The sequence below is a fragment of the Micromonospora sp. SD12 genome, assembly GCF_052068495.1.
GTDB lineage: Bacteria > Actinomycetota > Actinomycetes > Mycobacteriales > Micromonosporaceae > Micromonospora > Micromonospora echinofusca.
The window spans coordinates 57672-111500 of sequence record NZ_JBQHDF010000017.1 but is presented as its reverse complement, the minus strand read 5'-3'; the positions used below and the strand labels follow the sequence as shown (position 1 = coordinate 111500).

Sequence of the window (53829 nt, the reverse complement as noted above, 5' to 3'; positions counted from 1 at the left end):
CGTGAGCGCGACCGTGTTCGACCTGACCGACGTGCTCGGCGGGCCGGCCTTCCTCGGTGAGGTGGGCTACTGGACGTCCGTGGCGGCCCTGTTCGCCGCCGCGCTGGCCGCCGTGGCCGGCATGATCGACCTGTGGGACGTGCCGGTCGACCGCACCCGGCGTACGGCGATCACCTTCAACCTCGTGAACGTGGCGATGGCCGCGCTGTTCCTGGTCGCCTGCCTCGTCCGCGCGGACGCGCCGCAGCGGGGCGCCTCCGTCGTGCTGCTGCTCACCGAACTGGTGGCCCTGGGCGTTGGCGCGGTCGGCGTCTGGCTGGGCGCCCGCCTGGTGCGCCGCTTCGACGCCGGCCGCCGCTCCGAGGCCACCACCTTCGACGCGCTGAGCGGCGCCGCCGACGCCACCGTGGACCTGGCCCACCACCGCCCCTGAGGGGTCACGGGCCGGGGTGGGCCTCGGCGTGGTGGGTGGCGAGGACGTCGGTGCCGAAGTCGCTGGCCGGGCGGCGCAGGACCGTGTGGGCGTGGTTGCCGTCGTCGGTGGTGTTGTCGTACTCGATGAGCAGGTCGTCGCCCTGCACCCGGTAGTAGTGGCGCCGGCCGGGCACGGTGGGGCCGGCCCAGGCGAAGTGCAGCCGCCCCGAGTCCAGCCGGCGGGCCTCCCGGATCGCCAGCTCCGGCGGGAGCCGGTCCAGGTAGAGCGCCACGAGCTGCTCCAGCAGGGCCCGGCCGGTGGGCCCGAGCCGGTCGGCGGGCACCCCGAGCGGCTCCAGCGGGCCGTCGACGCGGGGGCGCGTGGCGCTGATGATGTCCCCGGGCGCCTCGTCGGCGACGATCGCCGCCGCCCGGCCGGCCGGGCCCATCGCGTCGAGCAGGGCGCGGGCCAGGTCCTCCTCCACGCCCAGCGGGCGGGAGACGGGGTGGCCGGCGTGCCGGACGGTGGCCGGGTTGGCGCCGAGGAAGATCGGCGCGGGGGAGACCTGGTCGGCCACCACGGTCATGTTCACCGAGAGGTGGTGCCCCTCCAGGCGCCACGCCCAGGCGTCGTCGCGGGCCGGGTCGCCGAAGACGGCCACCCAGTAGTCGCCGCTGTGCCGGCCCCGGCGCCACCCCTCCGCCCGGTCGAGCACCTCCTCCAGCGCGACGATCGCCATCGCCTGGGCGTACGCCGGTGGGCTCAGCGCGGTGGCCAGCAGCCGGTGCGCGGCCTTGCGCCCGGCGCGGTCCAGGTCGGCCAGGCAGACCCCGGGCCGGGGTCGTGGCCGGTACTCGATCCAACGGCGGGCCGCCTCGTCGTCGAACCGGTGAGTGGCCCGGTCGCGGGCGGGTTCGTCCAGCGCGGCCAACAGTGCCGTGGCGGCGGTGCGCATCTGTTCGGGCAGCGGATCATCCACCGACCCTGTATACCGGTCGCGCGCCGGACCCGCCGGGCGTCGCGGCCGTTTCCGCCCCGACGCCGGACGACGCGGGCGGCCCGTGCCGTCAGCCGGTCGGCGCCGTCAGCAGCGTGAGCATCTCGGGCAGGTCGAAGAAGCGGGCCGTCTCCACCGCCGACGGGCCGCCGTGGTGCGGGTCGGCCCCGGCGGCGAGCAGCGCCCGGACGGCCTCGGTGCTGCTGCGGAAGGTGGCGGCGGCCAGCGCCGTCTGACCCCGGTCGTTGGTCCGCGAGTGGTCGGCGCCGCGGGCGAGCAGCGCGGCGACGGTCTCGGGGTGGGCGTGGTACGCCGCCAGGATCAGCAGGGTGTCGCCCTTGTCGTTGGTCATGTCGACCGGCAGCCCGGCGTCGACGTAGTCGGCCAGTTCGGCGGTGGCGCCGTCGCGCGCCAGGTCGAACATCCGGTGCGCGAACGCCAGCGTCTCGGCGTCGAGTTCCTCACTCACCGGTCCAGGTTAGTCGGACACCGGCCTGGTACGTTGCTCGGCCGGTGTGCGGGGGAGGGGCGTGGTGGACGACAGGGTGTACGTGGGCAACGCGGGCGTCGACGGGGCGACGAACGCGGGCTGGCTGCTCGGCCACTTCATGCCTGCGGGCGAGGTACGGCACAGTGTCGACGTCGAGGTGAAGTGGGGGGTCCATCCCGCGGGCGAGACGCGTTCCCGATGGGCCACGGGCGAGCGGCGGACGGCCCTGCTGGTGCTGGTCAGCGGCCGGTTCCGGGTCGAGTTGCCGGACCGGACGGTGGTGTTGGGCGAGCCCGGCGACTACGTGGTGTGGGGGCGGGGCGTGGACCACTCCTGGTTCGCCGAGCGCGAGTCGGTGGTGCTGACCGTGCGCTGGCCGTCCGTCCCCGGCTACCGGGTGGCGCCGCCGCTGCGGCGCTGACCGCCGCCCGGAGATCCCGGTGTCCCGAGGTCTGGGATTACCTACTAAACCAATAGGGTTTGCAGCCTATGCTGGGTCGACGCTCCGTCGAACCGCGAGGACCGCCATGCCCGACCGCCGCCCGACCGATCTGCTCGCCGTCGCCCGACGCTGGGCCGCCGACCGCGCCCGCTGGCCCGTGCCGCTGCGTTTCGACCCGGCCGCCCGGTGGTACGCCCGACTGGCCCACGAGGCCGACCACGAGGTGTGGGCGTTGAGTTGGCTGCCCGGGCAGGGCACCGACCTGCACGACCACGGCGGCTGCGGCGGCGCGTTCCTGGTCGTGTCCGGAGCCCTGACCGAGGAGACGGTCGACGGGGGCGTGCTCCGCCCGCACCGGCTGCCGGCCGGCTCCGGCCGTCGGTTCGGCCCGCGACACGTGCACCTGGTGTCCAACCGGGACGACGAGCCGGCGGTGAGCGTCCACGTCTACCGGCCCGCGCTGCGCCGGATGACCAGCTACCGGCTCACCGACGGCCGGCTGCGCGTCGCCGAGGTGGCCGAGGCCGGGGCCGCCTGGTGAGCGTCACGCCGCCCCGACCGCGCCCCGGCCACCCCCGGCCCGTCCCGGCCCGTCACCGCGCCGGCCCGGCCGCCCGTACGCGTACCACCGACAACCAGTGGAGGCAACGACCATGCCGCAGACCGACGACCCAAGCGCGTGTCCGCCCCCGGTGGCGCCCCCGGGCTCCCGGGGCATCGACGAGATCCTGGCCGCCGCCCGGGCGCGCCTGCACCGGCTGGATCCGGAGAGCGCGCACCTGGCGCACCGGCGCGGCGCCCTGCTGGTCGACATCCGCCCGGCCGCCCAGCGGGCCGCCCACGGCACCGTGCCCGGCTCGCTGGTGATCGAACGCAACGTGCTGGAGTGGCGCTTCGACCCGCGCTGTCCCGCCCGGCTGCCCCAGGCGGTCGACTACGACCTGCGGGTGCTGGTCGTCTGTCAGGAGGGCTACACCTCCTCGCTGGCCGCCGCCGCCCTGAAGGACCTCGGGCTGCGCCACGCCACGGACGTCGTCGGCGGCTTCGTCGCCTGGCGGCTCGCCGGCCTGCCCGTGCTCGGCCCCACCCCGCCGCCGCCCACGCCCACCCCCGCGCCCCCGGTGACCGCCGGCCGGGCGCCGTCCTGACCCGCCACGCTCCACCGGGCGTGGCGGCACCACCGCCGCAGGAGGCTCCATGTCCGTCGTCGCCATCCCCACCCGGATCCATCCCACCGCGCGTCCCGAGCGGGTCGGGCCGGTCCGCCCGCGTACCGCACCGAGTGTCACCATCACCCTCGACCTCGCCCCGGGGCCGATGAGCCCCCGGGTGGCCCGGCTGCTGGAGCTGATCGGGGAACTCGCCGAGTCGGGGGAGGGGCGGCTCGGCCCCGGCCCCGCCGAGGACCGGCCAACGCCCCGTGCGGTGCCGGCCGCCGTCGACCCGCACGCCATCCGGATCGCCGCCGGCTCGCGGGTGGTCCACCAGGGCGCCCGCGTCATCCCGCTGACCCGCATCGAGTACGACCTGCTGCTGTTCCTGGCCGAGCAGCCCCGCCGCGTGTTCACCCGCCTGCAGCTGCTGAGCCGGGTGTGGGGCTACGAGCACGCGGTGGCGCGCACCGTCGACGTGCACGTCCGCCGGCTGCGCGCCAAGCTCGACCCGGACATGCCGGTGGTGACCACCGTCTACGGCGTCGGCTACCGCCTCGCCGACGAGGCCCGGATCGAGATCGACCCCGCCCGCTGACAGCGCCACCCGCGCGGCGTGCCCGAGACGGGGCGCGCCGCGCCGGCGCGTACGGGGACCGGTCCCGTCCCCGGTGCGCCGTGCCCCTCCCGGCCCCGCCCGGGTGGCCCGTCGCCGCGCCGACGTGACGCGGACTCGCCCACCCCGGCGCCACCCGTGTCGAGCACCGTGAACCGGGCGGGCACCCCCCTATCGGGTCAACCCGGCGGCTCTGCTGTAATCATCAGGCCTCGTACGCAGAGCGAGCATCCGGCTCCGATGCGTTCGTCAATTGTCACATTCATGCAACGCAGCCGCCCCTTGACCCTCGCCCGGGCGCCGGGAAGCATCGATGGAGCGGCGTCCCGGGCCGTGGGGAGATACCCGGACCAGCCAAGGAGGACCATGTCGGTCAGCCCCGCCTCGTCGCGCGCCGGATGGCATACGTCCCAGCCTGCTGTTCCCGGTCGCCCCCCGGGCGGCCAGCGTCGCCCCGCCAACACCGCCGCCCCGATGCTCACGGTGACCCTGAACATCCCGCTGGCGTCCGAGGAGTCGCTGACCCCGCCGGCCCGGCGGCTGCTCGAGGCCGCCCGGGAGATGCTGGAACGCGGCGAGGGCACCATCATCACGGCCACCGTCGAACGCCGCCCGGACCCGGTGCCCGCCGGCCGCGCGCCGTCGCGCGCCGTCGCCGCCACGATCCCCACCCTGCACATTCTCGCCTCGTCGCGGTCGGTGCTGCGCGACGGCGAGCCGTTGCCGCTGACCCGGCTGGAGTTCGACCTGCTGCTGCACCTCGTCGCCCACCCCCGCCGGGTGTTCACCCGGTTGCAGCTGCTCAACGCGGTCTGGGGCTACGAGCACGCCGGCGTGCGCACCGTCGACGTGCACGTCCGCCGGCTGCGCGGCAAGGTCGGTGTCGACGTCCCGCTGGTCACGACCGTCTACGGCGTCGGCTACCGTCTCGCCGACGACGCCCGCGTGACCATCGACCGCAACGGCTGACCGCCGCCCGCCGCGCGACCGTCTCCCACCGTGCCGGCCCGCCCGGCGGGGCACCATGGTCGGATGCGCATCCGCCCCATCACCCCGCAGCGGCTCGTCACCGAGCTGACCGAGCGCCTCGCCGGCACCGACGTCCCCGGCCGGCTGCGGGTGGCCGTGGACGGGGCCCTGGCGGCCCGCCCGGACGACCTCGCCGCCGCGCTGGTCGACCCGCTGCGCGCGCTCGGCCGGCCGGCGCTGCACGTACGGGCCGCCGACTTCCTCCGCCCCGCCTCGGTGCGGCTGGAGTACGGCCGGACCAACCCCGACGCGTTCTACGAGGGGTGGGTCGACGAGCAGGGGCTGCGCCGGGAGGTGCTCGACCCGGCCGGGCCCGAGGGCTCCGGGCGGGTGCTGCCCTCGCTGTGGGACGCCGCCGCCGACCGGTCGAGCCGCGCCGCGTACGTCGATCTGCCGCCCGGGGGCGTCGTGCTGGTCAGCGGGGCGCTGCTGCTCGGCGGCGGCCTGCCCTTCGACGTCACGGTCCACCTGGTGCTCTCCCCGGCGGCCCTGGCCCGACGCACCGACCCGGCGCTGCGGTGGACGCTGCCCGCCTTCGCCCGGTACGCCGACGAGGTCGCCCCGGCCACGTTCGCCGACGTGGTGGTCCGCGCCGACGATCCACGGCACCCGGCGCTGGTGGAGTTCCCCCGGTCGCCCTGACGCCGCGCCCCGACGAAAAATCGTCGGTTTGACCGTCGGTGCGGTGGGGTATTCGCCCGGCTCACAGAGCGCGGGTGATCCGCCCGCGCGCAGACCACCACGGCGCTGGGCGCACGAACCGGTGCCCCGGCGGATTTCAGGCCAGAAAGGCAGGCAGCGATGCTCGTCCACGACACGATCGGTACGGGCCGGTCCCAGGCGGAGATCGACCAGATCCGGCGCTCCCTGCAGGCCCGCTACGACGAGCTGTCCGCGGAGTACGAGCAGGCGGTGCTCCAGAGCCAGGTGCTGCGGCTGGTGGAGGTCGGCGACACCGCCGGCGACGACCAGGCCGACAGCGGCACCAAGACGGCCGAGCGGGACACCGCGCAGTCCCTGCTGCGCACCATCCTCGACCGCCGCGCCCAGTACGAGCACGCCCTCACCCGGCTGGAGGAGGGCACCTACGGCTTCTGCGAGGGCTGCACCTCGGCCATCCCGGTGGAGCGGCTGGAGATCTTCCCCTCCGCCACCACCTGCGTGCAGTGCAAGCAGAACCGGGAGCGCCGGGCGGCCTGACACCGCCCACGGCCGACGGTCGGTCCGGAAACGCGGTGAGGTCGAGCCATGGGTGCGATCAAGGTGGGCACCGCCTCCTGGACCGACCGGACGCTGCTGGACTCCGGCTGGTACCCGCAGACGGCCGACGATCCCGAGAAGCGGCTGGCGTACTACGCCCGGCAGTTCCCGCTGGTCGAGGTGGACGCCACCTACTACTCGCCGCCCGCCGAACGCACGGCGAGACTGTGGGCCGAGCGCACCCCGGCCGGCTTCACCTTCAACGTCAAGGCGTTCAGCCTGCTCACCGGGCACCCCACGCGACCCGGCGCGCTCTACAAGGACCTGCGACCGGAGACGGACAAGAAGAACCTCTACCCGGACGACCTGCCGTCGCAGGCGTACGAGGAGGTCTGGACGCGCTTCCTGGCCGCCCTGGACCCGCTCGTGGCGGCGGGCAAGCTCGGCGCGCTGCTGTTCCAGTTCCCGCCCTGGTTCACCATCAGGCGGGACAACAAGCAGTACCTGCTGGAGGTGGCGAAGCGGTGCGCCCCGCTGCGCCCCGTCTACGAGTTCCGGCACGCCTCCTGGTTCGACGGCGACAACGCCGACGAGACCCTGGCCTTCCTGCGCGAGCACCGGCTCGCGTACGTCTGCGTGGACATGCCGCAGGGGCACCGCTCGTCGGTGCCCCCGGTGCTGGCCGCCACCGCGGACCTGGCGGTGGTCCGCTTCCACGGGCACAGCGACAAGTGGACCAGCCGGGACATCCACGAGAAGTTCGGCTACCGCTACTCCGACCGGGAGTTGCGCGACTGGGCGCCGAAGCTGCGCGAGCTGGCCGACTCCACCGGTGAGACCCACGTGCTCATGAACAACTGCTACCGCGACTTCGCGCAGACCAACGCCGCGACCCTCGCCGGGCTCCTCGACGCGGACTGAGGGCGGCGCCGTGTACCGGCCGGCGTTTCACCCCGCCCGGGTGAGGGCCGCTCACCCCGTCGCCGCGCAGCATGGACGGTGCGTGCGGTCCACCGTGGCCGCGAGAAGGCGACACCAGGGAGGTGGCTGGAGATGACGGTTCGGGTGGTACCGGGTCGACGGCCCGGCGCCGTGCTGCACGTCGTCGGCTCGTCCGCCGACACCCGGTGGGCGCCGCGTCCCGTCCGGGGCGGCCCGACCCGGCAGCCGCGTGGCCCGGCGGGGCCGCCGCGACGGGACGACGACCGACGCTGGGAGACCGACGTACGGGGGTGGACAGATGGCTGAGCAGCTTCATTCCGCGTTCGAGTCCTCGATGGACAAGACCAACCTGATCCTCAAGGACATCGAGCAGGCCTACGGCTGGCCCAAGGAGCAACGCAACCAGTCCTACTGCGCGCTGCGCACCGTGCTGCACCTGCTGCGCGACCGGATGCCGGTGCAGGAGAGCGTGGAGTTCGCCGCGCAACTGCCGGTGCTGGTGCGCGGGATCTACTTCGACGGCTGGAAGCCGTCGGACGTGCCGATCAAGCTCAACCGGGACGACTTCCTGCTGGAGGTCCGGCAGGGCTTCCCGTACGACGTGGAGGGCGGCCCGGAGCGCGTGGTGCAGGTGGTGCTGGACACCCTGCGCCGGCACGTCACCCAGGGCGAGTGGGACGACGTGAAGGCCACGATGCCCCGGGACCTGGCGAAGATCATTCCCTGACCCGCCGCTCGTCCGCGACGGCCCGCGCCACCCCGCGGTGGGGCGGGCCGCGTGCCGTTCAGGCCGGCGTCGTCAAAGGAGACGCTGGTCGCGGTGTAGCCACCGGCGAGTTGCCGAGCAGGATCATCCGCCGCCCCTACGCGTCGACGTGGAAGACCTCGAAGGCCGCGCCGTGGCGCACACCCAGCCGGGTGCCGACCGGGCGGCTCAGCCCTTCGAGGAACTCCTCGGCGTCGAAGCTGCCGTCGCCCAGCCCCGTCAGGTACGCGTCGTGCGCCCGCAGCGAGGCCACGCCCCGCTCGAAGGTGTCGGTGACGTCCACCCCGTGCGCGGCCAGGGGCGAGGAGGCGGCCCAGACCTGGCGCACCCCGTTCCACGGCTCGACGCCGTCGACGAGCTGTTCCGGGAAGACCCACCGGTTGCCGGCGTCGCGGACGGCGTCCAGCGCCGCCCGGCCGGTGGCGATGTGGTCGGCCTGGTTCAGCGCGTACGCGCCGTCCCAGGTGTCGCGGAAGTTGTTGGTGATGACGATCTCGGGGCGGTGCCGGCGGACCACCCCGGCCAGGGCGCGACGCAGCGGCACACCGTACTCGAGGACACCGTCGGGCAGGCCGAGGAACTCCACGGTCCGTACGCCGACCAGGGCGGCCGACTCGCGCTGCTCGCGCTCCCGCACCTGCCTGGCCCGCGGCGGGGGCATCGCGTCGATGCCGGCCTCGCCGCTGGTGACGAGGCAGTAGACGACCTGCTTGCCCTGCCCCGTCCAGCGGGCCACCGCCGCGGCGGCGCCGAACTCCAGGTCGTCGGGGTGCGCCACGACAGCCAGCGCACGCTGCCACTGCTCCGTCACCGGTTCCAGCGGACGCGGCCCGGTCTCGTCGGTCATCGTCACCTCCCGGTCGAGGACCATCCTGTCACCGTCCGCGCCGGCGTGCGGCGCGGCGGCGTCGACCCCGGCCGGGATGCCCGGCGCCGACGGCTCCGCAACGCGCCGACGCGCCGCCGCCGCCGTGCCTTCCGGCGGCCCGGGCCGGGCGCGGCGAACCGCCGGTGTGAACCGGAACGGGCGTCTACGGTGGGGTTAGAGAAGATCGCGTGTGGGGTACCACCCGCTGCACGACGGACCCCGGCCCAACGGCGGGGCGGCACATCCCTAGGGAGCACCGATGGCACTCAACGACGACGACATGCAGACCACCAGCGGCGGCGGCCTCGAGGGCCCGGCGGACGGTGGCGCGACCCCGGGCCACCAGGACGGTGGCGCCGACGGTGGCGCGGAGGGCCCCGCCGACGGCGGTGCGACCCCGGGCCAGCAGGACGGTGGCGCCGACGGTGGCGCGGAGGGCCCCGCCGACGGTGGCGCGACCCCGGGCCAGCAGGACGGTGGCGCCGATGGTGGCGCGGAGGGCCCCGCCGACGGTGGCGCGACCCCGGGCCAGCACGACGGTGGCGCCGACGGCAGCGCCTGACGGATCGCCATGACCGACATCGACCCGCCGGGCGGCGACCGCCGCCCGGCGGTTCCGTCCGCGGCCGCCGCCGCGCTCGCCCGCTGCGTGTCGGTCGAGCCGGCGAAGTTCGCCGCCGCCCACTGGGGACGCACGCCGCTGCTCTCGCGCGCCGACGAGCTGCCCAACCGGGCCGGCTTCACCGACCTGCTCAGCCCCGCCGACGCCGACGAGCTGCTCAGCCGCCGCGGCCTGCGTACCCCGTTCCTGCGGATCGCCAAGGACGGCCAGCTCGTGCCGGCGGCCCGCTTCACCGGCGGCGGCGGCGCCGGTGCCGAGATCGGCGACCAGGTGCTCGACGAGCGGGTGCTGGAGCTGTACGCCGGCGGCGCCACCCTCGTCCTGCAGGGCCTGCACCGCACCTGGCCGGCCCTGGTCGACTTCGCCCGCGAACTCGGCACCGCCGTCGGGCAGCCGTTGCAGGTCAACGCCTACCTGACCCCCGCCGGCAGCCAGGGCTTCGCCACCCACTACGACACCCACGACGTCTTCGTCCTCCAGGTCGACGGCCGCAAGCACTGGCGGATCCACCCGCCGGTGCTGCCCGACCCGCTGGAGAGGCAGCCGTGGGGCGGCCGGGCCGACGAGGTCGCCGCCACCGCCGACGGGCCCGCCGCGCTGGACGTGGTGCTCGCCCCCGGCGACGCGCTCTACCTGCCGCGCGGCTGGCTGCACAGCGCGCAGGCACAGGAGTCCAGCTCACTGCACCTGACCGTCGGCGTCCGGGCGCTGACCCGCTACGCCATGGTGGAGGAACTGCTCGCTCTCGCCGCCGAGGACCAGCGGCTGCGCGCCACCCTGCCGTTCGGCACCGACGTCGCCGACCCCGACGCGATCGAACCGGAGCTGACCGAGACGGTGGAGGCACTGCGGGACTGGCTGCTGCGGGCCGATCCGGCGGCGGTCGCCGCCCGGCTGCGGCAGCGGGCCTGGCCGGCCGCCCGGCCCGCGCCCATCCGGCCCCTGGCCCAGGCCGCCGCGCTCGCGGCGCTGGACGTCGACGCCCGGCTCGCCCCGCGACCCGGCCTGCGGTGGCAGCTCACGCCGCGCGGCGACCGGGTCGCGCTGGTGCTGCCCGACCGCACGATCACCCTGCCCGCGTCGTGCGCGCCGGCCGTGCGCGCCCTGCTCGACGGCACCGTGCGCGTCGGCGACCTGCCGGGTCTCGACGACGACGCCGACCGGCTCACCCTGGCCCGCCGCCTCCTGCGCGAGGCGGTGCTGGTCCCCGCCTGAGCACACGAACCGGGCCGGGCCGTCCGCGGCCCGGCCCGGCGGTGTGCCGTGGGAGGGCCGCTTCAGGTGGGGTTGACCTCCGTGACCGGGCGGACCTCGATCGGCAGGGTGGTCGCCCGGGACAGCTTCTCCGCCCAGCCCAGCGCCGCGTCCAGGTCCGGCGCGGCGATCACGGTGAAGCCGCCGGGGTGCTCCTTGCCCTCGGCGTACGGGCCGTCCGTCAGCGACGTGCCGTCGTCGTCGACCCGGACCACCCGGGCGGTGTGCGCCAGGTCCAGTTCGGCGCGGAAGACCCAGGCACCCGCGCTGCGCATCTCCTCGTTGACGGCCTTGACGTCGCGCAGGATCGGTTCGAGGAACTCCGGCGGCGGCGGGCTGTCCCTGTCGGGCTGGATCACGTTGAGCACGAAGTTGGGCATCGTACGCTCCCTGTCGTCGGATGGGGCCGGCGTCGTCCGGCCTCCACATCTACACGACCGGCGGGCGGGCGCACCGGCAACGCGCTGCGGCAACCGCGCCCGGAACGCCCGGACGCCGCCGCGACGGCGGATCAGCGGCCGGCGACCAGCAACGCGACGGTGGTCACCAGCCCGGCGACGAGCACGACGGTCATCGGCCGTGGGCCGAGCACGGCGTGCCGGCGGTCGGCCAGGACCTTCGCCGGCACCAGACCGACCAGCGGGCCCAGCAGCGTCACCACCAGGGCCAGGACCGGCAGCCCGACCCCCAGCTCCCCGCCGTACCGGTCGCCCGCCGCCCGGGCCGCCCCGCCGAGGGCGTACGCGAGCACCGCGCCGGCCACCCCGCACAACGCCAGCAGGGGGTTGACCGAACCGGGCAGGTCACCCGGCTGGCGGGTGCGGACGAGCAGGTCGCGCACCCCGGCCAGCAGCGGAGCCGGATCGCCCGTCGCGCCGGGCACCGGTGCCGGTGGCCCACCCGCCCGGCGGCCCGAACCGCCGAGCCGAGCGCGCAGCGACTGCCACAGGTCGGCGACCTCGGCGTCGACCCGTTCCTGCTCCTCCCGGGCGTCCACCAGCTCCTGCTCCGCGCGCCGGAGCGCCGCCTCCGCCTCGGCGACGGCCCGCTCGGCGGCGGCACACTGCTGGGCGTGCCAGGTGTGCGCCTCGTCCCGCTGGGCGCGCACCCGGGCGCTCAGCTCCGCCAGCCGACGGATCTGGGCCGCGTACGACCCGCTGGTCACCGGTTCGTTCATCGCGCCGGCCCGTAGGGAATGATCACCTGACCGGTACGGTGCACCGCCCGGTCGAAGAACAGCCCCCGCCAGGGGCGGGGATACCAGTCCGGGCCGCCGGTGCCCGGGTACAGCGAGGAGCCCAGCTCGCCGCCGTGGGCGTCCAGCGCCACCCAGGCGCCGATCTGGTCCGTCCGGGCCGCCGGCCCACCGAGGTCGACCCGCATCCGGGCGACGCCCCGCCACCAGGCCAGCACGTGGGTACGCCGCTCCGGCCCGTCGTGCAGGATCCGGCGCAGCTCCTCCAGCCCCGTACGCCGGCCGATCCGCGTCGCCAACGCCCCGGCCGCCGCGTCGACGGCGAACAGCAGCAGGTAGTGCGGGGTGCCCGGCGCGCCCAGCCCCTCGGCGGTCTCGGCCATCAGCTCACCGACCGTCTCCTCGTCGTACCAGGCGGCGTCGTCGGCGAGGTCCTCGTAGAGGGACCGGGCGGCCGGGTCGGCGTCCGGGTCGAGGCAGGCGATGGAGAAGCGGGCCGTGCCCGGGCGGTGCTGGCGGGCCAGGGAGCGGGCCGCCGCGTCGAGCACCGCGCACGCCTCGTCCACCCGGGTGCCGAGCACCGCCAGGTTGCGGCCGGGCGCCCGGGGCAGCCGCAGCGCCGCCGAGCGCGCCTGCACGTCGATGATCTCGCCGAGCAGCGCGACCGGCGTACGCGCGTGCCCCGTCTCCGGCGCGGTCAACGCCCGGAAGTCCGGCGCGTCGGCGAGCCGGGGGATCGCGTCGCCGTCGAAGAGCCGGGCCGGCGCGGCGTCCTGCGGGCGCATCCGCCACAGCCGGTGCTGCAACTCGCTCCACGTCTCCCAGTCGCTGGCCGACGGGATGCGGGCCACCTGGTTGCCCTCCGCCATGCCCGACTCCGCGTTGACCACCGCGTGGTGGCGCGGCAGGGACTGGGCGGCGTCGTTGCGCTCGGCGAGGATCCGCAGGGCCTTCGGCAGGGCGATGCGCAGCGTGAACTGCGCGACCAGCGCGGGACGACCCCACAGCGCCTCGATGCCGCGCACGTCCTGCGAGGCGAGCACCAGGTGGATGCCCTGCGACCGGCCGCGCCGGGCCAGGTCCTCCAGCAGGTCGGCGGCCTCCCGGGCGACCACGTCCCGACCGGCCAGCAGCATCTGGAACTCGTCGACCACCGCGACGATGCGCGGCCAGTGCCCCGTCGGGTCGACGGCGCGCAGCTCCGCGAGCTTGGTGACCTCGTGCTTCTTGGCGGCGTCGGCGCGTCGGCGCAGCTCCTCGGCGAGGAAGCGCAGCAACGCCAGCCCGAACTCCCGGTCGGTGTTGACGTTGATCCCGACGAGGCGCATGTGCGGCAGCCAGCTCGGGTCCCGCCGGCCCTTGGCGAACCGGGCGAAGGACACCCCCTCCTTGAAGTCCAGCAGGTAGAACTCCAGCTCGGCGGGGGAGTAGCGGGCGGCCAGCGCGCCGATCCAGGCGAAGATCAGGTTCGTCTTGCCGGTGCCGGACGGGCCGCCGATCAGCGCGTGCGGCGGATAGTCGCCCAGGGTGAGCAGCACCGGCCGACCGTGCGGCCCCTCACCGATCGGGGCGGTCAGCCCGGTCGCGGAGTCCTCCCGCCACATCTGCTCGGGCGGCGGCAGCAGGTCGGTGAACGGGGTGGGCGCCGGCCCGGCGTTGACCCGTGCCGCCACCTCGCGGCAGGTCTCGGTGACCAGCACCGGCGGGGGCGGGGGGTCGAGGCGTACGGGCAGGCCGCCCGGCCCGCCGATGCGGGCGCCGTCGGTGTGCGCGCCCACCCGGGTCACGGTGGGGTCCTCGGGCAGCGAAACGCCCCGCACCACCAGGTGCACGCCGCAGGCCGCCCCGGTGCGGACCACCCGGTCGAGCTGGCCGCGTTCGTGACGGGACAGCTCTTCGCCGCCCAGCAGCACCGCCACCCGCCACGGTTCGGGCCGGCGTCCGGTGGCGGCGGCGAGCTCGCGCAGCGAACCGTACTCGCCCGCCAGCACCGTCTCGTTGATCCGGCGGATCTGCTCGACCAGGTCGTCGAGCAGCCGGGCCAGCCCGCCCGGGCCGACGAAGGTGAGCAGCCCGGCGGTGCCGAGGGGGGCGAACCCGGCCAGGCCGCCGCCCAGGTGCTCGGGGTCGTAGCCGACCAGCCGGACGGCGCCCGGGTCGGCCCGCCCGACGCCGCGCAGCAGCAGCGCCGACACCACCGCGTCGCAGCCCACCCGGTCGTCCCCGGTCAGCTCGACGTGGCCGGCGTCGAGCAGCGGCACCAGCGCCGGCACCGGCTCGGCGCCGGGGATGCGTACCGTGCCGACGCGCAGCGCGCCCGGCGGTTCGGCCCGCCGGGTCGGGGTGGGGCGCCACCGGGCCCAGTCCGCGGAGGCCGCCCCGGGGGCCTCCCGCTGCGCCGCGTCCGCCGCACGCCGGGCCAGCTCCGCGATGCGTTCGGCGTGCCGCTCGTCGATCTCGGCCAGCCGTCGGTCGCGCTGCGCGCCGACCCGCTCCGGCACGCCCGCCGCGGCGCGGCGGACCTTCGCCAGCCGCTCCCGGGCCGTGGTCAGCTCGGTCTGCGCGGTGGACAGCCGCGTCCGGGTCGCGCCGAGGGCCTCGCCCAACATGCCCCGGACCCGGGTGACCAGCTGGCTGCGTCGGTCAGCCATCGACACCCCGCCCGCGCGGGTCCGTCCCGGCGCCCCGGGCCGGCCGGCCCGGCGGCGGGCTCGACCAGACGCCGCCGGGCCGTCCCGCGCCCGTCGCGCCGTCGACCGCTGCGCCCTGTCGCGGCGCCGCGCCGCCCGGAGATCCACCGGGCCGGGCACTCGCCGCCCGGTCGTTCGTCGAGATGGGACGGTCGTGCGTCGCCGCCCGGTCCCGCGCCGCGCCGGGCCGCTCGGGGGTCCCCGTCCGCTCGGCCGCGTCGGCCCGGCCGGTTCGCGCCGCCCGCTCGGCCGCGTCGGGTCGCGCCGCCCGCTCCCGGGCCGCGCTGGCCTGGTCGTGGGCGGCCGCCGCCCGCTGCTGGGCCGCCGCGACCCGCTCCCGCGCGGCGGCCACCCGGCCCTTCGCGGCGGCGGCGCGGCGCTGCCACTCGGCGTCGTCGGCCCGGTCCCGGGCGGCCTCGCCCTGCCGGCCCCGCTCGTCGGCGGCGCGCCGCTCCCGGGCGGTCTCGGCCTGCCGGGCCCGCTCGTCGTCGGTGGGCAGGTCCCGGCCGAGCCGGGCCAGCAGCACCCCGGTGAGCACCCCCGCGGTGACCGCCGGGTCGGCGGCGTGCGGCTGCTCGGCCTCGCCGCGCCGCGGCGGTGGCATCCGGCAGATCCGGGTCAGCAGGGTGTCCAGCACCGCCGGGGGCAGGCCGGGCAGCAGGTCCCGGACGCGGCCGTCCAGCTCGCGGTGCAGCCGGCCCAGGTCGTCGGCACGCGGTGGGTGCCCGAGCAGCTCCCCGGCCAGCTCGCGTAGCAGCGGCGGGGCCACGGCGGCCATGCCGAGGCCGACGTCGGCGTGCGCGCGACGCAGCTCGGCGTGCAGCCGGTCGCGGTCGCCGGCCCGGACCCCGCCGACGACTCGGCGCAGCAGCTCCCGGGCGTCGTCGACCTTCTCGTCGGGCTGCTCCGGTGGACCCTCCCGGCCGCCGGTCAGCTCCGCCACCCGTACCGACCACCAGCGGCGGGGCGTCACGTCGGCGGCCGGCTCGGGCGCCGCCGCGCCCGGGGTGGCCTCGCGCGGCGCGTCGTGCACCGGCCGGCGCTGCTGCTCCTGCGGCCTCGGGGCCGGGGAGCCGTCGGCGGCCAGCCCGATCGCGGCGAGGTACGCCGACAGCTGCTCCTGCGCGACGCGCAGCGCGTAGCCGGCGGTCTCGGCGTGCTCGGTGGCGGCGGAGAGCTCCGGCACCCCCATCGGGTCGGCCGACTCCTGGCGCACCCAGCGCAGCCGCTCGGCGGCCAGCCCGAACTTCTCCAGCGCCAGAGCCAGCTGGGCCAGCGGCAGGTCATCGGCGGCGGCGCGGACCTGTGCGCCGACGTCCTCGACGATGGACACGGCCGGACCTCAGAGCGTCGCGACGTAGAGTTGCGCCTGCTCGACGGCGACGAGTGTCGCGGCGAGGCACTCCTCCAGCTCCTGGCTGGCCTGGGTCAGCGAGGACTGGGCCGCCTCGACCGTCTCGTGCCCGCTGCCCTCCAGCGCGCCGGCCAGGGTCTGCTGCGCCTCGGCCAGCTTCTCGCCGGCCGCCTGCACGGCGCTCTGGCCGTCGCCGATCTGTTGCAGCGCGACATCGATGGCTGCCTTGAGCTCGGCGACGCTCGCCACGGCGAAACCTCCTGGGGGCGGGGAGGCCTCCATTAGAGCCTATCCCTCACGGTGAGAGAACATCCGCCCTGTCAGTGTTCCTGCCCCGCTGACCGGTTGTCGACCGGAAGCGCCGACAGTCCGATCAGCGGGACCCGCCGGGCGGGGTGGTGCCGTCGCGCAGCCAGCGCGGGCCGTACACCTCGGCTCCCTGCGCGGTGACGCGTTCCCGCAGCTCACGGTCGGCGGTGACGACCAGCCGCCGGCGTTGCGGCGCGGCGGCGACCAGGTCGACGACGGCGTCGTCGCCGGACCCCGGCGCGGCGACCACCCGGACCTCGGCGGTGCCCGGCACGTCCCGCGCCCGGCCCTCCACCACCAGCACCACCTCCACCGGGGGCGGCAACTGCGGGGGCAGGCCGGCGGCGGCGACCGGGGCCAGCGAGTCGCGCAGCCGGGCGGTCGCACCCGCGCGGTCGCGCCACCAGCCGTCCGGGCGGGATCCCACCACGTTGGCGGCGTCCACGATCAGCAGCGGCGTCGTCGCGTCCATGCCGTCAGCCTGCCACCCGCCCACCCCGCGACCGCGCAAGGTGCCCGTGGCCTGCCGCGAGCGTCGGCGGGGAGCCCCGGTCCGCCCGCCCGGCGGCGGCGTTTGTCGCGACGGTCGCCGGGTAGCCCCTGGCGACCGTCGCGCCCGACTGCGGAGGACAGACATGATGGGACCCGGTGACTTCGGCTCCGACCCCTGGGACGAGTTCCTGGCCCGGTACTTCGGCCGGGGCGAGGGGGGACGCCGACCCGCGCACCGGGTCGACATCACCCGGCTGATGACCGCCGACGCCCGGGAGATGCTGGCCGACGCGGCCCGGCGGGCCGCCCAGCGGCAGAGCACCGACCTGGACACCGACCACCTGCTCTGGGCCGCGCTGCAACGCGAGCCGCTGCGCGACCTCGTCCGCCGTGCCGGCGCCGACCCGGACACGCTGCTCAACGCCCTCGGCGGGCGCGGTGACGGCGCGCCCCGGGGCGAGGTGCCGCCGAACCTGTCGCTCACCCCGGCGGCCAAGCGGGCGTTGCTCGACGCCCACCAGCTGTCCCGGGCGATGGGCGCCAACTACATCGGCCCCGAGCACATCCTGATGGCGTTGCCGCTCAACCCCGAGTCCCCGGCGGGCCGGATGCTCGCCGCCGGGCGGATCCAGCCCGAGTCGTTGCAGGCCGCCAGCGCCGAGCGCGGGCCGGCGAACGGACCCCGGCCCGACCGTGGCACCCCCACCCTGGACCAGTACGGCCAGGACCTCACCGACCTGGCCCGCAACGACCAGATCGACCCGGTGATCGGCCGGGCCGAGGAGATCGAGCAGGCCGTCGAGATCCTGTCGAGGCGGACCAAGAACAACCCGGTGCTGATCGGCGAGGCCGGCGTCGGCAAGACGGCGATCGTGGAGGGCCTGGCGGAGCGGATCTGCGACGGCGACGTGCCGCAGACGCTGCTCGGCAAGCGGGTGATCCAACTCGACCTGGCCGGCCTGGTCGCGGGCACCCGGTACCGGGGTGACTTCGAGGAGCGGCTGAAGAAGGTCATCGACGAGATCCGGGCGCACCGCGAGGAGCTGATCGTCTTCCTGGACGAGATCCACACCTTGGTCGGCGCGGGCGGGGCGGGCAGCGAGGGCGGCATGGACGCCTCGAACATGCTCAAGCCGGCGCTGGCCCGGGGCGAGCTGCGGGTGATCGGCGCGACCACGCTGGACGAGTACCGCAAGAGCATCGAGAAGGACGCGGCGCTGGCCCGCCGGTTCCAGCCGGTGTTCGTGCCGGAGCCCACCGTCGACGACACCGTGGCCATCCTGCGCGGGCTGCGCGACCGCTACGAGGCCCACCACCAGGTGCGCTTCACCGACGAGGCGCTGGTCGCCGCAACCGAGCTGTCCGACCGGTACGTCACCGACCGGTTCCTGCCGGACAAGGCGATCGACCTGATCGACCAGGCCGGCGCGCGGGTGCGGCTGCGTACCCGCACCCCCGCCTCCGACGTGCGGGAGCTGGAGACGCAGCTCGACGAGGTACGCCGCGACAAGGAGCAGGCGGTCGCCGACGAGCAGTACGAGAAGGCGTCCGCGCTGCGTGACCGGCTCGCCGAGCTGGAGGAGCAGATCCGCCTGGCCCGCGGCGACGAGGGCGGCTCGTCGCAGGTGCCGGCCGTCGGGCCGCAGGAGATCGCCGAGGTGGTCTCCCGGGCCACCGGCATCCCGATCAGCCAGCTCACCGAGGAGGAACGCGACCGGCTGCTGCGCCTGGAGGGCCACCTGCACGAGAAGGTCGTCGGCCAGGAGGACGCGGTCACCGCGGTCGCCGAGGCGGTGCGCCGCTCGCGTACCGGGCTGGCCGACCCGAACCGCCCGATGGGCAGCTTCCTCTTCCTCGGGCCCACCGGCGTCGGCAAGACCGAGCTGGCGCGGGCCCTGGCGGAGGCGCTGTTCGGCGAGGCCGACCGGATGGTCCGGGTGGACATGAGCGAGTTCCAGGAGCGGCACACCGTCAGCCGGCTCGTCGGCGCCCCGCCCGGGTACGTCGGCTACGAGGAGGCCGGCCAGCTCACCGAGGCCGTCCGCCGCCGCCCGTACGCGGTGGTGCTGCTCGACGAGATCGAGAAGGCCCACGCCGACGTGTTCAACATCCTGCTCCAGGTGCTCGACGAGGGGCGGCTCACCGACAGCCAGGGCCGTACGGTCAACTTCAAGAACACCGTGCTGATCATGACGAGCAACCTGGGTTCGGAGCTGATCACCGGCGCCCAGCGCGCCGTCGGGTTCGGCACCGGCGCCGAGGGCGGCGATCAGGAGCGCGACGAGCTGCGCGAGCGGCTGATGCGCCGGCTCCAGGAGAACTTCCGGCCGGAGTTCCTCAACCGCATCGACGAGGTGATCATCTTCCGTCGGCTGGAGGCCGAGCAGCTGCGCCAGATCACCGGCCTGCTGCTGGAGGAGACCCGCCGCCGGCTGCACGCGCAGGACATCCAGGTCCACTTCACCACCCCCGCCATCGACTGGATCGCCGAGCACGGCTACCAGCCGGAGTTCGGTGCCCGCCCGCTGCGCCGGGTCATCCAGCGGGAGGTGGACAACCAGCTCTCCCGGATGCTGCTGGAGTCGGCCGTCTCACCGAGCCAGAAGGTCACCGTGGACGCCCGCGACGGGCGGCTCGCCTTCGACGTGGCGGCCGGCGAGCGCGGCTACACCCCGGCCACGACGTCCCATCCCCGCTGACCGGAGGACGGACATGACCGAACCCGAGGAGACCCGGGACGAGAGCGAGCGCACCGATCCGATCCTGGCCCCGCCGACCGCGAACCCCGCCCGGGTGCGGGTGCCGCCGGAGGGCGTGGGCCAACAGGGCGACGACCCGGAGCCGGCGGAGTCCGACCGCCGCCGTCGAGAGGAGGGCTGATGGTACGCGAGCAGCGGCTCGAACCCGAGGTGGAGGTGCTCTGGGACGACTTCCACGCCCAGGTGAACGTCCCGTCGGAACAGTTGCGGCAGTGGCTGCTGACCCGCGGCTCCGGGGAGGAGTCGTTCGGGCCCGACCCGGACCTCGACCTGCCCGGGCTGGGCCGGCGGATCCTGCGGGTGCTGAGCAAACGCAAGGTCGACCTCACCCCGGAGGACATCCGGGTGATGCGGGACGCGATCGACGAGATCCAGTCCCTGCTGGACGAGAAGCCACCGCGCGGCAACGCCGACGACGAGTGGCGCCACGCCCTGCTCGACCTGGGCCACGACGTCCTCGTCGAACGCTGACCGGGGGGCACGACGCTCCTCGTGAAACGGTGACCGGGGCGTACGGCGCCTCGACGAACGCCGGGCCGGCGACACCGGGGTGTCGCCGGCCCGGCGTGGTCAACCCTGGTCGCTCTCCAGGCTGCCGATCGTCAGGCCCGCGGCGTCCGCCGCCGCCTCGCGGTCGGCGCGCGTCTGCTGCTCGCGGGTCAGCAGGTTGGCGTACTCCGTGACGTCCGCCGGGTCGGGCACCTCCGGCAGGCGACGCAGGAACGCCTCCACGTCGCGGGTGGCGGCGGTGTGCGCGGCGGCGGCCTGCCGGAGGATCTCCCGGTCGTCGGCGGCGGGGTAGAGATCGGTCATGCCCGCCTGATACCCGGCGTCACGCCGTTCGCACCCCGTCGGCCCCGGCAGCCGTCAGCCCCCGCGCCCCGTAGGTCGGGTTGCGCAGCAGCCAGGCCAGGTACTCCGGGTGGGCCGCCAGGGAGTCGGTGTACGCGGCCAGCGCGTGCTCCAGCACCAGCTCGGCGTCGCGGGCGGCGGGGGAGTCCGGATGCCAGCCCAGCATCAGCCGCCAGCGCAGCGGCGTCCCGGCCAGCATCCGGGTCACCAGCCCGGCGACCGGGCGGAAGGTGGCCTGGCAGAGCGCGATGGCCTCGCCCGAGTCCACCATGTCGATGCAGCAGCGCACGTCGGTCTCGTACACCTTGCGCGGGGTGAAGCCGGCGCGGGCGCAGGCGGCGGCGAAGCAGTCGCCGAAGCAGCCGTCGCCGGGCGCGGCGACCCACTGCTCGCGGCTCAGGTCGACCAGGCTCACCTCCGCCCGCCCGGCCAGCGGGTGCTGCTCGGGCAGCAGCACCAGCACCGGGTCGACCGCCACCTCGCGCCAGCTCAACCCGAACTCGGCCGGCGGGGCGGCGTCGCCGCACACCCCGATCAGCGCGAAGTCCAGCCGACCGCCGGCGACCAGCTGGGCCAGCTCCTCGGCCGACCAGGAGGCGTGGGTGGTGATCTGCGCGGGCGGGGGCTCGGCGGCGAGCCGGTGCACCAGGCGGCCGAGGATGGGGCTGTTCACCCCGCCGAAGCGGTACCGGCGTGGGGCGTCCCCCGCGCCGGCCAGCCGCGCCGCCTCGTCCTGCAGGCCCTTCATCGCCGGCAGCAGCACCCGGGCCCGGGCGAGCACCAGCTCGCCGAGGGCGGTCGGTCGGGCGCCGCGGCGGTCCCGCTCGAACAGCGGCCCGCCCAGGGTCCGCTCGATGCGCTGGAGCTGGGCGGTGAGTGCCGGCTGGGCCAGGCCGAGCGTCGATGCCGCCTTGGTCACGCTCCCCGTCTCCGCGATCGCGCAGATCACCCTCAGGTGTCGCAGCTCCAGATTCATACCGTGACGGTATGACCCCGTAGCGGCCGACGGAAGGGCCTGGACGGATCAACGGTCTCCGATCTGTCCGACGCGGCCCCGCCGGCTCAGGCCGGCGGCGGCTCGGTCAGGTCGGCCAGGTAGGTGGGCCGGCCGGTGACGGCGTCGCGGACCTTGTCGACCACCCCCACCGCGGGCTCGACGACCCGGTTCCACGGCGGGGTCGCCGGCGTGCCCGGGTGCGGGCGGGTGGGGGCCGCCTCCTCGGCGATCTCCAGCCGGTTGCCCAGGCGGATGAGCTCCTCGGCGCTGGCCACCTCGCGCAGCGCCGCGACCAGCGCGCCCGCCTCCTCGACGTGGCGGTGCACCCGCGCGGCGACGTCGGCGAGCCCGTCGTCGGTGAGCCCCCGCAGGGCGGTCAGCAGGGCGCGGTCGTCGGCGATGGCCCGGTCGATGCGGCCGGCCGCGTCGGGCAGGGCGGCGCGCACGGCGGGCAGCAGATACTGCTCCTCGGCCGAGAGGTGCCGCGACAGCGCCGCGGTGAGCACCTCCAGGCCCCGCCCCGGGGCGGGCTCCGGGCCCTCGGCGGTGAGCCGCCGCAGCAACTCCCGCAGCTGGCGGTGTTCGGCGTCGAGGATGTCGGCGATGCTGCGCCCGCCCGGACGGAAGTCCTCGTCCTCTCCGGTCGGCGGCAGCGGTGGCAGGGGAACGGTCATGGTGCCCTCCTCTGGTGGCGGGCGAAGCACGTGGTGGGGAGCGGTCGCGAGCGGCGGTACCCGGCCCCGTCGGCGGCGAAACCGCGCCCGGTCGCCGGCGGCTCCGGCCCCCGGGTGGGCACGCGGCCGGCTCCGCCCCACCCGCAGCCGGGGCGGGCGGGGTGGGGCCGGCAGGGCGGGACGACCGCACCGGGCCGGCGGGCTGGTATGAAGAACCGATGACGAGCGACGCCGCCTCCGCCCGACCCGACCCCACCGACGAGGTCGTCGACCTCTGCCGCGACCTCCTGCGGATCGACACCACCAACACCGGGGACAACGACACCAGCGCCGGGGAACGCCTCGCCGCCGAGTACGTGGCGGAGAAGCTCGCCGAGGTGGGCGTCGAGCCCGTCATCCACGAGTCGGCGCCCGGCCGGGCCAATCTCATCGCCCGCATCCCGGGCACCGACCCGAGCCGCGGGGCGCTGCTCGTGCACGGCCACCTCGACGTCGTACCCGCCGACGCCGACGAGTGGTCGGTGCACCCGTTCTCGGGCGAGCTGCGCGACGGCTACCTGTGGGGCAGGGGCGCCATCGACATGAAGGACTTCGACGCGATGGTGCTGGCCGTGGTGCGGCACTGGCAGCGCACCGGGGTCCGCCCGCCCCGCGACATCGTCCTCGCGTACACCGCCGACGAGGAGGCGGGCAGCGACTACGGCGCGCACTTCCTCGTCGAGCGCCACCGGGGTCTGCTCGACGGCTGCACCGAGGCCATCGGCGAGGTCGGCGGCTTCTCGTACTCGGTGAACGACAGCCAGCGGCTCTACCTGATCGAGACCGCCGAGAAGGGCATCGACTGGCTGCGCCTGCACGCGAAGGGCCGGCCCGGGCACGGCTCGATGGTCCACGACGACAACGCGGTCACCGCGCTCGCCGAGGCGGTGGCCCGCGTCGGCCGGCACCGCTTCCCGGTGGTGGTCACCGACACCGTGCGGGCGTTCCTGGAGGAGGTCTCCGACCTGCTCGGCATCGAGCTGGACCCGGAGGACCCGGAGACCGCGATCGCCAAGCTCGGGCCGATCGCCAACATCATCGGCGCGACGATCCGCAACACCGCCAACCCGACGCGGCTCGCCGCCGGGTACAAGGACAACGTCATCCCCGGCCGGGCCACCGCCACCATCGACTGCCGCAGCCTGCCGGGGCAGTCGGAGCTGCTGGAGCGGCAGCTGCGCGAGCTGGTCGGTCCGGACATCGTCATCGAGTACGTGCAGCGCCAGCCGGCACTCGAGACGACGTTCGACGGCGACCTGGTCGACGCGATGTCGGCCGCGCTGCGCGCGGAGGACCCGGGGGCGCGGCCGGTGCCGTACATGCTCTCCGGCGGCACCGACGCCAAGGCGTTCTCGCAGCTCGGCATCCGCTGCTTCGGCTTCGCGCCGTTGCGGCTGCCCGCCGACCTGAACTTCTCCGCGTTGTTCCACGGCATCGACGAGCGGGTTCCGGTGGACGGACTACAGTTCGGCGTGCGGGTTCTCGACCGGTTCCTCCGCACCTGCTAGCCCCCGCCAGGAACCCGGTGTTCCGGCGGGAACCTCTGATCGTGAAGGGACTGACCCACATGACCGACCAGCACGGTGAGCTGGACGCCGCCCTCGAGCGCGTGATCGATGCGGCCCGCCACCACCTGGCCGCCGTCCGCGCCGCGCAGGGCCGCATCGACGACGACGACGTCTGGCAGGCGTACGTCGCGCTGAACAACGCGTCCTTCGCGTACGACGAGCAACTCCTGGACGCCTTCGGCGAGGTCACCCCGTGGGACGTCGAGTCGATCGACCCGGAGGAGGCCGACCAGCGCTTCGGCGACGCGGAGGGCGTGGAGCCCACCGACCCGCACCCGCGGGTCATCTCGGTGCGCCAGCGGCGCGACTACCGGGTGCCGAGCGTCTCGGCGCTGATCCGCGTCGCCGAGGCGGCCCGGCGGGAGGGCACCCCGGCCGAGGACGAGCCGGAGCCCGTGGAGGGCGTCGGCGAGGCGGTGCTGGAGCTGCTGCAGAGCGGCGACGGCTCGCTCGGCGCGCTGGACGTGCCGGAGCTGGAGCCGCTCGACGGCGTGGTGATGGTCAGCGAGGTCGGCACCCCGGTCGACCTGGAGTCCTTCGACGACGACGACCCGGCGGGCCCGTTCCAGCCGGCCGCCGACGACCGGCTGGTCGGCCGGCTCGACGAGCACCCGTTCATGGAGCTCGACGAGGAGCACGACCACGCCCACTAGGCGCTGACGGCCCGCCGACGCGGCGGTGAAGGCCCGGGGCCGACCGATCGGTCGGCCCCGGGCCTTGCGTGTGTCGGGCTCAGTACGACAGCCCCGGCTGCGGCTGGTTGACCCGGCGGCGGCGCAGCACCACCTGTCGCGTGCCGTCGCGGTACAGCCGCACCCGCGCCAGCTCCCACCCGGAGAACTCCGCCTGGATCGCCAACTGCGCCGCGGCGGTCAACCGGTCGACGTTCGGCGGTAGCCGCAGCGGCGCGTACTCGTAGTCCATGAGCCCTATGCTGCCCAGCCCGGCGGCCGTTTGCCACCCCTCGCCGGTGACCCGCGCCGCCGTCGCCGGGCGCGGTGCGCGCCGACGGCCCGACCGGTCGCGTCCCGGCGCGGCGGGCGTACGGCGAACCGATTGACTTTCGATAGCTTGCAAGCGATAGTCGATGCATGTTGAACGAGCATCGAGCGGTAGCGCCGCTCCGAGTCTTCCTCGTGGTGCTGTTCGGGATCCTGGTCATGCTCCAGACTTTCTCGCTGCCCGGTCAGTTCGCACACATGGCGCAGGAGTCCCCGGATCTCGCCTACCTCAGGTGGCCGATGACCGCCGTCGCGGTGTTCTGGGTGCTGTGCGTGCAGGTGGTGGTCGTCTGCACCTGGAAGCTGCTCACCCTGGTCAAGCACGACCGCATCTTCAGCGACGCCGCGCTGGCGTGGGTGGACGCGATCGTGTGGGCGATCGTCGCCGCCTGGGTCGTGCTGCTGGGCGTCTTCCTCTACGTCGGCTTCAACGCCACGGACCCGGGGCTGCCGCTGCTGCTGTTCCTGCTGCTGGTGGGCGTCGCCGTGCTGGGTCTGCTGATGGTGGTGATGCGCGCGCTGCTGCGGCAGGCCACGACGCTGCGGACCGACATGGAGGCGGTGATCTGATGCCCATCGTCGTACGCATCGACGTCGAGCTGGCCAAACGCAAGATGAGCGTCGGCGAGTTCGCCGAGCGCGTCGGGCTCACGCCCGCGAACGTGGCGGTGCTCAAGAACGGCCGGGCCAAGGCCGTCCGGTTCAGCACCCTGGAGGCCATGTGCCGGGTGCTCGACTGCCAGCCCGGCGACCTCCTCGAATGGGTCGAGGAGTGAACCCGCACGGCGCGCCGCGCCCCACGCCCCGGACCAGCGACCACGAACCGCCCGCCGGCAGCTCCGCGAGCGGCCCGGCCGCCACCAGGGAGACGCCATGAAGTACCTGAAGTACCTGCTCGTCCTCGTCGCCGTCGCGCTCGGCGTCGCCGGCGTCGTGCTCGGGGAGGCCGACGACTCGCCGGGCCTCCAACTCCTGGGCGTCGTGCTCGTCGTAGGCGCGATCGCGTTCGGCGTACGGGCCGTGCGGCGCGGCAGGTAGCGTGCGGCGGCGGTCAGCCGGTGGGCGGGTTCGCCGCCAGCAGGGCGGCCAGCGACGCCGCGCCGAGGGCGAGGGCACGCGGGGTACCCGCGTCCACCACCAGCCCCCACGCCGGGTCGGGCCAGTCCGCGAGCAGGTCCGCGCAGGGCACGGCGACGAACGGCACGCCCTCCCCGGCGAACGCGGTCAGCGCGTCGGGGGAGGTGAAGACGGGCAGCAGCGGCGCGCCGGTCGGGTCGGTGACGATCGTCCACGGCACGTCGCGGTCCGGCCCCGGCTCCGGCTCCGCCGCCAGCGGTACGCAGACCGCCGAGGCGGCGAGGATGCCGAGGTAGCCGGGCAGGTCACGCCGCGCGCCGGCGTCGCTGAGCAGGTCGAGCACGGACGCCCCACCTGCGGCCGGCCCACCTGCGGCCGGCTCACCGGCGGCCGGCCCACCTGCGGCCGGCTCACCGGCGGGTGGCTGCCCAGCGGTCCGCTCCTTGTCGGCGGGCGGTTCCCCGGCGGCCCGGACGCGGGGCACCGGCGGGACGGTCGGCTCCGGCCGCACCCGGGGGCCGGTGGGCGGGAGGATCTGGCAGGACAGCGCGCCGGGCTCCGTGGTGAGCACCGTGGCGGCGGTCCGCGCCGCGAACCCGCTCCACCAGCGCAGTCCCTCGGCGGTGCGCGGCGTCTCGTACCACCAGCCGCCGGCCCCGCGCGGCGCCTGCCAGCCGAGCTCGGCCAGGCGTGGCTCGTCGTAGGGCGGGCAGACCCCGCGCACGGTGTTCCGGCGCACCATCAGGTGCAGCCGGCGGGGGCCGGCGGCGAGTTCCAGGTCGGTGTCGCGGTCGCAGCCCGACAGCGTGTCGTGGAGCCGGGCGACGATGTCGGGCCAGCCCGGCGACGTCATGCCGGCGGCCCCGCGAGGCGTCCGTCGAGGCGCCCGAGGCGTCCCATCGCCTCCTCCAGGCGACCCAGCGAGGCAAAGTCGCCGGGCGTGCCGAAGATGCCGTTCAGCCCCGCGCCGAGCGTCGCGTCGAGACCCTCGGTGCGCTCGTTGAGCTGCTCCGTCGCCGCCGCCCGGGCCTGCCGGTACGCCTGCAGGACCATGGCGGCGAGATCCTCCGTGCCCACCCGCAGCGCGGTCGGGGCGAAGCTCAGGTCGGTGAGCTCGCCGGTGGCGCCGACGGTCGCGGAGACCAGGCCGCTGTCGTCCGTGGCGGTGCCGCTCAGCTCGTCCAGGTCGTCGGTGAGCCCGGCGAAGCGCCGCTCGATGTCGGCGAGCCGTCCGGCGAGGGCGTCGAACGCGGACAGCGGGTCAGACATGGGAACCTCCCGTACGCGGTGCCGCCCGGGGTGGCGGCGGGCGGCGGCATGATCGTATCGTCGTCCCGCCGGTGCGAGTGGGGGAGGAACGGCGTGCCTGACATCGACGTGGACGTGCAGGCGGTACGTCGGCTGGAGGCGGCGGCGAAGCGGGTGGCCACCTCGCTGAGCGCGCTGGAGGGTCGGCTCACCTCCGCCGGGGACATCCCGGACGGAGCCTTCGGGCACCTGCCGTTCGTCAGCGACCTGCTCCGCGAGAAGTACGCCGAGCAGGTCACCGGCGGTATGGAGCTGTTCCGCTCCGGCCACGACGCGTTCGAGCGGGTCGGCGGCGCGCTGGGCGCGACCGCCGAGTCCTACGAGCGCAACGAGCAGGACATCGACGCCTCGTTCCGCGCCATCGGCGCCGGGATGCCCCGGTGAGTGGGCCCGCGGGCACCGCCGTCGAGCTCTGGAACGGCATCGACAACGCCCTGTCCGGAGTGGACAAGGTGGTCGACAGCGTCTGCCGCACCCTCGCCTGGCCGCTGATCCAGCTCGTCGACCTCGTCGACGGCGAGCCGGCCGCGCTGCGCGCCAAGGCCACCGAGTGGGACGCGCTGGCCACGCAGGTGCGGGAGCTGGCGATGGGCCACCGCGGCGTACGCGTGGCCGAACAGGCCGGCTGGCGCTCGCCGTCCGGCGAGGCGTACGGGCGGCGGATGGCCGACGTCGAGCAGCAGTTGCTGGACGTCGCCGAGCAGTTCGCCGCCACGGCCGAATACCTGCGCGGGGTCGCCGACGCGTTGCAGACCGTGCACGACGTCCTGGTCGACATCTGCGTCGAGTTCGTGAACTTCCTGCTGGTGACGCTGGTCACCGCGCTGCTGATGGCACCGTTCACCGCCGGCGCGTCCTGGGCGGCCGGCGTGGCGCTGGGCGTCACCCGGGGCATGATCGCGCTGGCCCGGATGCTGAAGATCATCCGACCGTTGGCGACGCACCTGCAGAAGGTCATCCGGCTGCTGCAACGGGTACTGCTCCACCTGCGCAAGCTGCGCAACCACCTGGACAAGCTGGTCGACAAGCAGAAGGCGCTGCGCGCCGGCCAGAAGTACGCCGACAGGCGCCGCGCCGCCGGCGACGCCGACAAGTGGTTCCACAAGTTCATGGATCCGGCGAAGGGCAACTGGAAGCTCGGCAAGTCCGGCACGCCGTTCGACATGAGCACGTTCGAGCGCCTCGGCGCGCTGCGGGCGCACGGCATGGCCGACGGGGCGCGGATGATCGGCCGGGACTGGGCCACCAACCTGCCGTGGAACATCCCGAACTCCGTCGTGCACGGTGCCACCTGGGGCACCGTGGCGATGGTCTCCGGGCTGTCCGTGCCCGGCATGGACCAGGTCGGCGACAAGGTCGACGCGGCGGTGCGGGGCGGCGCCGAGTGGATCGACCAGAATGTCTTCGGGCAGCCGCCGGCGGAGCAACCGGCCGGCAGGTGACGGCCGACCGAGGGGGTACGAGGTGTCCGAGGGGCGCAGCCGGCTGGGCCGGCTGACCGACGCGGTGCTCGGCGGCGCGCGTGCCGCCCGGGAGAAGGCCCGGGAGCTGCGCGACGAGTTCCGCACCAGCGACGAGCCCGAGCGTGCCCTCGTCGCGCCCCTGCTGCCCGGCGAGGAGATCCGCTACGTCGGCCTGGCGCCGGTGCGGGCCCCGGAGAACCACCGGGCCGGCAGCCAGCTCGCCGACCGGGTCAACGCGGAGCTGGCCGAGGCGCTCGACCCCCGCGCGCTGTTCGGGCTGCTCAACATCGTCAACCCCGTCGCCTGGGTGGACGCCGTGATGACACCCGTACGCATCGCCGCCGGCGTCCTGCTGCTGCCCGGCAAGGCCGCCGTGCTCGCCGCGGGCACCCCGGAGGCGGCCGAGCCCGAACCCGCGCCGGGCGCCGCGCCCCGGGAGCCGCTGCCGCTCACCGACGAGCAGGAGGCGTTCCGGGCGCTGTTCCGGCTCAGCCGCTACCGACCGCTGGCCGACCAGCTCGCCGAGATCGCCTACCGGCGGCGGTACGTCTTCAGCGGCGACCTGGCGACGCTCGCCGGCAGCCTGCTGCTGTTCCTCGAGCGCTACACCGGCACCCCGCTGGCGGTCACCGACACCCACCTGCACCTGCTGCGGATGGGCCGCCGCCCCGACCCCGACCGCGAGGACCGCCGGCGCCCCCAGGTGCTGTGGAGCGTGCCGCGGCAGCGCGTCGCCCGCATCGAATCCGAGCACGGGGCCCGCCTGATGCAGTTCCCGTCCACCATCGTCTTCGACGACGGGTCCTGGATCCGGATCGTCAACCCCGCCACCCGCGACGACCAGGCCCGCTTCCTGGCCGCCGTACGCGAGCTGCCCGGCGGGCGCCCGGCGGCCTGACGCGCGCTCGCCCCGCGCGACGCGGGGTCAGCCGTCGCGCTCGGGGTAGCCCACCGGCACCGCCGACACGTCGTCCAGCGCGGTGACGATCTCGTCCGGCAGGGTCACCCGCTCCACCTGGAGCGCGCCGAGCAGTTGCCCGACCGTCCGCGCGCCGAGGATCGGGGCCACCACCCCGGGCCGGTCGCGGATCCACGCCAGCGCCACCTCCGTCGGGGAGACACCCAGCCCGCCGGCGGCGATGGCGACCGCCTCCACGATGCTGGAGCAGCGGGGCTCCAGGTAGGTGGCGACGAACCGCTCGAAGTGCGGCGAGGCCGCCCGCGAGTCGGCGGGCCGGCCGTGGCGGTACTTGCCGGTGAGCACCCCCCGGCCCAGCGGCGACCAGGGCAGCACCCCCAGCCCGAGGGCCTCGCACGCGGGCAGCACCTCCCGCTCCACGCCCCGCTCCAACAGCGAGTACTCCACCTGCGCGGCCACCACCGGGGCGCGCCCCGGCCAGGCGGTCTGCCAGGCCGCCGCCCGCGCGGTCTGCCAGCCGGCGAAGTTCGACACCCCGACGTAGCGGACCCGGCCGCTGGCCACCGCGTGGTCGAGCGCCGCGAGCGTCTCCTCCAGCGGCGTGTCCGGGTCGTAGCCGTGCAGCTGGAACAGGTCGACGTGGTCCGTGCCGAGCCGGCGCAGCGAGGCGTCCAGCGTACGCAGCAGGTGGCCCCGGGAACCGTCGCGGCGTCGGCCGCTGCCCGGACGCAGCCCCGCCTTCGTGGCGATCAGCAGCTCGTCGCGGGGCACCAGGGAACCCAGCAGCGACCCGATGACGGCCTCGGCGTCGCCGTCGCCGTAGACGTCGGCGGTGTCGATGAGGTTGCCGCCCGCGTCGAGGAAACTCTTCAGCTGGGCGGCCGCGTCGTCGGCGTCGGTGTCCCGGCCCCAGGTCATGGTGCCGAGCGCGAGCCGCGAAACCGCCAGCCCGCTTCGGCCGAGCGGTCGCTGTTGCATGGGTGAACCTTATTTCGAACCAGGGCCCGCCGATATCCTCGCCGCCGTCAAGTGTGTCGGGCGCGTCGCCTTTCCGACCGTCCGGGCGACGCCCCGGTGGGGGCGACCGGTGATCGGGCCGTCTTCCGGCATTGCGTAACCTGATGCGACCTGTGGTGCGGATGGGGGAGGACCTAGTGCGACTCGGGCTCAGCCTCGGATACCAGACGGCGTGGAGCACACCGGCCGATCACCTTGCGTTCGCCCAGGAGGCGGACCGGCTCGGCTACGCGGTGGTGTGGGCGGCGGAGGCCTACGGCTCCGACTCGCCGAGCATGCTCGCCTGGATGGCCGGGCAGACGGAACGGATCGACCTGGGCAGCGCGGTGATGCAGATCCCCGCCCGTACGCCGGCGATGACCGCGATGACGGCGGCCACCATCGACGCGCTCTCCGGCGGCCGGTTCCGGCTGGGCCTGGGCGTGTCGGGCCCGCAGGTCTCCGAGGGCTGGCACGGCGTGCGGTTCGGCAAGCCGCTGGCGCGGACCCGCGAGTTCGTGGACATCGTGAAGCTGGCCGTGGCGCGCAAGTCGGTCGCGTACGACGGCGAGTTCTACACGCTGCCGCTGCCGGACGGGCCGGGCAAGGCGCTGAAGCTGGGCTTCCACCCGCCGCGCGAGCACATCCCGATCTACCTCGCGGCCGTGGGCCCGAAGAACCTGGAGCTGGCCGGCGAGATCGCCGACGGCTGGCTGGCCGTCTTCTACGCCCCCGAGTTCGCCGAGGAGCAGCTCGCCTCGGTGCGCGCCGGGCGGGCGAAGGCCGGCAAGGAGCTGGCCGGCTTCGACGTGGTCCCGTCGGTGCCCGTGGTGGTCGGCGACGACGTCGCCACCTGTGCGGAACTGGTCCGCTGGTACGCGGCCCTCTACGTCGGCGGCATGGGCAGCCGCCAGCAGAACTTCTACAACCAGCTCGCCACCCGGATGGGCTACGGCGACGCCGCCCGCGAGGTGCAGGACCTCTACCTGGCCAAGCGGCAGCGCGACGCCGCCGCCGCGGTGCCGATGGAGTTCATCGACCGCACCTCGCTGCTGGGCCCGAAGGAGCGCATCGCCGAGCGGATGCGGGAGTACGCGGCCGCCGGCGTCACCACCCTGTCGGTGAGCCTGTTCGCCGCCGACCGGGACAGCGGCCTGCACACCCTGCGTACCGTCGCCGAGGCGCTGGACCTCTCGGGAGTCGGGGAGTGACCTGGATCGAGGCCATCGTCCTGGGCATCGTCCAGGGACTGACCGAGTTCCTCCCGGTCAGCTCGTCCGGTCACCTGCGGATCACCTCCGCGATCTTCTTCGACCAGGACGCCGGGGCGTCGTTCACCGCGGTCACCCAGCTGGGCACCGAGGCGGCGGTGCTGATCTACTTCGCCAAGGACATCTGGCGCATCACCCGGACGTGGCTGGTCGGCATCCGGGACAAGTCGGTGCGCTCCAGCCTCGACTACCGGATGGGCTGGTACGTCATCGTCGGCTCGATCCCGATCGGGCTGTTCGGTTTCCTGTTCAAGGACCAGATCCGCACCGCCGGGCGCAACCTGTGGCTGGTGGCCACCACCCTGATCGTGTTCGCGTTCGTGCTCGCGTTCGCGGAGTACTGGGGCCGGCAGAGCCGCACCCTGGAGAACTTCCGGATGCGCGACGGCGTGGTGATGGGTTTCGCCCAGGCGATGGCGCTGATCCCCGGGGTGTCCCGCTCCGGCGGCACGCTCACCGCGGGGCTGCTGCTCAACCTCACCCGGGAGGCGGCGGCGCGCTACTCGTTCCTGCTGGCCATCCCGGCGGTGGTGATGTCCGGGATCTTCAGCGTCGGTGACGTCTTCGAGCCGGCGGCCCCCGGCACGTCGGTGCCGAGCCTCGCCCAGATGATCGTCGCCACGATCATCGCCTTCGGCGTGGGGTACGCGGCCATCGCCTGGCTGCTGCGCTACGTCGCGCACCACACCCTGTACGTCTTCGTGCTGTACCGGGTAGCGCTGGGCACCCTGGTGCTCGCCCTGCTGATGACGGGCACCATCAGCGCCACCTGATCCGCCACCCACCTCCACACCGGCCCTCGTTCCGCAGCAGCGGACGGGGGCCGGTCCGTGTCCGACCCACCGCCGGCCGTCACTGCCTGCCTGGCGCCTTGGCGTCTGGCGCCGCACTCTCTCGCCGGATTGCGTCCGTCGTGCTCGCCGTCCTTACGTCGAGATCTTGGACGGTTGTCGTTTGGTGTGAGCGGCAACTGTCCAAGATCTGGTGGTGGAGATGCCAGCGGCCGGCGCCCCTGTCGGGGCGTCGGCCGTGGGGTGGTGGTTGTGTCGTGGTGGATGTGCCGCAGGCCGGCACCGATTGATCGGTGCCGGCCAGCGGTCCCCCTTGTGGTGGTGGAAAGTCTCTGGGGTCAGGTCAGCTGTTCCAGTGCTCGGTGACGAGGTCGGCGGCCTGCTGCTCCCACTGGGCGTAGTGGTCGGGGTAGGCCGACACCTGCACGGTCTGCGCGGCCTTGGTCAGGGGCATGTCCTGCCACCCGTCGACCTGCTTGAGGCCCTTCAGGAACGCCGTGGTCGAGTACTCGGGGTCGGTGATCTGCTCGACCGTGCCCCAACCGGAGGACGGGCGCTGCTGGAACAGGCCCTGCGAGTCGTGGTCGTTGCGGTCACCCAGGTGACCCAGGTTCTCCAGCTTCGACTCCTGCAGGGCCGTCGCGATGGAGACGACGGCGGCGCGCTCGTCCATGCCGGCCTTCTTCGTCGCCGCGATGATCGCCTTGACGTTGTCGACCTGCTCGTCGGACAGGTCGATGCGCGACTGGGCGCCCTGCACACCGTGCGGGACCAGCTTGCCCTTGTCCACGGCCGGCTTGTCAGCCTGCATGGCCACAGCCGCCACGGGCGTGGTGTCGACAGTCGTCGGGGTGCTGTCGGTCATCGGGCCGGCGGCCACACCACCGGCGAACGCGAGACCAGCAATACCGAGAACGCTGTTACGAATGAACGTGTTCATGGGGGACGCTCCATTCGGGGGTTGGCACCGCACACCGAAGGGGGATCGGCTCTGTGTGCGGGTGCAAGCACCGTCCGGCGCTCGATGAACAACGGGGAACCTCCGGCGGCCTGCCGGAGGAAAGATCAGAGTCGGCCGCGTGGGGCGGAGGGGATGCCCTGCACGTGGGCCGGGACCATGTGTAACGACCGGCCGGCCGCCATCATTCCGGGGCCCGGGCTGGCCACCTGCCCGGGAGGCGGGGCGTGCCTTGCTCGGTCGTACGCATGGTGTAACGACCCGGGGCCGGCCACGATTCCGCCCCCACGATGCTCCCGGTCACACCGCGAACCGGACATGCGTATCGTTGTCGACTCGTTTCGGCTGGGTCTGGTGGGGTTGCGGTGGGCGCTCCGGATTGGTGTCGGTCGGGGTGGAGGGGCGGCGAAGCCGCGTGTCAGGGGATGAACCCGACATGTGGGTGTCGGTGATGTCCGTTGGTGGCTTCCGGGCATGGTCAATGGTCAGCCGAGCCTGTCGGGCCGGCCCCGGTTGCGAGATCTTGGCGAGGATCGGCCCCTGGAGGGGCACTCTCGTTCCAAGATCTGCCGACGCCGACGCCGACGCCGACGCCGACGCCGACGCCGACGCCGACGCCGACGCCGACGCCGACGCCGACGCGGTGTGGGCGCGGGGCCGGCAGACGCGGGGGCGGTGCGGGATAAGCGCGGGATAAGTGCGGGCCGCGGGTGTTATGCCCGGTGTGGGACTGCCATCGTCGATGGGGCGGTCAGCGCCGTCGAGGTGGGTCGGGCCCGGGGCCGTAGCGCAGATGGGGGAGCGCGGGCCATACCGCGCACCGGGGAGGCACCCGTGGCCGGACACAGGTCATAGGGTGGTCCCGTGGCGACCCTTCTGCTTCTGCGACACGGCCGGACGACCGCGAACGCCGACGGCGGGCTGGCCGGCCGTCAGCCCGTGGAACTGGATGAGACGGGCCGGGCCCAGGCGAGCGCGGCCGGCGAGCGGCTGCGGGCGGTGCCGCTCGCGGCGGTGGTGACCAGCCCGCTGATCCGGTGCCGGCAAACCCTGGAGCTGGCGTTGCCCGGGGCCGCCCCGGTGGTGGAGGAGGGGCTGATCGAGTGCGGCTACGGCGCCTGGGAGGGGCAGCCGCTGAAGAAGCTGGCGAAGGAGCCACTCTGGCCGGTGGTCCAGCAGCATCCGAGCGCCGCGGTCTTCCCCGAGGGGGAGGCGATGGCCGCGATGGCCGCGCGGGCGGTCACCGCGGTGCGTACGTGGGACGCCCGGATCACGGCGGAGCACGGCCCCGAGGCGGTCTGGCTGGCGTGCAGCCACGGCGACGTGATCAAGGCGATCGTCGCCGACGCGCTCGGCGTACACCTGGATCTGTTCCAGCGGATCGTGGCCGATCCGGCCTCGGTGACGGCGATCCGCTACACGCCGCTGCGGCCGTTCCTGCTGCGGCTCAACGACACCGGCGGCGACCTCGCCGGGTTGGTGCCGCCGCCGCGAAAGCGCCGCCGACGGGCGACGCGGGCGGCCGGGGCGGCCGACTCCGACGCGCCGGTCGGCGGCGGCGCGGGGGCGGGCCGGTGACGGGCCGGCGGCGACCCGACCCGCGGCCTCGCCGCAGGGCGCCGCGTCCGGCGGGGCGGTGCCTGGGCGTGGCGGCCGTCCCGCCCGCGACGCTCGCCCCGGCCGACGAGGAGTCCGCGCGCCGGTGCGGGCCGGGAGTCCCGTCCGCGACGCTGGGGCGCGGGACCGGCGTCTGGCCGGCCGCCACGCCCGGGTGCGGCGCGCGGTGCGCCGGGCGCGGCGGGCGCGCGGCGATTCACGTCGGTGGGGTGCGCGGCGCTGTGGCGCGCCGGATAGGGTCGTGGGTATGACCCACCAGGTGCACGCCTTCGAGCCGCCGGAGCGGTTCGTCGCCGGGACGGTCGGGCCGCCGGGGGAGCGCACGTTCTTCCTCCAGGCGCGCGGCGGTGGCCGGCTGGTCAGCGTCGCGCTGGAGAAGGTCCAGGTGTCGTTGCTCGCCGAGAAGCTCGAGGAGCTGCTCTCCGAGGCGCAGCGCCGCTTCGGCGTGGAGCTGCCCGAGCCGGTGGCCGTCGTCGGCGACAACGACCCGCTGGACACGCCCGTCGACGAGGAGTTCCGGGTCGGCACGCTCGGGCTGGCGTTCGACGTCGACACCGCGACCGTGGTGATCGAGGCCATCGCCGTGGGCGAGGCGGAGGCCGAGGTCGACCTCGGCGAGCCCGACGACGACGAGGACGTCGACGACGAGGACGAGGAACCGGACGAGGACCTCGACCGGCTCCGGGTGCGGCTGACCCCCGAGGCCACCCGCCAGTTCATCGAGCGGGCCCGGCGGGTGGTCAACGCCGGCCGGCCGCCCTGTCCGCTGTGCGGCCAGCCCCTCGACCCCGCCGGTCACCTCTGCCCGCGCCATAACGGTTACCACCGGTGACGTCGTCGGACCTGCAACCCCGACAGGACGGTGAGGCCGCGCTCCGGTTGCTCCGCGACGGCCACCTCGACCTGGAGGGGCGGCTCGTCGACGCCTCCAACACGACCCTGCGCGGCATCCTGACCCTCGACGGGGTGACGGCCCGCTGCGTCTACAAGCCGGTGCGCGGTGAGCGCCCGCTGTGGGACTTCCCGGACGGCACGCTGGCCGGCCGGGAGGTCTCGGCGTACGTGGTCTCCCGGGCCACCGGCTGGGACCTGGTCCCGCCGACGGTGCTGCGCGACGGCCCGTTCGGGCCCGGCTCCTGCCAGCTCTGGATCGACGAGCCGGAGGAGGCCGAGCCCCTGGTCGGGTTCGTGCCGGCCGACGCGCTGCCGCCCCGCTGGTTCCCGGTCGCCGCGGCGCGCGACGACGACGGCACGCCGTACGCGCTGGCCCACGCCGACGATCCGAGGCTGGCCCGGCTCGCGGTGCTCGACGCCGTGATCAACAACGCGGACCGCAAGGGCGGGCACGTGCTGGTCGGCGCGGACGACCGGATCTACGGCGTCGACCACGGGGTGAGCTTCCACGTGGAGGAGAAACTGCGCACGGTGCTCTGGGGCTGGGCCGGCCGGCAACTGCCGGCGGACGCCGTGGAGATGCTCGACGCGCTCGCGGGCCAGCTGCCCGGGGCGCTCGGCGCCGAGCTGGCCGAACACCTGACGGTCCGGGAGGTCGCCGAGGTGGCGGCCCGGGTCGACCGGCTGCGGCACACCGGCCTGTTCCCGCAGCCGTCGCAGGACTGGCCGGCGGTGCCCTGGCCCCCCATGTGAGTGCCGGCCGACCGTCGCGCGGCGCTGTCATGTTGATCACTGTGGGCCGGTCCTGCCGCGCGGCGCCGGCTCGTTAGGCTGACGGTCATGGACTCTTGGGCGGGACACGAGGTGCCGCGGCTGCCGGGCAGGGGCCAGCCGCTGTCGTTGTTCGACTCGGCGCGGCAGGGCGCCCACGCCAGCGACCCGAGCGGCACCGCGACCATGTACGTCTGCGGCATCACCCCGTACGACGCCACGCACCTGGGCCACGCCGCCACCATGATCGCGTTCGACCTGGTGCAGCGGGTGTGGCGGGACGCCGGCCTGGACGTGCACTACGTGCAGAACGTCACCGACATCGACGACCCGCTGCTGGAGCGCGCCGAGCGCGACGGCGAGGACTGGAAGGTCCTGGCGATGCGGGAGACCGCGCTGTTCCGGGAGGACATGGAGGCGCTGCGGATGATCCCGCCGGCGCACTACGTCGGCGCGGTCGAGTCGATCCCCGACATCGCCGACAAGGTGCTCCTGCTGCTCAAGGACGGTGCCGCGTACCGCCTCGACGACGGCACCGGCGACGTCTACTTCGACGTCTCCGCCTCGCCCCGCTTCGGCTACGAGTCCAACCTGACCCGCGAGCAGATGGTGGAGATCTTCCCCGAGCGCGGCGGCGACCCGGACCGCGCCGGCAAGCGCGACCCGCTCGACCCGCTGCTGTGGCGCGGCGCCCGCGAGGGCGAGCCGTCCTGGCCGGGCGGCGAGCTGGGCGCCGGGCGTCCCGGCTGGCACATCGAGTGCGCGGTCATCGCGCTCAACCTGCTCGGTGACCGGATCGACGTGCAGGGCGGCGGCAACGACCTGATCTTCCCCCACCACGAGTGCTCCGCCGCGCACGCCGAGCGGCTCACCGGCGTCGCGCCGTTCGCCGACCACTACGTGCACGCCGGCATGATCGGCCTGGACGGCGAGAAGATGTCGAAGTCCCGGGGCAACCTGGTCTTCGTCTCCCGGCTGCGCGCCGACCAGGTCGACCCGATGGCGGTCCGGCTGGCCCTGCTCTCGGGGCACTACCGCGCCGACCGCGCCTGGACCGACGAGCTGCTGGCGACCGCGCAGGAGCGGCTGGACCGCTGGCGGCGGGCCGCCGCCGCGCCCGCCGGCCCCTCGGGCGGGGAGTTCCTGGCCGGCGTACGCGCCCGCCTCGCCGACGACCTCGACTCGCCGGGCGCCCTGGCGCTGGCCGACGCGTGGGCCGACGCGACCCTCGCCGGCAACGCCGACGACCCAGCCGCCCCCGCCCTCTTCGCCACCACCCTGGACGCCCTCCTCGGGCTCCACCTCTGATCCACCCCCTCCGCGTCGACGGGGCGGGGGTGGGGGTCAGCCCAGGACCAGGCCGGGGTCCGGGGTGGGGTCGGGGGCCGGGGCGGGGATCTTGTACTCCTCGGTCAGCGTGGTGACCGGGCCGGGCCAGGTGGCCTGGGCCACCTCGATGGGCTTGCGCTGGCCGTCGTAGGCGACGTGCAGCAGGTGCAGAACGGGGGTGTCGGGGCGGATCTGGAGGATCTCGGCCTCCTCCCGGCTGGGCTGGCGGGCGCTGATGGTGTCGGTGGCGGAGACGTACCGTCGGCCGGTGGCCTCCTCGGCCTCCTGGTAGAGCGGGCGACCGAAGGCCTCGGCGCGCTCCAGTGAGGTTCCGGCGGTGTCGGCGGGCAGGAACCACGAGGCGCCCACCTCGACGGGGGAGTCCTCGGTGCGTACGAGGTGGCGCCGGCAGAGCAGGTCGGTGCCGTCGGCCACGCCGAACGCGTCGGCCACCTCTGGCGGGGCGGGGGCCCGGCCGACGGAGACGAGCTGCTGCCGGTACCGCGCGGCCAGGTCGGTGTGGTAGCCGCGGAAGCCGCCGTAGCGGCCCCGGGAGAGCCGGTTGAGCCGCCGCCGGGTGCCCCGGACGTACGTCCCGGAGCCGGGCTTGGTGATCAGGATGCCCTCAACCCGCAGTTGGTCGACGGCGCGCTGCACGGTCTGCTTCGCCACGCCGAACATCTCGGCGACGGCCGGGATGGACGGCAGCCGCTCGCCCGGACCCCAGTCGCCGCGGCGGATCTGGGCCTTGAGCTGCGCGGCGATCTGCCGGTGCGGGAACTCGGCCGCCCCCGGATTGATCTGCATGCCCGCCTCCTCGATGACAGCTAGGTTCCTAGGATGCCGTAGAGGTGGTGACGGCGCCACCCCGGACACGCGAAACCCACGCGGCGGGAAGACACTCGGGCCCCGGACGCGTCGCGTCCGGGGCCCGACGGGCAGGCGGTGGGTGCTACCAGGAACCGGCGGTGGGGCCGGCCGAGCCGCCGCGGCGGCGCAGGTACTTCTCGAACTCCTGGGCGATCTCGTCACCGGTCAGCGGGGTGATGCCCGCGTCGCCGACGCGTTCCTCCAGCTCGCGCACGTACTCGCCGAGCTCGGCGTCCTGCTCGGCGGCGCTGCGCACCCGCTGCTCCCACTCGGCGGCCTCCTCGGCCAGGTCGGCCATGGGCACCGGCAGGTCGAGCACCTCCTCGACGCGGTGCAGCAGGGCGAGGGTGGCCTTGGGGCAGGGCGGGTTGTTGGCGTAGTGCGGCACGTGCACCCAGAACGAGACGGCGTCGACCTCGGCCTTGTTGCAGGCGTCGTGCAGCACGCCGACGATCCCGGTCGGCCCGTCGTAGCGGGTGGGGGTGAGCTGGTAGCGCTGGGCGGCCTCCGCGTCGGAGGCGCTGCCGCTGATCGGCAGCGGCCGGGTGTACGGCACGTCGGCCAGCAGCGCGCCGAGCACGACCACCCGCTCGACCTCCAGGCTGTGGCAGATCTCCAGCACCTGCTCGCAGAAGGTGCGCCAGCGCATGCTCGGCTCGATGCCCCGGATCAGCACGACGTCCCGCTCCGTGCCCTCGGGGCTGGCCACCATGAAGCGCGTCGTGGGCCACTCGACCCGGCGGGTCTCGCCCTCGGCCATGGTGATGGTGGGCCGGCTGACCTGGAAGTCGTAGAAGTCCTCCGGGTCCAGTTCGGTGACCTGCCGGGCCTGCCACACCTGTTCCAGGTGCTCGACCGCGGCGGTGGACGCGTCGGCGGCGTCGTTCCAGCCCTCGAACGCGGCGATCGCCACGGGGGACCGCAGCACCGGCAGTCCGTCGAACTCGGTCACGCCGTCACCTCACCCTGCTCGTCGGGGCCGGCGCCGGGACCGGACCCGGTCGTCCGCCCGCCGGGCGTGGTGCTGTCGCTGTAGTCCTTCACGTCCGCCAGCCTACGTGTCGGGGCGGGATGCGGCCCGTCGGCCGCGCCGGTCGTGCCCGGGGGTGGCCGGCCATACCACGATGAACCGGACAGCGTGATCCCGCTGACACAATGTGGGAAGGCGCGTACGGGGGGATCGGTCGCGTCGCGTCGGCACTAACCTGATCCCGTGCGGACCTCATTGCTCGACGTACTGGCAGACCGGATTCTCGTCGCCGACGGCGCCATGGGCACGATGCTGCAGGCGGCCGACCTCACCCTGGACGACTTCGAGGGCTACGAGGGCTGCAACGAGGTGCTCAACGTGACCCGGCCGGACGTCGTACGCGGGGTGCACGAGGCGTACCTGGCGGCGGGCGCCGACTGTGTCGAGACCAACACGTTCGGGGCCAACCTGGCCAACCTGGGTGAGTACGACATCCAGCACCGCATCCGGGAGCTCTCCGAGGCCGGGGCCCGCCTCGCCCGGGAGGCCGCCGACGCGTACGCCACGCCGGAGCGGCCCCGCTTCGTGCTGGGCTCGATCGGCCCGGGCACCAAGCTGCCCACCCTCGGGCACGCCGACTACGCGACCCTGCGCGACGCCTACCAGGAGAACGCCGAGGGCCTGATCGAGGGCGGATCGGACGCGTTGATCGTCGAGACGTGCCAGGACCTGCTCCAGGTCAAGGCCGCGGTGGTCGGCTCGAAGCGGGCCATGGCAAGGCTCGGCCGACCGGTCCCGATCATCTGCCACGTCGCCGTGGAGACCACCGGCACCATGCTGGTCGGCAGCGAGATCGGGGCGGCGCTGGCGGCCATCGAGCCGCTCGGGGTCGACCTGATCGGGCTGAACTGCTCGACCGGGCCGGCCGAGATGGGCGAGCACCTGCGCTACCTCTCCCGGCACTCCCGGATCCCGCTGTCGGTGATGCCGAACGCGGGCCTGCCGGTGCTGACCGCGGACGGGGCGTACTTCCCGCTGACCCCCGTCGAGCTTGCCGACGCCCTGGAGCGGTTCGTCACCGAGTACGGCGTCTCGCTCGTCGGCGGCTGCTGCGGCACCACCCCCGAGCACGTGCGGGTCCTGTCCGAGCGCCTGCACGGCACGCGCCCCGCGGCGCGCGAGCCGCGGCACGAGGCGGGCGTGTCGTCGGTGTACCACCCGGTGCCGTTCGCCCAGGACGCCTCCCTGCTGATGGTGGGGGAGCGGACCAACGCCAACGGCTCCAAGGCGTTCCGCGAGGCCATGCTCGCCGGCGACTGGCGGGCCTGCGTCGAGATCGCCCGCAGCCAGGCCCGCGACGGCTCGCACCTGCTGGACCTCTGCGTCGACTACGTCGGCCGCGACGGTACGCGGGACATGCGCGAGCTCGCCGGCCGGTTCGCCACCGCCTCGACCCTGCCGATCATGCTGGACTCGACCGAGCCGGCGGTCGTCGAGGCGGGGCTGGAGATGCTCGGCGGCCGGTGCGTGGTCAACTCGGTCAACTTCGAGGACGGCGACGGGCCGGAGTCCCGCTACGCCCGGGTGATGCCCATCGTCAAGGAGCACGGGGCGGCCGTGGTGGCGCTGCTCATCGACGAGGAGGGGCAGGCGCGCACCGCCGACTGGAAGGTGCGGGTCGCGGGCCGGCTGATCGACGACCTCACCGGGCGGTGGGGGATGGACCGCGAGGACATCCTGATCGACGCGCTGACGTTCCCGATCGCCACCGGCCAGGAGGAGACCCGGCGCGACGGCATCGAGACGATCGAGGCGATCCGGGAGATCGCCCGCCGCTGGCCGGGGGTCAACTTCACCCTCGGCATCTCCAACGTCTCCTTCGGGCTCAACCCGGCTGCCCGGCAGGTGCTCAACTCGGTGTTCCTGCACGAGTGCCGCGAGGCGGGTCTGACCAGCGCCATCGTGCACGCCAGCAAGATCCTGCCGTTCAACAAGATCCCCGACGAGCAGCGGGAGGTGGCGCTGGACCTGGTCTACGACCGGCGCCGCGAGGGCTACGACCCGGTGCAGAGGTTCATCGAGATCTTCGAGGGCGTGGACGCCGCGTCGGCGCGGGCGGGGCGGGCGGAGGAGTTGGCCGCCCTGCCGCTGGAGGAGCGGCTGAAGCGGCGGATCATCGACGGCGAACGCAACGGCCTCGAGGTCGACCTGGACACGGCGATGGCGCAGGGGCGCAGCCCGCTGTCCATCATCAACGACATCCTGCTCGACGGCATGAAGGTCGTCGGCGAGCTGTTCGGCTCGGGGCAGATGCAGTTGCCGTTCGTGCTCCAGTCCGCCGAGGTGATGAAGACCGCGGTGGCGTACCTGGAGCCGCACATGGAGACCGCCGAGGACGGCGGCAAGGGCCGCATCGTGCTGGCCACGGTGCGCGGCGACGTGCACGACATCGGCAAGAACCTGGTCGACATCATCCTGTCCAACAACGGCTACGAGGTCGTCAACATCGGCATCAAGCAGCCGATCAGCGCGATCCTGGAGGCCGCCGAGCAGCACCGGGCCGACGCGATCGGCATGTCGGGGCTGCTCGTCAAGAGCACCGTGATCATGAAGGAGAACCTCGCCGAGATGGCGTCGCGCGGGGTCGCGGAACGCTGGCCGGTCCTGCTGGGCGGGGCGGCGCTGACCCGGGCGTACGTCGAGGACGACCTGCGGGCGATGTTCCCCGGCCAGGTGCACTACGCCCGCGACGCCTTCGAGGGACTGTCACTGATGGACCGGGTGATGACGGCCAAGCGCGGCGGCGCGCCGGTCATCGACGCGGAGCGGGAGGCGGCCCTGGCGGCCCGCCGGGCGCGCCGTGAGCGGCAGCGGGCGATCGTCAGCGAGTCGTTGCCGGAGCTGGACGACGCGTCGGTGCGCTCCGACGTGGCCACCGACGTGGAGGTGCCCGCCCCGCCGTTCCTGGGCACGCGGGTGGTCAAGGGCGTGCCGCTGGCCGACTACGCGGCGCTGCTCGACGAGCGGGCCACGTTCCTCGGGCAGTGGGGCCTGCGGGGCGCCCGTAGCGGGCAGGGGCCGTCCTATGAGGAGCTGGTGGAGACCGAGGGCCGGCCCCGGCTGCGCTACTGGCTGGACCGGCTGATCGCCGACCAGGTGCTGGAGGCGGCCGTGGTGTACGGCTACTTCCCGGCGTACGCCGAGGGCAACGACCTGGTGGTGCTGGACGAGAACGGGCACTCCGAGCGGGCGCGGTTCTCCTTCCCCCGGCAGCGGCAGGAGCGGCGGCTCTGCCTGGCCGACTTCTTCCGCCCGCGCGGCGACGAGCTGGACGTGGTGGCGTTGCAGCTGGTCACGGTGGGGCATCCGATCAGCGAGTACACGGCGAAGATGTTCGCCCGCAACGAGTACCGCGACTACCTGGAGGTGCACGGGCTGTCCGTGCAGCTCACCGAAGCGCTCGCGGAGTACTGGCACCGGCGGATCCGCGCCGAGCTGACCCTGCCCGGCGGTCGTACGGTGGCCGACGACGATCCGGCGGACCTGGCGGGTCTGCTGCGCACGGACTACCGGGGCTGCCGGTACGCGTTCGGCTACCCGGCCTGCCCGGACCTGGAGGACCGGGCGAAGATCGTGGAGCTGCTGGGCGCGGAGCGGATCGGCGTGCAGTTGTCGGAGGAGTTCCAGCTGATGCCGGAGCAGGCGACCGACGCGATCGTGGTGCACCACCCGGAGGCCAGCTACTTCAACGCCAAGTGACGCCGTACCCGTCCCGGGCTGCGCGAACGCGGTCCGGGGCGGTGTCGGGGCGCCCGGGTCCGCAGGTCGGGCCCGGAGGCGGTGTCGATCGCCCGGCGGGCGCGCTACTTCGTGAAGTACGCCGCACTCTCCGCGTCTGCCGGGTAGTAGGACTCGATCGCGATCTCGTCGACCGTGATGTCCGTCGGTGTGCCGAACGTGGTGATGGTCGAGAACAGCCGTAGCTCCCGTCCGCCGACGCGGAGGATCATGGGGATCACGACGCCCGTGTCGATCCCACGGCTCGACTCTTCGCCGGGCTCGGGCGCCAACAGCTCTTCGTAGAGTGCGGCGAGTTCGGGGTCGGGAGCAGCGGCGAGCTGGCGGGAGATGCGGCTGCGGAACACCGCGCGCACGTCGGCGAGGTTGACGACGATGCGGGCGAACCCGCGCGGGTGCAGTCCCAGCCGCACCAGGTTGACTGGCGGCCGCAGCAGGTCGGGATCCGCCTGCGCGAAGAACGGGTCGACAGCGCGATTGGTCATCACGATGTTCCACCGGCGATCGAAGACCACCGCCGGGTACGGCTCGTGTGCGCGCAGGACCCGGCGGACGGCGTCGCGGACGGCCGCCAAGGCGCCGTCGTCGAGCGGACGCTCGGCGTACCGGGGTGCGAAGCCGCCGGCGAGCAGGAGCCGGTTGCGATCCCGCAGCGGCACGTGGAGTTGATCCGCGAGTCTGAGGATCATGTCGGCGCTCGGCTTGGACCTGCCCGTCTCGACCAGGCTGACATGACGGGCCGAGACGTCCGCCGCGATCGCGAGATCCAGTTGGCTGAGTCCCCGCCGGTGCCGCCACTGCCGCAGGAGCTCCCCGACCGTGTGCACGATCACGAAGCGTACCCGTCGTCGCGGCGGACGCCATGAAGTCCGACTTCATCGACAATCGAAGTGGTCGCGGAAACACTGCGTCTGTGACCATCGAGAACAAGAGCATCGTCCAACAGGCGCTGACCGGGCTCATCGAGACGGGCGACGTGGACGCGCTCGCACGGTTCCTGAGCGACGACTTCGTCCACCACAGACCGGGCTCGACCACATCGACCAGGAAGGAGTGGCTCGCCGCCGTCCGCGCCGCGCTGGCGCCCCTCGCCGGCATGCAGGTCGAGATCCATCAGATGCTGGCCGACGGTGATCATGTCGTGGTGTACTCGCGGCGCTGGCTTCCCGATGCGGGACCGGAGATCGCGGTCGTCGACATCTGGCGGATCGACGACGGGCTGATCGCCGAGGGATGGGAGATCATCGAGCCGACGGCGCAGGTGGCGGCCAATCTGGTGTGGTGGGAATCTGCTCAGCGCTGACCACGCGTGAGCGGCCACCCGCCGATGATCGGCTATCAGGACCTGCGTGAGCGCGCCGCCGCCGATGATCGGCCCTCAGAAGTTGGGGGGACGCGCCGACCGGGAACGGACCCCGATCGGCGCGTCGCGGACCGCGGGCGTTATCGGCCGAGGTGCCGGGCGAAGAACCGTAGCGCACTGTCCAGCTCGAACGCCGGGATCTCGCCGTGCCTGCCGGGGTTGGCGTGCAGGGTCTTCTCGGTCGAAGCCAAGGCGTCGAACAGTGCCAAGCCCTGGGCCCGCGGCACCCGCTCATCGTCCCACTGCAGCAGGAACTCCACCGGGACGGTGATCCGCGCGGCGGCCTGGGCGGATGCCAACGCACCGCCCAGGCCCAGCACCGCCGCGCGGACGCGGGGTTCGGCGGCGACGAACGGCACGCCGAGTCCGCAGCCCAATGACACACCCCAGTAGCCCACCGGGCCGGCACCGACGTAAACAAGATCCTGGACCGCGTCCAGGACCGCCCGCCACTCCGGGACGGTCTGGCGGGCCACGAGCGCCTGGAAACCAGCGATCAGCGGAGCCAGGTCCTCTCCGGCGTCCACGCGAGCCTGGTTCTCGGTCGCGATCCGGTCGTACTCCTCGTCCTTCGGCCGGTCGCCATGGCCGGGCACGTCCACCGCCGCCACCGCGAAGTCACACTCGGCCACGAAGCGGCGCGCGCGGGCCACGATGCCGGGGGCCTTCTTGTGCTGGCCGCCGCCGTGTCCCATCAGGATCAGGGGGCGGGTACCGGCGGCGCCTTCCGCCGTCCACAGCACGCCGGGAATGTCACCGAGGATGAACATCTGTTCGCGGACGCCGTCCGACGACGTCGCAGAGTTGAAGCGCATAGCGCTCACGCCTTTCGGGATGCCTTTGCGGGCGCTCCCTAGGCCATGCGAGGGAGGGAGCCCCGACCTGTCACAGCGTTGATCGGTCTCACCTCCTCGGTTCGCAGCAGCGCACAGCGACGCCGAAAATACCACGAAGGCACGCTCGCGTCCGCGTACGCAGGTCGCCGAGCGGAGGGTGTTTCTGGCACTCCACGTCGATCGACCGGTCAACCGTCAAGGAGCCCGGGGCATAGCGGAGTCACCAGGGCTCCGGGTCCCCAGCGGAGGGAGGAATCCTTCGCAACTCAGATCGGAGGGCGTAGACATCTTTCATCGGGCATCGAGGCTCCACTATATTGCGGGCACTGTCGATCTCTCCCGATGACGAGGTGCACATGTTCGACAACCCGACGCTGCGGCGGCGTACCCTCCTGGCGGCCGTCGCCGGCGCCGCGGCCGTCCCCGTGGTCGCCGGCCCCGCTTGGGCCGCGTTGCCCAAGGTCTACATCGACCCGGGCCACGGCGGCACCGACCCCGGCGCGGTGGGCAACGGGCTGCAGGAGAAGGCCCTGACACTCGACATCTCCCTGCAACTGCGCAACATCCTGCTGGCCAACTGGGCCGTCGACGTCCGCATGTCCCGTACGACCGACATCACCCGCAGCCTGGCGTACCGCACCGACGACGCCAACGCGTGGGGCGCGAACCTGCTCGTGAGCGTGCACATCAACTCCGGCGGCGGCACCGGCTTCGAAAGCTACCGGTACCCGACGTCGGACGCCGCCACCGTCAACCTGCACAACGCCCTGCACCCGAGGGTGATCGGCAACATGCGGACGATCGGTGGGGTCACCGACCGGGGGCTGAAGACCGCGAACTTCCACATGCTGCGCGAGTCGGCCATGCCCGCCGTGCTGACGGAGAACCTCTTCATTGACTCCGTCGCCGACTCGAACCTGCTCAAGCGCGCCGACTTCATCACCGCCACCGCCCGTGGCCACGCCGAGGGCATCGCCGCCTACCTCGGCCTGAGCGCGCCCAACCCGCCCACGTTCAGCACCATCGTGGACAACGCCACGGCGGGGCGGTTCACGGCGAGCACCAACTGGGGCACCTCCTCGTACTCCGCCCAGCGCTACGGGGCCGACTACCGCTTCGCCAACCCCACGCCGGCCAGCGACGCCGCCTGGTTCAAGGTGAACATCCCGGCGGCCGGTAACTACCGCGTCGAGGTGCGGCACCCGGCCGATCCCGGCTACAACAGCTCGGCCCCGCATGTCGTCGTCACCGCCTCGGGCAACCGCACGGTCAGCGTGGACCAGCGCTCCAGCGGCGGCGTCTGGCGCTCGCTGGGCACCTTCGGGCTGGCCGCCGGCGACCGGAACCTGGTCGCGGTCAGCCGCTGGACGAGCACCACCGGCTACGTGGTGGCCGACGCCGTCCGGGTCACCCGCGTCTGACAGCGCCGCCGGTCCGTGCCCGGTCGCCGACGACGTGCCGGTGGTGCGTCGTGGCGAGGTGACCGACGAGGCGTGGCCGGTGATCGCGCCGCCGCTGCCGGAGCCTGGTGCTCCGCGGTGGCGGCGCGATCACCGGCGGGACGACCACGGGACCCGGTGGCGGCCGCGCCGCGACCTGCCGAATGGCCCGCTCAGCATCCGCCCGCGCAGTCCGGCGTACGGCTGCTCGTCGCCGGGCCGGCCGGTCCGAGCCCGGGCGTGCAGCAGGCGTCGCCCCGCCACGCCTCGCGGCCCTCCTTCACCGCCACCGCCGCGATGACCAGCGCGGCGACGGGGTCTGCCCAGGACCACCCGAACAGGCTGTTCAACCCCAGCCCCACGAGCAGTACGGCGGACAGGTAGGTGCACAGCAGGGTCTGCTTGGAGTCCGCGACCGCCGAGCGGGAGCCGAGTTCCCGGCCGGCGCGGCGCTGCGCGTACGACAGCCCCGGCATGATCGCCAGCGACAGCGCGGCGAGCACCAGGCCGACGCTGGAATGCTCGGCCTCGGCACCGCCGAGCAGCGCCCGTGCCGACTCCACCGTGACGTACGCCGCGAGCGCGAAGAACGAGACCGCGATGATCCGTAGCGCGACCCTCTCGCGGGACTCCGGGTCGCGGCCGGCGAACTGCCATGCCACCGCAGCCGCCGACGACACCTCGATCACCGAGTCCAGCCCGAAGCCGATCAGCGCGGTCGACGACGCGAGCGTGCCGGCGGTGATCGCCACGACCGCCTCGACGACGTTGTAGGTGATCGTGGCGGCGACCAGCAGCCGTACCCGGCGGGCGAGCACCTCGCGGCGTGCCGGCGAGGGCCCCACCGGCGCCGGGTCGATCAGGGGCAGGCCCATCAGCAGCAGTCCTTCCCAGCGGAGTCCGGGCAGGCGTCGGGATCGACCGTCAGGGCGAGGCCGAGCAGGTCGGTCAGGGCGTGGGCCAGTCGGGCGTCGGCCAACTCGTAGCGGGTGCGCCGCCCCTGGGGTGCGGCGACCACGAGGCCGCAGCCGCGCAGGCACGCCAGGTGGTTCGACAGGTTCTGCCGGGTCGTACCCAGCAGTTCGGCCAGCTCCGCGGGATAGCCCGGCCCGTCGCGTAGCGCCAGCAGCAACCGCGCCCGGGTCGGATCGGACAGGGCGTGACCGAAGCGCGCCAGCACCTGACCGTACGTCAACGTCTCCACGCCCCGATAGTACAGCCGACGATGTACCGATCGGAGGCGGCTCGGTCTGCGCTGGCCCCGCGGGCCGGGCGCCGACGGGCACGACCCGCCGCCGGCAGCGGCCCCGCCGGCGCCGCGACCGGCGTCCGTAAGCCGCTCCCGCATCACTGCGCCCCGTCCGCGTGGGTCGTCACCTGGTGATCAGGACCCTGTGGACCTCATCCGGCGGTCTGGACGTCCAACGCGTCCTGATCACCGCTGGTTGCCGGGCGCAGCGTGCCGTGGGCGGTGCGTCGACGCGGGCATCCGGCGTGCGATCGACAGGCGTCATCCGGCTCGCCGACGACACGCCCGGCACCGACATGTGGGGTGTGACAACGCGGCCAACCCTATATATGGTGTCGGCGCAGCTGGTTCGGGCGCTCATCCGGAGCGGTCGAGGCAAGAGGGAACCCGGTGGGAATCCGGGACTGCCCCGCAGCGGTGAGTGGGAACGACCGCCGTCATCAGCACTGGGCCGTCAACGGCCTGGGAAGCGACGGCCAGTAGGAGACCGGCGAGTCCGGTCGCGCCCGCGAGTCCGAAGACCTGCCAGTGCGCCGTACGCCCGCATCAGGGTGTGTGGCGGTCCGAGGCCGCGTGGGACGGCCGACGCCATCTCGACGCGTGCTCGCGCGCGTCGTCGTCGGTGTCCGCTCCCCGCGTGCCCAGGAAATCCGTCTGGGATCAAGGCTCGCGAGGAGTGAGTGGTGACAGTCACCGAGGTTGTTCCGGCCGCCGGCACGGCGGTCGACGATGCGGCCGTGGCGGGCCAGCGGCGACCGCAGATGCGGGTCCGCAAGCGCGACGGCGGCACCGAGGCGGTCGACGTCAACCGGATCGTCCGGGCGGTCGAGCGGTGGGCCGACGACCTCGCCGACGTCGACCCGCTGCGGGTGGCAACCCGGACGATCAGCGGCCTGTACGACGGGGCGACGACGGCCGAACTGGACCGGCTGTCCATCCAGACCGCCGCGGAGATGATCGGCGAGGAGCCGCAGTACTCGCGGCTGGCGGCCCGCCTGCTGGCCGGGTACGTCGACAAGGAGGTCCGCCGGCAGGGCATCGGCTCCTTCAGTGAGGCGATCCGCCGGGGCCACGGCGAGGGACTGATCGGTGACGACACCGCCGCGTTCGTCGCCGCCCACGCCGGCGTCCTCGACGCCGCCGTCGACCCGCGCGGCGACCTGCGGTTCGAGTACTTCGGGCTGCGTACGGTCTACGACCGCTACCTGCTGCGCCACCCGACGAGCCGGCTGGTGCTGGAGACCCCGCAGTACTGGCTGCTGCGCGTGGCCTGCGGCCTGTCGCAGACGCCGGACGAGGCGGTCGAGTTCTACCGGCTGATGTCGAGCCTGGCGTACCTGCCGAGTTCGCCGACGCTGTTCAACTCCGGCACCCGGCACACGCAGATGTCCTCCTGCTACCTGGTCGACTCCCCGCGCGACGAGCTGGACTCGATCTACCAGCGGTACGCGCAGGTGGCGAACCTGTCGAAGTTCGCCGGCGGCATCGGCATCGCCTTCTCCCGGGTCCGTTCCCGGGGCGCGCTGATCAGGGGCACCAACGGGCAGTCCAACGGGATCGTGCCGTGGCTGCGGACGCTCGACGCCTCGGTGGCGGCGGTCAACCAGGGCGGCCGGCGCAAGGGCGCGGCCTGCGTCTACCTGGAGCCGTGGCACCCGGACGTCGAGGAGTTCCTCCAGCTGCGCGACAACACCGGTGAGGACGCCCGGCGCACCCACAACCTGAACCTGGCCAACTGGATTCCCGACGAGTTCATGCGGCGGGTGGAGGCCGACGGCGTGTGGTCGCTGTTCGACCCCGATGTGGTGCCGGAGCTGCCGGACCTGTGGGGGGAGGAGTTCGACGCGGCGTACCGGGCCGCCGAGGAGCAGGGCCGCTACGTGCGGCAGGTCCCGGCGCGGGAGCTGTACGGGCGGATGATGCGCACCCTCGCCCAGACCGGCAACGGGTGGATGACGTTCAAGGACGCCGCGAACCGGCTGTGCAACCAGACGGCCGAGGCGGGCAACGTGGTGCACCTGTCCAACCTCTGCACCGAGATCATCGAGGTGTCCAGCGACGGCGAGACCGCCGTGTGCAACCTCGGCTCGGTCAACCTCGCCGCCCACCTGGGCGCCGACGGCATCGACTGGGAGCGGCTGCGCGCCACCGTCCGCACCGCCGTGACGTTCCTCGACCGGGTCATCGACATCAACTACTACCCGACGCCGCAGGCGGCGGCGAGCAACCCCCGCTGGCGGCCCGTCGGGCTCGGGCTGATGGGTTTGCAGGACGTGTTCTTCGCGCTGCGGCTGCCGTTCGACTCCCCGGCCGCGCGGGAGCTGTCCACCCGGATCAGCGAGGAGCTGTACCTGACCGCCCTGGAGACCTCCGCCGACCTGGCGGAACGCTCGGGCGCCCACCCGGCGTACGGGCAGACCCGGGCGGCGCGCGGGCAGCTGCAACCCGACCTGTGGGGCGTGACGGTAGGCCAGCCGGCGAGGTGGGCCGCGCTGCGGGAGCGGGTCGCCGCGTACGGGCTGCGCAACTCGCTGCTGGTGGCGATCGCGCCGACCGCCACCATCGCCTCGATCGCCGGCTGCTACGAGTGCATCGAGCCGCAGGTGTCCAACCTGTTCAAGCGCGAGACCCTGTCGGGGGAGTTCCTTCAGGTCAACACCGCCCTCGTCCGCGAGCTGAAGGCCCGTGGCCTGTGGACGGAGCGGATCCGCACGGCCATCAAGCGCGCCGAGGGCTCCGTGCGGGACGTCGCGGAACTGCCGGCCGAGGTGCGGGAGCTGTTCCGTACCGCGTGGGAGCTGCCGCAGCGGGCGTTGATCGACCTGGCCGCGGCCCGCGCCCCGTACATCGACCAGTCGCAGTCGCTGAACCTGTTCCTGGCCGCTCCGACGATCGGCAAGCTCTCCTCGATGTACCTGTACGCCTGGAAGGCCGGGCTGAAGACGACGTACTACCTGCGGTCGCGGCCGGCCACCCGGATCCAGCAGGCCACGGTCGCGCCCGCCGGGCCGACCCGCGCCGCCGGCCTCGTCGCGCCGGTGGCGACCATCGACGAGGCGCTGGCCTGCTCCCTGGAGAACCCCGAGTCGTGCGAGGCCTGCCAGTGACCACCCCGACCACCAGCGAACCGAGGACCGCCCACATGCTGCTCGACCCGGGGATGGATCTCACCCTGCGCCCGATGCGTTACCCGCACTTCTTCGACCGCTTCCGCGACGCCATCCGCAACACCTGGACCGTGGAGGAGGTCGACCTGCACGCCGACCTCGCCGACCTCGACCGGCTCTCCCCGGCCGAGCGGCACCTGGTCAGCCGCCTCGTCGCGTTCTTCGCCACCGGCGACACGATCGTCGCCAACAACCTCGTGCTCAACCTCTACCAGCACGTCAACTCCCCGGAGGGCCGGCTCTACCTGTCGCGGCAGCTGTTCGAGGAGGCCGTGCACGTCCAGTTCTACCTCAACCTGCTCGACACGTACGTGCCCGACGAGACCGAACGCTTCGCCGCGTTCGCCGCCATCGAGAACATCCCGTCGATCCGGCGCAAGGCCGAGTTCTGCTTCCGCTGGATCGACTCGCTGGGCGAACTGCGTGAGCTGCGTACGCGACAGGACCGGCGGGCGTTCCTGCTCAACCTGATCTGCTTCGCCGCCTGCATCGAGGGGCTGTTCTTCTACGGCGCCTTCGCCTACGTCTACTTCCTGCGCTCCCGGGGGCTGCTGCACGGCCTGGCGTCCGGCACCAACTGGGTGTTCCGCGACGAGTCCATGCACATGGCCTTCGCCTTCGACGTGGTGGATACGGTCCGCGGGGAGGAGCCCGACCTGTTCGACGACGAGCTGGCCGAGCAGGTGCGGCAGATGCTCACCGAGGCCGTCGAGTGCGAGGTCCAGTTCGCCGAGGACCTGCTCGGCCAGGGCGTACCCGGGCTGTCCCTGGTCGACATGCGCGAGTACCTGCAACACGTCGCCGACCGGCGGCTCGCGCAGCTGGGCATCCCCGCCCACTACGGGTCGACCAACCCGTTCGCGTTCATGGAGTTGCAGGACGTCCAGGAGCTGTCGAACTTCTTCGAGCGGCGCGTGTCGGCGTACCAGGTCGGTGTGAGCGGCACGGTGGCTTTCGACGACGACTTCTGAGCCGGGGGCGCCCCCGCCCCTCGCGGACCGGGGGCGCCCCGGTGCGTGCGTCAGGCGGAGCAGCGGGTGCGGCGCCGTCGGGCGGACCGGCCCGTCGTCGTGGCGGCTGCTGCGGGTCACGTCGCCGCCATCGAGATGTCGAAGGCGGCGTCGCGGACGTCGGCCACCGGGTGCTCGCGCAGCAGGCGCAGCAGGTCCCGCCACGGCGCGGACCAGCCGTACGCCCTGCCGCCACCGGCGAGGGCCACCGCGAACAGGCCGGTGGTGGCCTCGCCCCGCGCGGCGAGTAGGTGGGCCGCGGCGAGCACCGGCTCGGCGTCGAGGGTCTTCGGCGAGGCGGCGCGCCGGCTGAGGAGACGGGCGAGCCGGGCGGCGAGTGCCGGCCGCCCCGCCACCAGTCGCGCGATGCCGAGGATCTCGGCGCTGAGCCGATCGGAGGTCGTGTCGGCGAGCGGCAGCAGCCCGGTCAGCAGGGTGCCGGCCTGGGCCCCGTACGCGCGATGGCCGCCCAACTCGTCCGCCATCCGCCGCCACGGCGCGGGATCCATCCGGGGATCGGAGGCCCACACCGAGGACGCCTCGGCCACGATGGCGTCGATGCGCCGCCGGGCGGGACGGTCCGCGCCGGGGCCACCCGGGTCCGTGTCGGCGTCGTCGGCCCGTACGAGGGCGCGCAGGGCGAGGGTGGGCGCCTCCCGCTCGGGACGACCCGGGTGGCGCAGCACCGCGTCGACGAGCGGGCGTACCGACTGCCAGTCGTGCCGCTCGCCCGGGTCGGCCAGCGCCGCCGCGACCAGGCCGGTGAGGTCGGGTGCCCAGGGCAACCAGTGCACGAGCCGGGGTCGGGCGAGCCGGCTGACCTCGCGGTCGGTGCTCGCGCAGGCCCGGGCGACGAGGGCGGCGTAGCGGGGGCGATCCGGCGCGGCGACCCCGTCGGGCGGGGTCGCGAGCACCGTCAGCGACTCCTCCCGGCTCCCGACGACCGCCTGTTCGAGGAGCGGCCAGCTCTCCGGCGCGTGCAGCCGCTGCCGGGCGGCGGCGACGATCGCC

59 protein-coding genes and 1 riboswitch (2 of these 60 running past the window's edge) are annotated in these 53829 nt (G+C 74.1%); of the genes, 35 read left to right on the top strand and 24 right to left on the bottom strand.

What is annotated here, in order from left to right; all coding sequences use genetic code 11:
• Positions 1-433 carry the 3' portion of a DUF2231 domain-containing protein gene (locus tag ACTMS2_RS24510; protein WP_441177485.1) on the top strand. Its footprint begins 71 nt before the window's first position, so 433 of the gene's 504 nt are visible here — the last part of the coding sequence; the start codon falls outside the window, past its left edge; it ends in the stop codon at positions 431-433.
• Between the two features lie 4 nt (positions 434-437).
• Here the strand turns inward: ACTMS2_RS24510 and ACTMS2_RS24505 are convergent, their stop codons facing one another.
• Both ACTMS2_RS24505 and ACTMS2_RS24500 read right to left on the bottom strand, forming a co-directional pair.
• Positions 438-1394 carry a DUF3500 domain-containing protein gene (locus ACTMS2_RS24505; RefSeq protein WP_441177484.1) on the bottom strand — a complete coding sequence of 319 codons (957 nt, stop codon included), beginning with the start codon at positions 1392-1394 and terminating at the stop codon, positions 438-440.
• Between the two features lie 88 nt (positions 1395-1482).
• Positions 1483-1836 carry an ankyrin repeat domain-containing protein gene (locus ACTMS2_RS24500; protein WP_441177507.1) on the bottom strand — a complete coding sequence of 118 codons (354 nt, stop codon included), beginning with the start codon at positions 1834-1836 and terminating at the stop codon, positions 1483-1485.
• Positions 1837-1945: 109 nt separating this feature from the next.
• Between ACTMS2_RS24500 and ACTMS2_RS24495 the strand changes: the two genes are divergently transcribed.
• From ACTMS2_RS24495 to ACTMS2_RS24455, 9 genes are all read left to right on the top strand, one after another.
• Positions 1946-2323, top strand: coding sequence for a signal peptidase I (locus ACTMS2_RS24495; protein ID WP_441177483.1), 378 nt, complete (start codon positions 1946-1948; stop codon positions 2321-2323).
• A gap of 106 nt (positions 2324-2429) precedes the next feature.
• Positions 2430-2885, top strand: a complete 456-nt coding sequence (locus ACTMS2_RS24490) for a cysteine dioxygenase (RefSeq protein ID WP_441177482.1) — start codon at positions 2430-2432, stop codon at positions 2883-2885.
• Between the two features lie 112 nt (positions 2886-2997).
• Positions 2998-3492 (top strand): rhodanese-like domain-containing protein, encoded by a 495-nt coding sequence (locus tag ACTMS2_RS24485; RefSeq protein WP_441177481.1) that lies wholly within the window; start codon positions 2998-3000, stop codon positions 3490-3492.
• 49 nt (positions 3493-3541) lie between these two features.
• Positions 3542-4093, top strand: a complete 552-nt coding sequence (locus ACTMS2_RS24480) for a winged helix-turn-helix domain-containing protein (RefSeq protein WP_441177480.1) — start codon at positions 3542-3544, stop codon at positions 4091-4093.
• 384 nt (positions 4094-4477) lie between these two features.
• Positions 4478-5080, top strand: a complete 603-nt coding sequence (locus ACTMS2_RS24475; RefSeq protein WP_101409549.1) for a winged helix-turn-helix domain-containing protein — start codon at positions 4478-4480, stop codon at positions 5078-5080.
• 63 nt (positions 5081-5143) lie between these two features.
• Positions 5144-5782 (top strand): uridine kinase, encoded by a 639-nt coding sequence (locus ACTMS2_RS24470; protein WP_441177479.1) that lies wholly within the window; start codon positions 5144-5146, stop codon positions 5780-5782.
• A gap of 159 nt (positions 5783-5941) precedes the next feature.
• On the top strand, positions 5942-6340 hold the full coding sequence (locus ACTMS2_RS24465; protein ID WP_089000644.1) for a TraR/DksA family transcriptional regulator: 399 nt from the start codon (positions 5942-5944) through the stop codon (positions 6338-6340).
• A gap of 48 nt (positions 6341-6388) precedes the next feature.
• The gene (locus tag ACTMS2_RS24460; protein WP_441177478.1) at positions 6389-7261 is read left to right on the top strand and encodes a DUF72 domain-containing protein; all 873 of its coding nucleotides are present in this window, start codon (positions 6389-6391) and stop codon (positions 7259-7261) included.
• Between the two features lie 319 nt (positions 7262-7580).
• The gene (locus ACTMS2_RS24455) at positions 7581-8009 is read left to right on the top strand and encodes a DUF2267 domain-containing protein (RefSeq protein WP_101409553.1); all 429 of its coding nucleotides are present in this window, start codon (positions 7581-7583) and stop codon (positions 8007-8009) included.
• A gap of 136 nt (positions 8010-8145) precedes the next feature.
• On the opposite strand, the gene ACTMS2_RS24450 is transcribed toward ACTMS2_RS24455, so the two are convergent.
• Positions 8146-8919, bottom strand: a complete 774-nt coding sequence (locus tag ACTMS2_RS24450) for a PIG-L deacetylase family protein (RefSeq protein ID WP_441177477.1) — start codon at positions 8917-8919, stop codon at positions 8146-8148.
• Between the two features lie 256 nt (positions 8920-9175).
• Here ACTMS2_RS24450 and ACTMS2_RS24445 point away from each other — a divergent pair, with 256 nt between their 5' ends.
• Together ACTMS2_RS24445 and ACTMS2_RS24440 are read left to right on the top strand one after the other, a co-directional pair.
• Positions 9176-9478, top strand: a complete 303-nt coding sequence (locus tag ACTMS2_RS24445) for a hypothetical protein (protein WP_441177476.1) — start codon at positions 9176-9178, stop codon at positions 9476-9478.
• A gap of 9 nt (positions 9479-9487) precedes the next feature.
• Positions 9488-10753, top strand: coding sequence for a cupin domain-containing protein (locus tag ACTMS2_RS24440; protein WP_441177475.1), 1266 nt, complete (start codon positions 9488-9490; stop codon positions 10751-10753).
• Between the two features lie 62 nt (positions 10754-10815).
• On the opposite strand, the gene ACTMS2_RS24435 is transcribed toward ACTMS2_RS24440, so the two are convergent.
• The 6 genes from ACTMS2_RS24435 to ACTMS2_RS24410 all read right to left on the bottom strand — a co-directional run bounded on the left by ACTMS2_RS24435 (position 10816) and on the right by ACTMS2_RS24410 (position 16812).
• Positions 10816-11172: a YciI family protein gene (locus ACTMS2_RS24435; protein ID WP_357718275.1), complete on the bottom strand. Its 357-nt coding sequence runs from the start codon at positions 11170-11172 to the stop codon at positions 10816-10818.
• A gap of 131 nt (positions 11173-11303) precedes the next feature.
• A complete protein-coding gene (locus tag ACTMS2_RS24430; protein WP_441177474.1) occupies positions 11304-11969 on the bottom strand; it encodes a hypothetical protein in 666 nt (221 codons plus the stop codon).
• The gene (locus ACTMS2_RS24425; protein ID WP_441177473.1) at positions 11966-14638 is read right to left on the bottom strand and encodes an FtsK/SpoIIIE domain-containing protein; all 2673 of its coding nucleotides are present in this window, start codon (positions 14636-14638) and stop codon (positions 11966-11968) included. The genes ACTMS2_RS24430 and ACTMS2_RS24425 overlap by 4 nt, the downstream gene beginning before the upstream one ends.
• Positions 14631-16010 (bottom strand): hypothetical protein, encoded by a 1380-nt coding sequence (locus ACTMS2_RS24420; protein ID WP_441177472.1) that lies wholly within the window; start codon positions 16008-16010, stop codon positions 14631-14633. Before ACTMS2_RS24420 ends, ACTMS2_RS24425 begins: the two co-directional genes overlap by 8 nt.
• 9 nt (positions 16011-16019) lie before the next feature.
• Positions 16020-16280 (bottom strand): hypothetical protein, encoded by a 261-nt coding sequence (locus ACTMS2_RS24415; protein ID WP_089000636.1) that lies wholly within the window; start codon positions 16278-16280, stop codon positions 16020-16022.
• 124 nt (positions 16281-16404) lie between these two features.
• Complete coding sequence (locus tag ACTMS2_RS24410; protein WP_441177471.1) at positions 16405-16812, bottom strand: hypothetical protein; 408 nt, start codon at positions 16810-16812, stop codon at positions 16405-16407.
• A gap of 163 nt (positions 16813-16975) precedes the next feature.
• On the opposite strand from ACTMS2_RS24410, the gene ACTMS2_RS24405 reads away from it, so the two are divergent.
• The 3 genes from ACTMS2_RS24405 to ACTMS2_RS24395 are packed head-to-tail and all read left to right on the top strand — an operon-like array spanning position 16976 to position 20062.
• On the top strand, positions 16976-19531 hold the full coding sequence (locus tag ACTMS2_RS24405) for an ATP-dependent Clp protease ATP-binding subunit (protein ID WP_441177470.1): 2556 nt from the start codon (positions 16976-16978) through the stop codon (positions 19529-19531).
• A gap of 13 nt (positions 19532-19544) precedes the next feature.
• A complete protein-coding gene (locus ACTMS2_RS24400) occupies positions 19545-19712 on the top strand; it encodes a hypothetical protein (protein ID WP_199184466.1) in 168 nt (55 codons plus the stop codon).
• Entirely contained in the window at positions 19712-20062 is a 351-nt protein-coding gene (locus ACTMS2_RS24395; protein ID WP_089000633.1) for a DUF3140 domain-containing protein, read from the top strand. Before ACTMS2_RS24400 ends, ACTMS2_RS24395 begins: the two co-directional genes overlap by 1 nt.
• A gap of 99 nt (positions 20063-20161) precedes the next feature.
• Here ACTMS2_RS24395 and ACTMS2_RS24390 read toward each other — a convergent pair whose 3' ends face one another.
• From ACTMS2_RS24390 to ACTMS2_RS24380, 3 genes are all read right to left on the bottom strand, one after another.
• Positions 20162-20404 (bottom strand): hypothetical protein, encoded by a 243-nt coding sequence (locus ACTMS2_RS24390; RefSeq protein WP_441177469.1) that lies wholly within the window; start codon positions 20402-20404, stop codon positions 20162-20164.
• A 19-nt stretch (positions 20405-20423) separates the two neighbouring features.
• Positions 20424-21419 carry a LysR family transcriptional regulator gene (locus tag ACTMS2_RS24385; protein WP_441177468.1) on the bottom strand — a complete coding sequence of 332 codons (996 nt, stop codon included), beginning with the start codon at positions 21417-21419 and terminating at the stop codon, positions 20424-20426.
• An 86-nt stretch (positions 21420-21505) separates the two neighbouring features.
• Positions 21506-22114 (bottom strand): hemerythrin domain-containing protein, encoded by a 609-nt coding sequence (locus ACTMS2_RS24380; protein WP_441177467.1) that lies wholly within the window; start codon positions 22112-22114, stop codon positions 21506-21508.
• 218 nt (positions 22115-22332) lie between these two features.
• On the opposite strand from ACTMS2_RS24380, the gene ACTMS2_RS24375 reads away from it, so the two are divergent.
• Positions 22333-23661 carry a M20/M25/M40 family metallo-hydrolase gene (locus tag ACTMS2_RS24375; RefSeq protein WP_089000629.1) on the top strand — a complete coding sequence of 443 codons (1329 nt, stop codon included), beginning with the start codon at positions 22333-22335 and terminating at the stop codon, positions 23659-23661.
• A 59-nt stretch (positions 23662-23720) separates the two neighbouring features.
• Positions 23721-24374 (top strand): hypothetical protein, encoded by a 654-nt coding sequence (locus ACTMS2_RS24370; RefSeq protein WP_363626822.1) that lies wholly within the window; start codon positions 23721-23723, stop codon positions 24372-24374.
• Positions 24375-24453: 79 nt separating this feature from the next.
• Here ACTMS2_RS24370 and ACTMS2_RS24365 read toward each other — a convergent pair whose 3' ends face one another.
• Complete coding sequence (locus ACTMS2_RS24365; protein ID WP_013734349.1) at positions 24454-24645, bottom strand: DUF5703 family protein; 192 nt, start codon at positions 24643-24645, stop codon at positions 24454-24456.
• A gap of 167 nt (positions 24646-24812) precedes the next feature.
• Between ACTMS2_RS24365 and ACTMS2_RS24360 the strand changes: the two genes are divergently transcribed.
• From ACTMS2_RS24360 to ACTMS2_RS24350, 3 genes are all read left to right on the top strand, one after another.
• The gene (locus tag ACTMS2_RS24360) at positions 24813-25292 is read left to right on the top strand and encodes a DUF2975 domain-containing protein (RefSeq protein ID WP_101409563.1); all 480 of its coding nucleotides are present in this window, start codon (positions 24813-24815) and stop codon (positions 25290-25292) included.
• On the top strand, positions 25292-25498 hold the full coding sequence (locus ACTMS2_RS24355; RefSeq protein WP_091094605.1) for a helix-turn-helix domain-containing protein: 207 nt from the start codon (positions 25292-25294) through the stop codon (positions 25496-25498). The genes ACTMS2_RS24360 and ACTMS2_RS24355 overlap by 1 nt, the downstream gene beginning before the upstream one ends.
• 97 nt (positions 25499-25595) lie before the next feature.
• Complete coding sequence (locus ACTMS2_RS24350; RefSeq protein WP_441177466.1) at positions 25596-25760, top strand: hypothetical protein; 165 nt, start codon at positions 25596-25598, stop codon at positions 25758-25760.
• A gap of 13 nt (positions 25761-25773) precedes the next feature.
• Here the strand turns inward: ACTMS2_RS24350 and ACTMS2_RS24345 are convergent, their stop codons facing one another.
• Together ACTMS2_RS24345 and ACTMS2_RS24340 are read right to left on the bottom strand one after the other, a co-directional pair.
• Positions 25774-26652, bottom strand: coding sequence for an SseB family protein (locus tag ACTMS2_RS24345; RefSeq protein WP_441177465.1), 879 nt, complete (start codon positions 26650-26652; stop codon positions 25774-25776).
• Positions 26649-27068, bottom strand: coding sequence for a YbaB/EbfC family nucleoid-associated protein (locus ACTMS2_RS24340; protein ID WP_441177464.1), 420 nt, complete (start codon positions 27066-27068; stop codon positions 26649-26651). Before ACTMS2_RS24340 ends, ACTMS2_RS24345 begins: the two co-directional genes overlap by 4 nt.
• Before the next feature lie 93 nt (positions 27069-27161).
• On the opposite strand from ACTMS2_RS24340, the gene ACTMS2_RS24335 reads away from it, so the two are divergent.
• The 3 genes from ACTMS2_RS24335 to ACTMS2_RS24325 are packed head-to-tail and all read left to right on the top strand — an operon-like array spanning position 27162 to position 29468.
• Positions 27162-27491: a hypothetical protein gene (locus ACTMS2_RS24335; protein WP_441177463.1), complete on the top strand. Its 330-nt coding sequence runs from the start codon at positions 27162-27164 to the stop codon at positions 27489-27491.
• Positions 27488-28549, top strand: coding sequence for a WXG100 family type VII secretion target (locus ACTMS2_RS24330; protein WP_441177462.1), 1062 nt, complete (start codon positions 27488-27490; stop codon positions 28547-28549). Before ACTMS2_RS24335 ends, ACTMS2_RS24330 begins: the two co-directional genes overlap by 4 nt.
• Positions 28550-28571: 22 nt before the next feature.
• A complete protein-coding gene (locus tag ACTMS2_RS24325) occupies positions 28572-29468 on the top strand; it encodes a hypothetical protein (RefSeq protein ID WP_441177461.1) in 897 nt (298 codons plus the stop codon).
• A 27-nt stretch (positions 29469-29495) separates the two neighbouring features.
• Here ACTMS2_RS24325 and ACTMS2_RS24320 read toward each other — a convergent pair whose 3' ends face one another.
• On the bottom strand, positions 29496-30467 hold the full coding sequence (locus ACTMS2_RS24320) for an aldo/keto reductase (protein WP_101409569.1): 972 nt from the start codon (positions 30465-30467) through the stop codon (positions 29496-29498).
• A 176-nt stretch (positions 30468-30643) separates the two neighbouring features.
• Between ACTMS2_RS24320 and ACTMS2_RS24315 the strand changes: the two genes are divergently transcribed.
• Positions 30644-31696, top strand: coding sequence for an LLM class F420-dependent oxidoreductase (locus ACTMS2_RS24315; protein WP_441177506.1), 1053 nt, complete (start codon positions 30644-30646; stop codon positions 31694-31696).
• Positions 31693-32529 carry an undecaprenyl-diphosphate phosphatase gene (locus tag ACTMS2_RS24310; RefSeq protein WP_089000618.1) on the top strand — a complete coding sequence of 279 codons (837 nt, stop codon included), beginning with the start codon at positions 31693-31695 and terminating at the stop codon, positions 32527-32529. The genes ACTMS2_RS24315 and ACTMS2_RS24310 overlap by 4 nt, the downstream gene beginning before the upstream one ends.
• Positions 32530-32890: 361 nt before the next feature.
• Here ACTMS2_RS24310 and ACTMS2_RS24305 read toward each other — a convergent pair whose 3' ends face one another.
• Positions 32891-33487 carry a hypothetical protein gene (locus ACTMS2_RS24305; RefSeq protein ID WP_441177460.1) on the bottom strand — a complete coding sequence of 199 codons (597 nt, stop codon included), beginning with the start codon at positions 33485-33487 and terminating at the stop codon, positions 32891-32893.
• Positions 33488-34028: 541 nt separating this feature from the next.
• Here ACTMS2_RS24305 and ACTMS2_RS24300 point away from each other — a divergent pair.
• The 5 genes from ACTMS2_RS24300 (at position 34029) to mshC (ending at position 38095) form a co-directional block, all read left to right on the top strand.
• Positions 34029-34202, top strand: a complete 174-nt coding sequence (locus ACTMS2_RS24300; RefSeq protein ID WP_441177459.1) for a hypothetical protein — start codon at positions 34029-34031, stop codon at positions 34200-34202.
• Positions 34203-34369: 167 nt separating this feature from the next.
• Positions 34370-35083, top strand: coding sequence for a histidine phosphatase family protein (locus tag ACTMS2_RS24295; RefSeq protein ID WP_441177458.1), 714 nt, complete (start codon positions 34370-34372; stop codon positions 35081-35083).
• 286 nt (positions 35084-35369) lie between these two features.
• Positions 35370-35954, top strand: a complete 585-nt coding sequence (locus ACTMS2_RS24290; protein WP_441177457.1) for a DUF3090 domain-containing protein — start codon at positions 35370-35372, stop codon at positions 35952-35954.
• A complete protein-coding gene (locus ACTMS2_RS24285; RefSeq protein WP_441177456.1) occupies positions 35951-36769 on the top strand; it encodes an SCO1664 family protein in 819 nt (272 codons plus the stop codon). The genes ACTMS2_RS24290 and ACTMS2_RS24285 overlap by 4 nt, the downstream gene beginning before the upstream one ends.
• Positions 36770-36856: 87 nt before the next feature.
• The gene (mshC, locus tag ACTMS2_RS24280; protein ID WP_441177455.1) at positions 36857-38095 is read left to right on the top strand and encodes a cysteine--1-D-myo-inosityl 2-amino-2-deoxy-alpha-D-glucopyranoside ligase; all 1239 of its coding nucleotides are present in this window, start codon (positions 36857-36859) and stop codon (positions 38093-38095) included.
• Between the two features lie 36 nt (positions 38096-38131).
• Here the strand turns inward: mshC and ACTMS2_RS24275 are convergent, their stop codons facing one another.
• The gene (locus ACTMS2_RS24275) at positions 38132-38923 is read right to left on the bottom strand and encodes a GntR family transcriptional regulator (protein WP_441177454.1); all 792 of its coding nucleotides are present in this window, start codon (positions 38921-38923) and stop codon (positions 38132-38134) included.
• 145 nt (positions 38924-39068) lie between these two features.
• The gene (locus ACTMS2_RS24270) at positions 39069-39938 is read right to left on the bottom strand and encodes a PAC2 family protein (RefSeq protein ID WP_101409578.1); all 870 of its coding nucleotides are present in this window, start codon (positions 39936-39938) and stop codon (positions 39069-39071) included.
• A 261-nt stretch (positions 39939-40199) separates the two neighbouring features.
• On the opposite strand from ACTMS2_RS24270, the gene metH reads away from it, so the two are divergent.
• The gene (metH, locus tag ACTMS2_RS24265; RefSeq protein ID WP_441177453.1) at positions 40200-43715 is read left to right on the top strand and encodes a methionine synthase; all 3516 of its coding nucleotides are present in this window, start codon (positions 40200-40202) and stop codon (positions 43713-43715) included.
• 104 nt (positions 43716-43819) lie between these two features.
• On the opposite strand, the gene ACTMS2_RS24260 is transcribed toward metH, so the two are convergent.
• Positions 43820-44587: a helix-turn-helix domain-containing protein gene (locus tag ACTMS2_RS24260; protein ID WP_441177452.1), complete on the bottom strand. Its 768-nt coding sequence runs from the start codon at positions 44585-44587 to the stop codon at positions 43820-43822.
• Between the two features lie 80 nt (positions 44588-44667).
• Here ACTMS2_RS24260 and ACTMS2_RS24255 point away from each other — a divergent pair, with 80 nt between their 5' ends.
• Positions 44668-45057, top strand: coding sequence for a nuclear transport factor 2 family protein (locus ACTMS2_RS24255; RefSeq protein ID WP_441177451.1), 390 nt, complete (start codon positions 44668-44670; stop codon positions 45055-45057).
• A 140-nt stretch (positions 45058-45197) separates the two neighbouring features.
• Here ACTMS2_RS24255 and ACTMS2_RS24250 read toward each other — a convergent pair whose 3' ends face one another.
• Entirely contained in the window at positions 45198-45932 is a 735-nt protein-coding gene (locus ACTMS2_RS24250; protein WP_441177505.1) for a dienelactone hydrolase family protein, read from the bottom strand.
• 377 nt (positions 45933-46309) lie between these two features.
• On the opposite strand from ACTMS2_RS24250, the gene ACTMS2_RS24245 reads away from it, so the two are divergent.
• Positions 46310-47374, top strand: coding sequence for a golvesin C-terminal-like domain-containing protein (locus ACTMS2_RS24245; RefSeq protein WP_441177450.1), 1065 nt, complete (start codon positions 46310-46312; stop codon positions 47372-47374).
• Between the two features lie 191 nt (positions 47375-47565).
• Here the strand turns inward: ACTMS2_RS24245 and ACTMS2_RS24240 are convergent, their stop codons facing one another.
• Positions 47566-48267, bottom strand: a complete 702-nt coding sequence (locus tag ACTMS2_RS24240; RefSeq protein ID WP_441177449.1) for a cation transporter — start codon at positions 48265-48267, stop codon at positions 47566-47568.
• Complete coding sequence (locus ACTMS2_RS24235; protein ID WP_441177448.1) at positions 48267-48596, bottom strand: ArsR/SmtB family transcription factor; 330 nt, start codon at positions 48594-48596, stop codon at positions 48267-48269. The genes ACTMS2_RS24240 and ACTMS2_RS24235 overlap by 1 nt, the downstream gene beginning before the upstream one ends.
• 373 nt (positions 48597-48969) lie before the next feature.
• Positions 48970-49184: riboswitch (cobalamin riboswitch) on the top strand.
• A gap of 218 nt (positions 49185-49402) precedes the next feature.
• Between ACTMS2_RS24235 and ACTMS2_RS24230 the strand changes: the two genes are divergently transcribed.
• Together ACTMS2_RS24230 and ACTMS2_RS24225 are read left to right on the top strand one after the other, a co-directional pair.
• A complete protein-coding gene (locus ACTMS2_RS24230) occupies positions 49403-51748 on the top strand; it encodes a ribonucleoside-diphosphate reductase subunit alpha (RefSeq protein WP_441177504.1) in 2346 nt (781 codons plus the stop codon).
• 35 nt (positions 51749-51783) lie between these two features.
• A complete protein-coding gene (locus tag ACTMS2_RS24225) occupies positions 51784-52779 on the top strand; it encodes a ribonucleotide-diphosphate reductase subunit beta (RefSeq protein WP_441177503.1) in 996 nt (331 codons plus the stop codon).
• A 116-nt stretch (positions 52780-52895) separates the two neighbouring features.
• Here the strand turns inward: ACTMS2_RS24225 and ACTMS2_RS24220 are convergent, their stop codons facing one another.
• A protein-coding gene (locus ACTMS2_RS24220) for a hypothetical protein (protein ID WP_441177447.1) crosses the window boundary here: on the bottom strand, positions 52896-53829 show its end. Its footprint extends 2414 nt past the window's final position; the window shows 934 of its 3348 coding nt (coding positions 2415-3348); the start codon falls outside the window, past its right edge — the gene reads right to left on this strand; it ends in the stop codon at positions 52896-52898.

Coding starts and splice junctions, on each gene's coding strand:
- ACTMS2_RS24500 (WP_441177507.1), bottom strand. CDS start 1,836: ATGTTCGACCTGGCGCGCGACGGCGCCACCGCCGAACTGGCCGACTAC.
- ACTMS2_RS24490 (WP_441177482.1), top strand. CDS start 2,430: ATGCCCGACCGCCGCCCGACCGATCTGCTCGCCGTCGCCCGACGCTGG.
- ACTMS2_RS24485 (WP_441177481.1), top strand. CDS start 2,998: ATGCCGCAGACCGACGACCCAAGCGCGTGTCCGCCCCCGGTGGCGCCC.
- ACTMS2_RS24480 (WP_441177480.1), top strand. CDS start 3,542: ATGTCCGTCGTCGCCATCCCCACCCGGATCCATCCCACCGCGCGTCCC.
- ACTMS2_RS24475 (WP_101409549.1), top strand. CDS start 4,478: ATGTCGGTCAGCCCCGCCTCGTCGCGCGCCGGATGGCATACGTCCCAG.
- ACTMS2_RS24470 (WP_441177479.1), top strand. CDS start 5,144: ATGCGCATCCGCCCCATCACCCCGCAGCGGCTCGTCACCGAGCTGACC.
- ACTMS2_RS24465 (WP_089000644.1), top strand. CDS start 5,942: ATGCTCGTCCACGACACGATCGGTACGGGCCGGTCCCAGGCGGAGATC.
- ACTMS2_RS24460 (WP_441177478.1), top strand. CDS start 6,389: ATGGGTGCGATCAAGGTGGGCACCGCCTCCTGGACCGACCGGACGCTG.
- ACTMS2_RS24455 (WP_101409553.1), top strand. CDS start 7,581: ATGGCTGAGCAGCTTCATTCCGCGTTCGAGTCCTCGATGGACAAGACC.
- ACTMS2_RS24450 (WP_441177477.1), bottom strand. CDS start 8,919: ATGGTCCTCGACCGGGAGGTGACGATGACCGACGAGACCGGGCCGCGT.
- ACTMS2_RS24445 (WP_441177476.1), top strand. CDS start 9,176: ATGGCACTCAACGACGACGACATGCAGACCACCAGCGGCGGCGGCCTC.
- ACTMS2_RS24440 (WP_441177475.1), top strand. CDS start 9,488: ATGACCGACATCGACCCGCCGGGCGGCGACCGCCGCCCGGCGGTTCCG.
- ACTMS2_RS24435 (WP_357718275.1), bottom strand. CDS start 11,172: ATGCCCAACTTCGTGCTCAACGTGATCCAGCCCGACAGGGACAGCCCG.
- ACTMS2_RS24430 (WP_441177474.1), bottom strand. CDS start 11,969: ATGAACGAACCGGTGACCAGCGGGTCGTACGCGGCCCAGATCCGTCGG.
- ACTMS2_RS24425 (WP_441177473.1), bottom strand. CDS start 14,638: ATGGCTGACCGACGCAGCCAGCTGGTCACCCGGGTCCGGGGCATGTTG.
- ACTMS2_RS24410 (WP_441177471.1), bottom strand. CDS start 16,812: ATGGACGCGACGACGCCGCTGCTGATCGTGGACGCCGCCAACGTGGTG.
- ACTMS2_RS24405 (WP_441177470.1), top strand. CDS start 16,976: ATGATGGGACCCGGTGACTTCGGCTCCGACCCCTGGGACGAGTTCCTG.
- ACTMS2_RS24400 (WP_199184466.1), top strand. CDS start 19,545: ATGACCGAACCCGAGGAGACCCGGGACGAGAGCGAGCGCACCGATCCG.
- ACTMS2_RS24395 (WP_089000633.1), top strand. CDS start 19,712: ATGGTACGCGAGCAGCGGCTCGAACCCGAGGTGGAGGTGCTCTGGGAC.
- ACTMS2_RS24390 (WP_441177469.1), bottom strand. CDS start 20,404: ATGACCGATCTCTACCCCGCCGCCGACGACCGGGAGATCCTCCGGCAG.
- ACTMS2_RS24385 (WP_441177468.1), bottom strand. CDS start 21,419: ATGAATCTGGAGCTGCGACACCTGAGGGTGATCTGCGCGATCGCGGAG.
- ACTMS2_RS24380 (WP_441177467.1), bottom strand. CDS start 22,114: ATGACCGTTCCCCTGCCACCGCTGCCGCCGACCGGAGAGGACGAGGAC.
- ACTMS2_RS24375 (WP_089000629.1), top strand. CDS start 22,333: ATGACGAGCGACGCCGCCTCCGCCCGACCCGACCCCACCGACGAGGTC.
- ACTMS2_RS24370 (WP_363626822.1), top strand. CDS start 23,721: ATGACCGACCAGCACGGTGAGCTGGACGCCGCCCTCGAGCGCGTGATC.
- ACTMS2_RS24365 (WP_013734349.1), bottom strand. CDS start 24,645: ATGGACTACGAGTACGCGCCGCTGCGGCTACCGCCGAACGTCGACCGG.
- ACTMS2_RS24360 (WP_101409563.1), top strand. CDS start 24,813: ATGTTGAACGAGCATCGAGCGGTAGCGCCGCTCCGAGTCTTCCTCGTG.
- ACTMS2_RS24355 (WP_091094605.1), top strand. CDS start 25,292: ATGCCCATCGTCGTACGCATCGACGTCGAGCTGGCCAAACGCAAGATG.
- ACTMS2_RS24350 (WP_441177466.1), top strand. CDS start 25,596: ATGAAGTACCTGAAGTACCTGCTCGTCCTCGTCGCCGTCGCGCTCGGC.
- ACTMS2_RS24345 (WP_441177465.1), bottom strand. CDS start 26,652: ATGACGTCGCCGGGCTGGCCCGACATCGTCGCCCGGCTCCACGACACG.
- ACTMS2_RS24340 (WP_441177464.1), bottom strand. CDS start 27,068: ATGTCTGACCCGCTGTCCGCGTTCGACGCCCTCGCCGGACGGCTCGCC.
- ACTMS2_RS24320 (WP_101409569.1), bottom strand. CDS start 30,467: ATGCAACAGCGACCGCTCGGCCGAAGCGGGCTGGCGGTTTCGCGGCTC.
- ACTMS2_RS24305 (WP_441177460.1), bottom strand. CDS start 33,487: ATGAACACGTTCATTCGTAACAGCGTTCTCGGTATTGCTGGTCTCGCG.
- ACTMS2_RS24290 (WP_441177457.1), top strand. CDS start 35,370: ATGACCCACCAGGTGCACGCCTTCGAGCCGCCGGAGCGGTTCGTCGCC.
- mshC (WP_441177455.1), top strand. CDS start 36,857: ATGGACTCTTGGGCGGGACACGAGGTGCCGCGGCTGCCGGGCAGGGGC.
- ACTMS2_RS24275 (WP_441177454.1), bottom strand. CDS start 38,923: ATGCAGATCAATCCGGGGGCGGCCGAGTTCCCGCACCGGCAGATCGCC.
- ACTMS2_RS24250 (WP_441177505.1), bottom strand. CDS start 45,932: ATGCGCTTCAACTCTGCGACGTCGTCGGACGGCGTCCGCGAACAGATG.
- ACTMS2_RS24245 (WP_441177450.1), top strand. CDS start 46,310: ATGTTCGACAACCCGACGCTGCGGCGGCGTACCCTCCTGGCGGCCGTC.
- ACTMS2_RS24240 (WP_441177449.1), bottom strand. CDS start 48,267: ATGGGCCTGCCCCTGATCGACCCGGCGCCGGTGGGGCCCTCGCCGGCA.
- ACTMS2_RS24230 (WP_441177504.1), top strand. CDS start 49,403: ATGCGGGTCCGCAAGCGCGACGGCGGCACCGAGGCGGTCGACGTCAAC.
- ACTMS2_RS24225 (WP_441177503.1), top strand. CDS start 51,784: ATGCTGCTCGACCCGGGGATGGATCTCACCCTGCGCCCGATGCGTTAC.